Here is a 55787-nt window from a genome sequence, read left to right as displayed (position 1 = left end):
ACCGCCTTCGCCGTGGTCGCCGGTACGCACGTCGCCAAGGAGGTCTACCCGGGCCAGGGCCGGCTCGCCGTCGCCGACCCGGTCACCCGGTCGCAGGCCAAGGAGGCGCTGCGCGGCCTCAGCTCGGGCGGCGGCACCGCCATCGGCACCTGGCTGCGCCTGGCCGACGGACTGCTGCGCCAGTCCTCCGCCACCATCCGGCACGGCATCCTGCTCACCGACGGCCGCAACGAGCACGAGGAGCCGGCCGTGCTGCGCGCCACCCTCGACGCCTGCGCCGGCCGCTTCACCTGCGACGCCCGCGGGGTGGGCACCGACTGGGAGGTCAAGGAGGTCACCGGCATCGCGAGCGCGCTGCTCGGTTCCGCCGACATCGTGGCCGACCCGGCCCACCTCGCCGAGGACTTCACGCGCATGATGGAGAACGTCATGGGCAAGGAGGTCGCGGACGTCGCGCTGCGCCTGTGGACCCCGGTGGGCGTGGAGATCCAGTACGTCAAGCAGGTCGCGCCGGCCGTCCAGGACCTGACCGGGCGCCGCACCGAGGCAGGCCCGCGCGCCGGCGACTATCCGACCGGCTCGTGGGGCGACGAGTCCCGCGAGTACCACGTGTGCGTGCGCGTGCCGAGTGCGGCCCTGGGCCAGGAGATGCTCGCCGCCCGCGCCTCGCTCGTCCTGCCGGGAGCGGCGGGCGAGCCCGCCACCGTGCTCGCCCAGGGGCTGGTGCGCGCCGTGTGGACGGACGACCTCGCCGCCTCCACCGCCATCAACCCGCAGGTCGCCCACTACACGGGGCAGGCGGAGCTCGCGCAGGCTATCCAGCAGGGCCTGGAAGCACGCAAACTGGGCGACGTCGACGGCGCGACGGCCAAACTCGGACGCGCCGTACAGCTGGCGAGTGCCTCCGGGAACGCCGACACTGCCAGACTGCTGGCGAAGGTGGTGGATGTGGTGGACGCGGTGGCGGGTACTGTGCGGCTGAAAGCCAAGGTTGCCGATGCCGACGAGATGACTCTTGAAACGCGTTCGACACAGACCGTCCGAGTGAAGAAGACCTGAGAAGACCTGACGTGATGACGCAGGGAGATGAAGGGGGAAGCGCCGCCATGCCGACCTGCCCGAACGGGCACCAGTCCGCCTCCGACGACTGGTGCGAGGTCTGCGGCCACCGCATGGCCCCGGAAGGCGCCCGCCCGGCGCCCTCCTACGGCTACCCCCCGACCGCCGGTGAGCCGACCGCCCAGGCCGAGCTCTGCCCGCAGTGCCGTACCCCCCGCGAGGCCATGGCGCCGTTCTGCGAGGAGTGCCGGTACAACTTCCTGACGCGCACGCCCACGTCCTACACGCCGCTCAGCCCCGACGGCGGCCCGCACGCGACCGGCGCCACGCCGCCGCCTCCTCCGCCGCCGCCGTTGCAGACGCCTCCGGCGTACTCGCAGGACCACTTCGAGTACCAGGGCTCGCGGCCCTCCCGGGTCAACCGGGCCGCCGAGCCGCTCCAGCGCGAGGACGACTGGCTGCTGCCGCCTCCCGCGCCCGAGCCTCGCCAGGAGTACCAGCAGCCGCCCCAGCAGCCCCGGTACCAGCAGCAGCCCCCGCCGCCGCAGCGCCAGGAGTACCAGCAGGAGTACCAGCAGCCGCAGCAGCACCAGCAGCAGCCGCCCCGGCAGGAGCACCAGTCCTTCGCGCCCCAGAGCGGCACCTGGACCGCGACCATCGGTCCCGACCGCTCCTACTTCATGGCGATGATGCAGCGCAGCGGCCCCGAGGCGGCCGGGCTGAACCTGCCCGCGTACTCCCCGGAGCAGCACCTCCCGCTCTCCGGCGGCCAGATCACCATCGGCCGGCGGCGCGCCTCCACCGGCGAATCCCCCGACATCGACCTGTCGGTGCCCCCGGAGGACCCGGGCGTCTCCCACCAGCACGCGGTCCTCGTCCAGCAGCCCGACCTCAGCTGGGCGGTGGTGGACCAGAACTCCACCAACGGCACCACCATCAACGGCGGCGAGGAGCCGATCCAGCCCTACGTGCCGGTTCCGCTCGGCGACGGCGACCGGGTCCACGTCGGCGCCTGGACCACGATCACCATCCGCCGCGGCTGACCACCCACATCCCTAGCCCCCCAGCGGCCATACGTACGGGCCCTGGGGGTCGTCCAGCCACGACCACTGGCCCTCGTCGGTGACGGTGACCCCGAAGCGCTCCCGCGCCGGCCGGTTCTCGCGGCGCCACAGGTCCAGGGCCTCGCGGGGGTGCAGTGCGCCCTCGGTCAGCACGAGCATGAACTGGAAGCGCTCGTTCTCCACCAGCTCGTACGGGAGCCCGGGCGGCAGTCCGGCCGGCTCCTGCGACGGCGCGGCCGTGGCTCCGCGCAGCGGGACGAAGTAGGCCGGGGTGTGCAGGAAGTGGCCCTCGGCGAAGTCGGGGCCCCGGACCGTGAGCGCGATCAGCCCGGTCGACAGCGGCGCCAGGATCCGCGCCCCCGGCCGGCACTGGCCGAGCCAGGCGTGCGGGATCAGCGGCAGCGTGCACGTCACCATGATCCGGTCGAAGGGGGCGCGCGCGGGGCAGCCGCGCGCCCCGTCGCCGGTGACCACCTCCGGGTGGTAGCCGAGCCGGGCCAGGTGCGTGCGCGCGGACTCGGTGATCTCCTCGTCGAGGTCCACGGTGGTGACGAGGCCGTCGCCGAGGCGGTGGCAGAGCAGAGCGGCGTTGTATCCGGTGCCCGCGCCGATCTCCAGCACGTTGTCGCCGTCGCGCACGTCGAGCGCGGCCAGCATCTTCGCCATGAGGGAGGGCTGGCTGCTGGAGGAGACCAGCCGGCCGTCGCGCAGCCTCGTCGCGAGCGGGGTGTCGGTGTAGACGCCGCGCAGCCAGCGGGCCCGCCGCTCGGGGTCCGGGTCCTCTTCCCAGAGCCGTTCGTGGCCGGCGCCGCGGCCGGTCCAGAAGTAGGGGACGAACAGGTGCCGGGGCACGGCCGCGAAGGCCGCCCGCCAGGCCGGGTCCTCCAGTACCCCGGCCGCCGTCAGCTCCCGCACCTGGGCGGCGTGCGCGGTCTCCCGCAGGTCCCGCACCCGGGGGTGTGCCGTGCGGGACGTGCGCGGCGTGTGTGCGCCCATGCCTCCACTGTGCTGCGGGCCGTCCCCGTGTGCGACCGCGGTCGTTCCCGCGCGGTGGTGGGGGGTCCTAGGACCCGGGTCCTCGGGCCGGGCGTCTGAGACGATGGTCTGGTGAATGAGATTCCGCGGGGCACGCTTCAGGAGCAGACCTTTTATGAGCAGGTGGGCGGCGAGGAGACCTTCCGCCGCCTCGTCCGGCGCTTCTACCAGGGGGTCGCGCAGGACCCGCTGCTGCGCCCGATGTACCCGGAAGAGGACCTCGGCCCGGCGGAAGAGCGGTTCGCCCTCTTCCTGATGCAGTACTGGGGCGGCCCGACCACCTACAGCGAGCACCGCGGCCACCCGCGCCTGCGGATGCGGCACGCACCGTTCCAGGTCGACGCGGCCGCCCACGACGCGTGGCTGAAGCACATGCGGGTCGCCCTTGACGAGCTGGGTCTGGCGCCGGAGCACGAGGCGCAGCTCTGGAAGTACCTGACGTACGCCGCCGCCTCGATGATCAACACCGCGGGCTAGCCACCTCCGGCAGCGGTTCGGGGCTCAGACCGGGCGGACCTGGAGGGCGCCCAGGCCGCCGCCCTGGCCGGGGCGGCGGGTGGCGACGGAGCCGTACGGGGTGCGCAGGCGCAGCCAGCTCCCGGAGGCGAGCAGGGCCACCGGGTCGGGGGCGCCGGGTACGGGGACCGTGGGTGGCACGGTGGACCGTATCGGGCGCAGGAAGCCCAGGGACTGCGCGGCGTGCGCGGCGCGCAGCGGGAGTTCGGTGCCGCCCAGGGTGCGGGACCAGATCTCGCGGCCGATGCGGTCGCGCTCGGAGCGGGTCCGGTGCTGCGGCGGCAGGGCCTCGTCGCGGGCCCGGAACTCGGCGACCGCACCGGACACGGCCTCCCGTATCGCCTCGGGGCCGGGCAGCCCGGGCAGTTGCTGCCAGCCGCCGCGCGGCGGGAGGACCCCGGTCCAGGGCGGTCCGGTGACCGCGCCGGGCACGGTGGCGCGGGCCGCGGCCTCGTCCACCGATTCCAGGAGTTCGCCGGCGGAGACCGTCAGGTCCAGCGGGGCCGTGACGGGCGCGGCGAGCCGCACCGTGCGGATGGCCAGCACCTCGAAGGACGGCGGCCGTCCGAAGACGGCGAGCGCGCCGCCGCCCGCCTGGAGGCGGACTGCGGCGGCGCGGTCGTAGTGCACCAGCCGGCCCAGGAAGGCGGCGAGGTCCGCCGCCTCCCCGGAGTCGCCGAAGTGCAACTGCTCGTTCATGCCGCGAGGCGCCTTTCGGCGGCCACGGGCTCGTCGAGGTACTTCTCGAGGAAGTGCTTCTCCTCGGCCGTGATGCGGCGGGGCCGCCCCTCGGCGAGGTTGTAGGGCACCACCACGGTCGAGGCGCGCACGTAGACCTTCTCGGGCGCGTCCTCGGTCGCCTCGTCCTTGACCTCGTAGCCGATGGTCAGGGACGCGGCGCCTATGCGGGTCACCCAGGACTCGATGAGCACCGGCTCGTGACGGTGCACGAGGGGCAGCTTGTAGTCGATCTCGTGGCGGGCCACGACGGACCCGCCCGTGAAGGACTCGCTGCCCTCCCCCGGCGCCAGCCGGAACATGAAGTCGATCCTCGCCTCCTCCAGGTAGCGGAGGAAGACCACGTTGTTCACGTGGCCGAAGGAGTCCATGTCCGACCAGCGCAGGGGGCACCGGTAGTGGTGTCTGGCCATGACGGCGACCTCAGCCTCGGGTGAGCTTCTTGTAGGTGGCACGGTGCGGACGGGTGGCGTCCGGGCCGAGCCGCTCGACCTTGTTCTTCTCGTAGGACTCGAAGTTGCCCTCGAACCAGAACCACTTGGACTCGCCCTCGTAGGCGAGGATGTGCGTGGCCACCCGGTCCAGGAACCAGCGGTCGTGGGAGACGACCACGGCCGCACCGGGGAACTCGAGCAGCGCGTTCTCCAGGGAGCCCAGGGTCTCGACGTCGAGGTCGTTGGTGGGCTCGTCGAGGAGCAGCAGGTTGCCGCCCTGCTTGAGGGTGAGCGCGAGGTTCAGGCGGTTGCGCTCACCGCCGGACAGGACGCCGGCCGGCTTCTGCTGGTCCGGGCCCTTGAAGCCGAAGGCGCTGACGTAGGCGCGGGACGGCATCTCGACGTTGCCGACGTTGATGTAGTCCAGCTCGTCCGACACGACCGCCCAGAGGGTCTTCTTGGGGTCGATGTTGGCGCGGCCCTGGTCGACGTACGAGATCTTGACGGTCTCGCCGACCTTGATCTCGCCGGAGTCCGGGGTCTCGAGGCCCTGGATCATCTTGAAGAGCGTGGTCTTGCCGGCGCCGTTCGGACCGATGATGCCGACGATGCCGTTGCGCGGCAGCGTGAAGGACAGGTCGTCGATGAGGACCTTGTCGCCGAACGCCTTCGAGAGGTTGTTGACCTCGACCACGATCGAGCCCAGGCGCGGGCCCGGCGGGATCTGGATCTCCTCGAAGTCGAGCTTGCGCATCTTGTCGGCCTCGGCCGCCATCTCCTCGTAGCGGGCGAGGCGGGCCTTGGACTTGGCCTGGCGGCCCTTGGCGTTGGAGCGGACCCACTCCAGCTCTTCCTTGAGGCGCTTGGCGCGCTTCTCGTCCTTCTTGCCCTCGACCTTGAGGCGCTCGGCCTTCTTCTCCAGGTAGGTGGAGTAGTTGCCCTCGTAGGGGTGGGCGCGGCCGCGGTCGAGCTCGAGGATCCACTCGGCGACGTTGTCGAGGAAGTAGCGGTCGTGGGTGACGGCCACGACGGCGCCCTTGTACTGGGCCAGGTGCTGCTCCAGCCAGTTCACCGACTCGGCGTCGAGGTGGTTGGTGGGCTCGTCGAGGAGCAGCAGGTCGGGGGCCTCCAGCAGGAGCTTGCAGAGGGCCACCCGGCGCTTCTCACCACCGGAGAGGTTGGTGACGGGCCAGTCGCCGGGCGGGCAGCCCAGGGCGTCCATGGCCTGCTCCAGCTGGGCGTCGAGGTCCCACGCGTTGGCGTGGTCCAGGTCGTCCTGGAGCTTGCCCATCTCCTCCATCAGCTCGTCGGTGTAGTTCGTCGCCATTTCCTCGGCGATCGCGTTGAACCGGTTGAGCTTGCCCTTGATCTCGCCGACGCCGTCCTCGACGTTCTCCAGGACGGTCTTGGACTCGTCGAGCTTGGGCTCCTGCATGAGGATGCCCACGGAGTAGCCCGGGGAAAGGTAGGCCTCACCGTTGGAGGGCTGCTCCAGGCCCGCCATGATCTTCAGAACGGTGGACTTGCCGGCGCCGTTCGGGCCGACCACACCGATCTTCGCGCCGGGCAGGAAGTTCAAGAAGACGTCATCGAGAATCACCTTGTCGCCGTGCGCCTTGCGCGTCTTGCGCATGGTGTAGATGAACTCAGCCAAGAGAAACCGTCCGGCAGATCGATGGTGGGCAGATACACCCCATCTTGCCAGCCGTCCATACCTGCGGGCGAATGGGTAGGTCAGGGGACGCTGACGCGGGGGCGGTGAGCTCCCTCGGTACGGGGTTCCGCGCAGCCGCCTCACGCGGCACGATGCTCATCGGCATGCGCTCTGCGGAGCGGCGGACGCGGTGGTCGAGGGCCTTCATGGGGAACACGTTGCCGGCGCTGGCGGTGGCACTGGTCGGCGTGACGGGCACCCTGCTCGCGCCGGTCCTGTAGCTGTCACGGCGCAGCGGCGGACGGAGCTGGAGGAGGCGCGGGGCGCCATGCACGTCTCCTTCGCAGAGGCCCAGATGATCGCTTCCGACTCGGTCCTGGAGGAGCTGGACGCCATGGCGCAAACCCTCGCGGGCGCCTACAGCCGGATCTTGCGGCTGGAGGAGGGCAATCCGCATCCGGAGGGGTCCTTCGCCGAGATCCAGGAGGTCCTGCTGGGCCTCGGCGTAGCGCTGGGTACGGATGCGCGCGGCCATGCGGGCCGATCTCGGGGTGGGCGGCACGGCGGGCCCGTCTCTTCCGGATCCTGCCGGTTGAGCCTCTCCGCCGTGCATCACACGGCGGAGAGGCTCCCGATCCCGGCACGGCCTACCGCGGCCGGTAGACCGTGAGGGCGTCCGGGAGCTCGTCGAGGACGAGGGAGGACGGAGCGTCGGCGTACTCGCCGTCGTAGGCGAGCGGGGTGCCCGGCGGGATGTCGCCGACCCGCAGGCTGCGCAGCCGGGTCGCCACGTGGACCGGGGAACGGCTCAGCGGGCCCGCCAAGGCCGCGGCGAGCATGCGGGGGCCGGGGCGGCCGCCGCCGTGCACGAGCCGGACGTCGAGCAGGCCCTCGCCGAGGCTCTCGCGGCGGCGCGGGGCGGGGCCGGTGCCGTGGTAGGTGCCGTTGCCGGCGAAGAGCAGCCACACGCTCCGGGGCCGGCCGGCCAGCCGCAGCCGTACGGGCCGCTGGGCGCGCAGCACCCGCCATGCGGCCAGGAGCGCGGCGGGGCCGGAGCCGATGCGCGGGCTCCAGCGCAGCCGGTGGCGCAGTAGTTCCGGGTAGGCGCCGATGCTGAAGTTGTTCAGGAAGTAGCCCGGCCGGCCCTCGGGACCGGGCGCGAAGCGGCCCACGCCGACGTGGACCGCCTGCCCGGCGGCCACGGCGCGGCAGGTGTCCTCGGCTCCGCCGAGGCCGAGGTCCAGGGCGAAGTGGTTGAGGGTGCCGCCGGGGAACACCGCCAGCGGCAGTCCGGCCGTCAGTGCGGCGGTGGCGGCCGCGTTCACCGTGCCGTCGCCGCCGCAGACCCCGAGCACGGCGGCCCGGGAGGCGGCCTCCTCCAGGGCGGCGGCCAGCCCCGGCCCCGCGCACTCGATCACCTCCGCCCGGGGGAGCCGGCTGCGCAGGACGTCGAGCCCCGCGTTCGCGGCCGTGCCGGACCCGGTGTTGACCACCACGGTGAGGCCGGCACCGTCGGGCAGCGCGGGCGCCCCGGCGGCGGTCCGCTCGTCGCCCGGGGACACCCTGGCCTCCTGCGCGTCCCGTGCCAGCCGGCGTACGACGAATCCCGCGGCCACGCCCAGCGCCGCGCCCGCGGCCACGTCGGAGGGGTAGTGCACCCCGGTGTACACCCGGGAGAACGCGACGGACGCGGCCACCGGGGCGAGCACGGCGCCCCAGCCCGGGGACTCCAGCGCCAGCCCGGCGGTGAAGGCGAAGGCCGACGCCGAGTGCCCGGACGGGAAGGAGGTGGTCTGCGGCTGCGTCGACAGCTGCCGCACCGCGGGCACCCCGTCCAGCAGGGGCCGCGGGCGGCGTACGGACCACTTCCCCACGGTGTTGATGGTCGCGGACGCCAGCGCCAGTGAGGCGATCCCCCGCAGGGCGGCCTTGCGGGCCCGGGCCGACCCGAAGGCGGTGAGCGCCACGGCGGTCCCTCCCCACAGCACTCCGTGGTTCGCGGCCCGCCCGAGCCTGGGCAGCACCCGGTCCGCCCCCGGCCAGTGCCGCCGGGCCACCATGTCGAACAACGCGCGGTCCCACCGTGCCACCGACCCGCGCCAGGTCAGTTGCTGATGTTGCTGATCGGCCATTTCCTGCCTCTACCCGGCAACGGGGGTCCTAGACGGGGGCTTTCAGATCTTGCTCTTCGGTACCGCCGCGCGAGGTGACGGGGGAGCAGGGATCAGAAAGGGACCGTCTAACCGTGGTCCTCCTCGTCCTGTGGGCGCTTGCGCAGGAGCAGGACCACCAGGCCGCCCAGGACCACCAGCCCCACTGCCAGCGAGGCGATGACCGGGGTGGCCGCCGAGCTGCCGCTGGTCGCCAGGCGCTCCTCCTCCGGGGTGTCCTCGGACAGGGAGGCGGCCTGGGCGCCCAGCGCGACGGCGCCGGCGCCGGCAGCGGCTTCCCCGGCCGTGCCCGCGGGGGCCTGCGGGGGCTGCGGCCAGACCGCCGTGGCCGTGGCGGCGGCCGCGGACTCGCTGGAGCCGGCCACGATCTGGGCCTGGGCCGGCACCCCGCTGGTGAAGACCCGCCCGACCGGCACCTTGGTCGCGCCCTGCACGGTGACCGACGCCGTCCCGTCCGGGGTGCCCACGGGCACCTCGAAGTACAGCCGGCTGCCGTTGACGGCGCTCTCCAGCGGCCGCCCCTCGGCGTCCACCACCCGCACCCCCATCGCGACGGCCGCCGCGTCCGGGATGACCGAGACGCTGGGCGCCCCGGTCCGCACGGTCACCGGACCGAGCCGGGTGCCCACGGCCCCCGACACACCGCCCGGGTCCAGCCCCAGCGAAGCCGGCGGCTCCGGCAGTTGCCCGGCCTCCCGCTGGAGGTAGTCGGCCAGCTTCTCCGCGGCCGGGTCCGCGGCCTCCACGCGCACTCCGTCCGCCAGCCGCCAGATCGCCACCTGGGTCCCGGCCGCAGCGCTCTCCGCGGTGAGCGCCCCGGCCCCGGCCACTTTGGCGAGCCCGGCGAGGTCGTTCAGCTGCGGATAGGAGTGCTCAAGGATCCAGCGGATCCGGCCCGCCTGCCCATTGCCGGCCAGCGGGCTGCCGCTCCACCCGCTCTCGGTGTACCGGGCCTGGGGCTGCGCGTTGCCCGCGATGCCGACCCCGTACGTCTGGAGCATCCCCCCGCCGTCGACCCGCATCTCGTAGAGCCCGGCCGGGATCTGCCGGACCGAGCCGTCCCCGGCGTGGAGGACCGCCTGCCCGTACGTCTTGAGCCCGTCCAGGACGGCGCTCGCGCCCTCCGGGGCCCTGTGTCCCGCCGGATCGGAGCCGGTGGCGGCCCGTGCGCCGGGCGCGGCCGCGAGGGCCGCGGCGAGCAGGGCCGCCACCGCCAGCGGGCGGCGCGCGGAGCCCCGTACGGCCCCGGCAGAAGGAACGGCCGAAGGAACGGCAGGAGGAACCGCCCGAGGAACGGAACGAGAGGCGGGACGAGAGTCGGGACGAGGCGCGGGATGAGAAGTGGAGCGCGGAGCGGCAGGAGCGGGATCAGGAGCGGAGGATGCGGGAACGGCAATCGACACAGTCTTCCCCTTCGGGCCAAAGACCCAGGTGCCCGTGAGTACCGGGGAATCCTAACCGCCTCGAACACTCAGACCACCGCCGCCTTCTGAGTGGTCATCAGTGGCGTATCCGTCTTGACGACCCGCCGGAAGGCCGCCGTCCCCCGATTGAGGTCGTGTCCGATGGCGGTCGCCTCGATGTCCGCCGAGAACCACCGGTTGCCCTCTCCGTCGGGCGGGTCCTCCCTGACCCGCAACCGCCCGTGCACCACCAGGGGTTCGCCGACCGATACGGACCCGGCGAGGTTCACGGCGAGGGTGCGCCGCGCCCACACGGTGTAGAAGCTGGTGGACCCGTCGGTCCAGGCCTCCTTGCGCCGGTCGAAGTACCGCGGCGTCACGGCGAACCGGAACCTCGCCGACGGTCCGCTGACCGTCTCCTTGTAGTCGATCTGCGTCGCCACGTACCCCACCAGCGTCACCTGGGTGTCGTTCATCCCGGTCGCCTCCCCCGCATGTCGCGCCCGTACGGACCATCCGCACGAGGTACGCACCATGCTGGGGCCGGCCGCCGGATCCCGCTCCGGCCTGTGGATTACCGGCGGGTTGTGGACAACCGGCTCCCCCCTGCGGCCACCGCCGCGTACTGGTCGCGGACCTCCCGGTAGCGCAGCAGCTCCGCCGCGACCGGCTCCAGCACCCGGGCCCGCCCGCATCCGGCCGCCGCCTGCCGCAGCCTGCGCTCCGCGTCCTGCCCGTACCTGCGCGCCGGTCCCCGGGCGGCGATCGAGCAGGCCCACTCCACCAGCGGCCCGCCGACGATGCCCGCCACCATCAGCAGCACCGGCGGCAGCAGCTTCGGCTCCATGACCCCGACGATCTGCCCGACCAGCCACAGTCCGCCGTAGATCTGGAGCAGCGTCATGGCCGCCTGTCCCAGCACCGCCGCCGGCCACCACGCGGGCCGCGGCGGTTTGACGCCGGGCACCGCGACGGCCGCCCCGATGGTCACCGCCAGCTCGTCCAGCGCCTCCGGGAGGCCTTCGGCGCCGCGCACCGCGGTCTCCCGTACCGCCTGCGCCCACGGCTCGGGCAGGCCGGTGGCCGCCTCCTCGGCGACCGCCCGTACGGCCTGTTCCACCCGCTGACGTGCGGTCACCTCCGCCTCGACGGGCGGTTCGGCGGCCGCAGTGCCCCGCCCGCCGATCACCGCGAGAGCGGCCAGGCCCGCCAGCGTGCGCGGCGCGCGGCGGCTCTCGTACCACCGCCACAGCCGCAGCCAGGGCGTCCCGCACGCCTTTCCGGCATTGCGCCGCCAGGCCCGCTCGGCCGCGAGCCCGGCCGCGTACGCCCCGACCGCCTCGGCGAGCCGGTCCTCGAACTCGGCGCGCGCCGCCTCCCCGATCTCCGGCCCGGCGTGCCCGTCCGCGACGTACAGCGGGCGCAGGCGCAGGGCGGCCCGGTCGACGTCGGCGGAGATCCGCCGGGTCGCGGCGCCCTTCTCCTGGGTGAACTGTGCGAGGAGCTCGCGCAGTTCACCGACGCCCTCGCCGGTGAGCGCGGACAGTCCGAGCACGGTGGCCCCCGGCTCGCCGTGCTCGCTGAGCGCGATGCCGTCTTCGTCCAGCAGCCGCCGCAGGTCGTCCAGCACGAGGTCGGCGGACTCCCCGGGCAGCCGGTCCACCTGGTTCAGGACGACGAAGGTGACCTCCGCGTGCCCGGCCAGCGGCCGCAGGTACCGCTCGTGGAGGACGGCGTCCGCGTACTTCTCCGGGTCCACCACCCACACCACCGCGTCGACCAGGGCCAGTACTCGGTCCACGTGCTCGCGGTGCGCGCCGACCGCCGAGTCCAGGTCGGGCAGGTCGACGAGGACCATGCCGCGCAGCGCCTCCGCCTCCGCGGTCTCGCGGGGCCGGCGCCGCAGCCGGCCCGGGATCTCCAGGCGGTCCAGCAGTCCGGCCGCCCCGTCCGACCAGCTGCACGCGATGGGTGCCGCGGTGGTCGGGCGGCGCAGGCCGGTCTCGGAAATCTGTACTCCGGCGAGTGAATTGAAGAGGGTGGACTTGCCGCTTCCGGTGGCTCCGGCGATCGCGACGACCGTGTGCTGCGGTGACAGCCCGCGCCGCGCGGCCGCCTCGTCCAGGACGCGGCCCGCCTCGGCGAGGGTCTTGCCGTCGAGGCGGGTCCGGGACAGTCCGACCAGCTGGCGCAGCGCGTCGAGGCGTGCGCGCAGGGCCCGGCCCTCGGGGCTGAGCGGGGGCGCGGTCGCCTTGCCGCCGTCGCTGCCGGCGCCGGAGACGGCCCGTACGAGCGCCTCGTCGTTCTCGTCGCCCTCCTCGTCCTCGCCGTTCCCCGGGGGGCGGGGACGGGAGCGCGCGATGAGTCCGTCGTCCCAGCGGTCGTCGGCGCGGTCGGTCAGGGCGGTCACCGCGTCACCTCTCCTTCTGCAGTACGGACAGCGCGGCAATCAGTTCGGCCTGTGGTTCCGGGGTCACTTCGAGTGCTTCCAGCGGGGCGAGCCGGCGGTCGCGTTCGGCGCGCAGCACCTCGTCGAGGTGCTCGCCGACCAGTTCCCCGCCCCGGTCGCGCAGGCGCAGGGCGGCTTGGGCGCCGATCCGTTCGGCAAGTTTCTCGCCGGCGGGCCGGGCCCGCTTGCCGCCGAGGAGGGCGGCGACGAGCAGGGCCGCGATCCCGTCGGGGTCGGGTGGCGGCTGCCGGTCGGAGCGGGCGACCTCCTCCTCGGCGAGTTCCTCCAGCACGCGCCGCCAGCGCCGTACGGCCATGCCGATGCGTTCGCCCGCCTCGCGGTCGGTCACGGGCAGGGGTACGGCTCCGGCGGCCGGCTCGCGGCGCCAGCATTCGGCGATCCGCTCGTCGGCGGCGGCGACAGCGCACTGGAGGAGCGCGGCGAGCGACTCGGCGAGGGAGTCAAGGAGTTCGTCGGCGGTGGTGTCGAGGGGGTAGCCGCGCCACCGGGTCAGCGCGTCGCCGGCCAGTACCGCGCCTTGGTCGAGCCGGTTGCGGACCCGCCTGCCCTCCCGCTTGTACGCGTCTTCGACGGCCGTGGTCAGCCGTACGGCCGCGGCGTGCTGGGCGGCGACGGCGGAGGCGAGTTCGGGCATCCGGCGCCGCAGCGAGTCGAGTGCGCCCAGGGCGGTCCGGCCGACGGCGTACTGGCGGGCGGCGGGGTCCTGCGCGTGGTGGGCGAGCCAGGCGTAGAGCGGCGCGACGGCGCTGGCGGGAAGCAGCCCGCCGCCGCCGGCCGATTCGGGGAGTTCCGGGACGGTGAAGCGGGGTACGTCGCCCAGCCCGGCCCGGGTGAGCAGGGCCCCGTACTGCCGGGAGACCTCGGCGAGCACCTGGTGGGGGACGCGGTCGAGGACGGTGATGAGGGTGGCGTTGTACTGCTTGGCGGTGCGCAGCAGGTGCCAGGGGATGGCGTCGGCGTACCGCGAGGCGGTGGTGACCATGACCCAGACGTCGGCCGCGCAGATGAGCTGGGCGGCCAGTGTCCGGTTCTCGACGACGAGGGAGTCGATGTCGGGGGCGTCGAGGATGGCGAGTCCGCGCGGCAGGGTGGAGACCGTCTCGATCCGCATCTCACGGCTCGCGTGGCCCGATCCGCTCCCCCGGGCTCCGCCGCGGCCGTTTCCGCGGCCGCCGGCGTGGCCCCGGTCGCGGGACCGTGACGGGGCGTCGGACAGCGCGTCCTCCTCTCCGTGCGGCACCCAGACCCGCATGAGGTCGGGCAGCACCCGCATTCCGGCGAACCAGTGGTGATCGTCCGGATGGCAGACGAGCACCGGCGTGCGCGTCGTGGGACGCAGCACTCCGGCCTCGCTGACCTGTCGCCCGACGAGTGAATTCACGAGGGTGGACTTGCCGGCTCCGGTGGACCCGCCGATGACGGCGAGCATCGGCGCCTCGGGCGCCTTCAGCCGGGGTACGAGGTAGTCATCGAGCTGTGCGAGCAGCTCTGCTCTGGTCTGGCGGGCGCGCGGAGCACCGGGCAGGGGCAGCGGCAGACGCACGGACGCGACCCGGTCGCGCAGGGCGGACAGGGCATCGAGCAGCTGAGGCCGAACATCCAAGGTCACCACATGCGAAGAATGCCCAATTTAGGACCATTTTTGAAGCTTATACGTCCTCTGCGCGCCGACCGCGACTCCAGCGGGACATCGTGGACACAGCGGACTAGTGGGGCGCAGGCATAACGAGTGCACAACACCCAGGGCGCCGCGGCGCAAAAGCGATGCGAGAATCGCACCTGCCTGCGATTATCGGGACCGCTTCACCGAACCTCCACATCGTGTCACGCGAGTGAAGCAACCGGGACAAGGCAACCGGAGCCCTATCCTTGACCCGGCACGGATCCACAGTCCCACCCCCACCAAGGGGCTCCAGGCCCACCAGGGCCACCTTCCGGCCCCCGTAGCTCAGTGGATAGAGCAGGTGCCTTCTAAGCACTTGGCCGCAGGTTCGAGTCCTGCCGGGGGCACCACACCTTCACCCTCGAAGCCCTCCCACCGGGAGGGCTTTTGCGCAGGTCCGAAGCACCCTAGCGAGCGCGCTGTAGCACTGCCGTAAGAGCCGCACACCCGTACGGAGCCGGGCGGCGGGCGCTTCGGCTACCTGCGCGCCTGGGTGAAGCGGAGCATGTTCCCCGCCGGGTCGCGGAAGGCGCAGTCGCGGACCCCGTACGGCTGGTCGACCGGCTCCTGGAGCACCTCGCCACCCGCCGCGCGGATGCGCTCGAAGGTGGCGTCGCAGTCCTCGGTACTGAAGATGACGGCGCGCAGGAGGCCCTTCGCCAGGAGTTCCGCCATGGCCTCCTTGTCGGCGGCGGAGGCGTTCGGGTCGGCGAGCGGCGGTTCGAGGACGATGTTCACGTCGGGCTGCGAGGGCGCGCCGACGGTGACCCACCGCATCCCCTCGAATCCGACGTCGTTGCGCACCTCCAGACCGAGTACGTCCCGGTAGAAGGCGAGCGCCTTGTCGTGGTCGTCGACGGCGATGAAGCACTGCGAGAGCTTGATGTCCATGCGCTCCACGCTAGGGGCCGGGTGTGGCCTTCGCTTCTCCGTTCCTGACCGGTCGCGTGTGGATCTTGGCGACGCAGGGCGGGATGGCGGCGCTCTCGTCGTGGCTGCGGGCCCGGTACGCGCTCGGGCTCTCGCCGACCAGTTCCGTGAACCGCGAGCTGAAGGACCCCAGCGAGGTACAGCCGACCTCGAAGCAGACCTCCGTCACGGTCAGGTCGCCCCGCCGCAGCAGGGCCTTGGCCCGCTCGATCCGCCGTGTCATGAGGTAGCTGTACGGCGTCTCGCCGTAGGCGGCTCGGAAGCTGCGGGAGAAGTGCCCCGCCGACATGAGGGCCGTACGCGCCAGCGCCGGCACGTCGAGCGGCAGCGCGTAGTCGCGGTCCATCTGGTCACGGGCCCGGCGCAGCCGGACGAGGTCCTCCAACGTCACCCGACCACCATCCCACAGGGGGCGCGGACCCGGCCCCCGCGCGGGCGCCCGGTCCCGAGTTGCGGGGGGACCGGTGAGGGGGTTGCGTGGAATCAGGTGCGTGCGTGGTCCCCTGTTTCCACCCGTCTGGGGGGTGAACCCCTCGTGCAGTTCACTCATCGCGTCGACGCCGGGCGGCGTCTCGCCGAGGCGGTCCGTCACCTGAAGGGGGAGAGCCCCGTCGTTCTGGGGCTGCCGCGCGGGGGCATTCCGGTGGCCTTCGAGGTGGCCCAGGCCCTCGGGGCGCCGCTCGACGTGATCGTGGTCCGCAAGCTCGGCGTCCCCTACCACCGCGAGCTGGGATTCGGGGCCATCGGCGAGGGTGGCGTACGGGTGATCAGTGAGGACATCGCCCGCCGCAGCGGGGTCCGGGAGGAGGACCTGGCGGCGGTCGAACGCGCCGAGGAGAAGGTGCTCGCCCGGCAGGCCCTGAAGTTCCGCGAGGGCCGTCCGCGGGTCGATCCCGCCGGCCGGACGGTGATCGTGGTCGATGACGGGATCGCGACCGGCGCCACCGCCGCCGCCGCGTGCGAGGTGGTGCGGGCGATGGGCGCCGCCCGCGTGGTGCTGGCCGTACCGGTGGCTCCGCCGGACGCGGTGGCGTGGCTGCGCACGGAGGCGGACGAGGTGATCTGTCTGACCACGCCGCGCGCCTTCTCGGCCGTCGGCGAGTGGTACCAGGACTTCTCCCAGACCCCGGACGAGGAGGTCGTCGACCTGCTGGCGCGGGCCGCGGCGCGGGCCGGTTCCCCCTCGGACACCGGTACCGGGCGGGAGGCCGAGGCCGAGGTGGAGGTGGATGCCGGCGGGGTCGCGCTCGCCGGGGACCTCGCCCTGCCCGCGGGCACCCGCGCGGTGGTCATGTTCGCGCACGGTTCCGGCAGCAGCCGGCGCAGCCCGCGCAACCGCGCGGTGGCGGCCGTACTGAACCGGGCGGGCCTCGGAACCCTGCTCTTCGACCTGCTCACACCGGCCGAGGAGACCGACCGGGCGAACGTGTTCGCCATCGAGGTCCTGGCCGGGCGGCTGGCGGACGCCACGCGCTGGATGCGCGCCCGCGAGTCCCTCCCGATCGGCTACTTCGGGGCCAGCACCGGCGCCGCTGCCGCACTGTGGGCGGCCGCGGAGGAGGACAACCGCATCGGCGCCATCGTCTCCCGCGGCGGCCGGCCCGACCTCGCGGCGCAGCGGCTCGCCGGCGTACGGGCGCCCACCCTGCTCATCGTGGGCGGCCGCGACAGGACGGTGCTCGAACTCAACCGGCAGGCGCAGCAGGAGCTGCGCCGCTGCGAGAACCGGCTGGAGGTCGTCCCGGGCGCCACCCACCTCTTCGAGGAACCGGGAGCCCTGGACGAGGTCGCCGACCTCGCGCGCCACTGGTTCGCCCACCACCTGTGACCCGCAGGGCTCAGGAGATCCCGAGGAGCCTCACGGACTGGTAGTACGTCCACGCCGTGCTGTCGCACGAGGCCTTGCGCGTACCCGAGTACGCCGCGCAGACCCTGCGGAGGTCGGCGTGGAAGGCCTCGTCCAGCCGGGGTTTGGCGGCCGGGAACAGGCCTGCCGCGCGGTGGTTGCGGTATCCGAAGTCATGGCGTGCGCAGGCCAGCCGGAAGGGGAAACCGAAGGGGTTGTCCGGGGAGGTCGTGCAGTAGTCCGTCGACCAGTCGAAGCCGTACGCGGCCCAGCTGTCCCGGTGCTCGCGCGCCTCGGCCCAAGCCCGGTAGCTGGCGGCGCCGGTCTGCGTCCACCGGCTCAGCACCAGCGGCTTGTCGGCGGGCGCCGCGGAGGCGTCGGCGGCCGGAGCCAGGGCGAGCACCACGGCCGCGGCCGCCGAGGCGACGGCGGGGAGGAGACGAGGGGCGGCGGGACGGGCAGCAGGACGAGTGGCACGGCGGACGGCACGGCGGGGCATGGAATTCCTCGGGGCCGGGGACGGGGGCGAGTTGGGGAGGGGGAATCCGCCCGGGCGGATTCCCCCTCCCCAACTCCCCCTGCTGCCGCCGGGTCACTGGGTGACGAGGCGCATCTCCGCTGCGGTGCTCGCCGCGAGGTGACGGCGGCGGCTCGGCAGCATCATGGTCGGGTGGGCGACGCTCCAGACCGTGGCCGCGCAGATCAGCTCCTTGATGCGGGCGCCGGTCCGGCCCGTGATGACGGTGGAGGTGACCTCGTCTTCGTGGGTCACGCGCTGGACGATCGCGTCGCGCCGGCCGAGGCTGATGCACTGGCTGGCATAGCCGATGGTGGTCTGGGGAACCTTGCGGCCGGTCAGGCGCGCGGCGAGGGCGTCGGCGGCCTCCCACGCCATCGGGGTCGCCGTGGCGCAGGACATCCGCAGCGGCTTGCCGCCCGCTCCTTCGGCGATCGCGGCGTCGCCGACGGCGTACACGTCGGGGTGCGAAACCGAGCGCATGGTGCCGTCGACGACGATCCGCCCGGTGTCGGACACCTCCAGGGTGGTGGCGGCCGCGATCGGGTGGACGGTGAAACCGGCGGTCCACACGGTCAGCTGCGCCGGAATCCTCCCGGCCGCACCGGTGACCACGCCGTCCGCTTCGACGCGCGTGATGTCGGCCCGCTCGTGGAGCGTGATGCCGAGCCGGTCGAAGGCGCCGCGCAGGTGGCGCTGGGCCTTTTCGCTGAGCCAGTCCCCGACGCCCCCGCGTGCGGCGATGGCGACCTCGAGGTCCGGCCGGGCCTCGGCGATCTCGGTGGCCGCCTCGATCGCGGTCAGTCCGCCGCCCACGACCAGTACGGTCCCGCCCGGCGCCAGCTCGCCCAGGCGCGCCCGCAGTCGCAGCGCGCCCTGCTTCCCGGCGAGGTCGTGGGCGTACTCGGCGACACCGGGGACGCCGTGGTCGGCGGCGGTGCTGCCGAGGGCGTAGACGAGGGTGTCGTATCCGAGGGTCTCGGCGCCGTGCTCGGTGGTGACGTCGACGGTCTTGCGGTCCGCGTCGACCGCGGTGACCCATGCCTGCCGGAACCGCACGCCACTGCCCGCGTAGACGTCGCGCAGGGGCCGGCGCGGCAGATCCTGGCCGCTCGCGAGCTGGTGCAGGCGTACCCGCTCGACGAACAGCGGGTCGCCGTTGACCAGGGTGATCTCCACGTCGTCGCGGTGCAGGCGCCTGGCGAGGCGACCGGCGGCGATGGCTCCGGCGTACCCGGCTCCCAGGACGACAATGCGGTGCTTCATGGCTCGCTCCTATCCGGTTGGACTCGCCTCCTGAACCGGACAGCCGAACGATCCCTGACATGAAACGAATGTGATGTGGGTCACCACATCTGTGCGAGGGGGTGATGCGGGCCGGTGGCCGCCCACTGGCGCGTCATGCGTTCCAGTTTCTCGGGATTGACCTGGATGCGGACCGCCCCGACGCCGTCGGGCGTCGCCTCGAGGCAGATGACGCCGACCACCTGCCCGCCGGCCTCGACCAGCACGGCCGGGCCGCCGTTGACGACGGCGGCGTGCAGGGCGGCGTTGCCGCCGACCTGCGCCCGCTTGGCGTCGGTCCGGCGGAACAGGCCACGCAGGTACCGGGCGATGCCGAGCGCACCGAGGACCGGCGTCCTGCGGGCCGGCACCCGGTCACCACCGTCGGCCACGGCCACCGCGTCGCCGGTGAGCAGCCGGATCAGCGGCTCGGTGTCGCCGCTGAGCGCCGCGGCGAGGAACTCCTCGACGACCTTCCCCGCGGTGACCGCGTCGACCTCGGTGCGGGCCCGGTCGCCGGCGACGTGCTGCTTGGCACGCCGGTAGATCTGCTGGCAGTTCGACTCGGTGAGGTCGAGGATCTCCGCGATCTCGCGGTGCGCGTACCCGAACGCCTCGCGCAGCACGTACACCACGCGCTCGTTGGGCGACAGCCGCTCCATGACGGTGAGCACCGCGAGGGAGACCGACTCGCGCTGCTCCACGGTGTCGGCCGGCCCGAGCATCCTGTCGCCGGCGAGGACCGGCTCCGGAAGCCACTGCCCCACGTACGTCTCGCGCCGGGCGCGCGCCGAAGTGAGCTGGTTGAGGCAGAGGTTGGTGAGCACCTTAGTCAGCCACGCCTCGGGCGTCTCGATCAGCTCCCGGTCCGCCGCGTGCCACCGCAGGTACGTGTCCTGCACCGCGTCCTCCGCGTCACCGGCCGACCCCAGCAGGCGGTAGGCGATCGCCTCCAGGCGGCCCCTGGAGTTCTCGAACAGATCGGCCTCGTACGTGCGGAGCGACATCCCGTCATGATCGGCCATGTTCGCGGGCCCCGTCCACCCCGGCCCGTGGTGGGCTTGCGGTGCGCGGTGCGGGCCCGGCTGGCTCTCAGGTATGAGGCCGTGTGATACCTGCGGCAGAGTTCCGATTCGTACCGGGGAGGGACGCGCGATGACGGCGCCGCCGCCGAGACTTGGGGCATGAACCGCCGCCGTCCGTTCGTGATCGCCGCAGCCGGTGTGGGCCTCCTCGCCACCGCCGCCTTCGCGCTGCCCAACCTCCCGCCCAACCCGGTCACCGACATGGTCAACGCCCGGGTGTTCAAGGAGAAGGGGCGGCGCTTCGCGACCGCCGCCGACGCCCCCACGCGCGGGGACGTGCCCTTCGTCCTGCCGTCCTGGATACCCAAGGACGCCACCGACGTCCGCATACGGGTGCGCACCACCGGCGAGTCCAAGCTGATCCGGTTCACGCTGGGGGCGACCCCGCTCGACGGCCCGCAGTGCACCGCCGGGCCGCCGAAGCGGGTCGTCGGCCCGGACCTGGGGGCCACGTGGTGGCCGCACGACGGCCTGCGGGCCGAGGAGCGGACCGAGTGCCGGGACGTCCACCAGTACCAGGTCGCGGTGCGCGGAAAGCGGGTCTACGCCTGGACCGACGGCACCCCGTCCCCGGGCGCGGGGAAGCGGGACGGCGTGCCGGTCAGCGCACTGGGGGGTGCCCGGCCCTGATTCGCAAGGGACCCGCTAGCCGCGGGCCAGGGCTGTCGCCGTGGCCCGGGCGAAGCCGTCCGGGTTGTCGAGCATGATGTTGTGGCCGCAGTCGGGGAGGGCCACCACGGTCACGCCCGCCGCCTCCAGGGCGTCGGTTCCCGGGAGCGGGCCGTCGGCCTCGGGGAGCAGGAAGGTGCGCGGAACCTTCAGCTCCAGCAACAGCTCGCGCATGGTGGGCTGCGTACCCGCCGCGAGGTGAACCGCGCTGCGGTACAGGGCCGTCCGGCCCGCCAGCCGCATCGTGGCCCACCAGTGCGCGCCGGCCCGGTCGCGCACCTCCTGCCAGCCGCCGGCGAGGAACTCCTCCTCGCTGTAGGAGGCGATGCCGCTGCTTCCCGCGGTTCCGGGGAGGCAGGGCTGCGGGTCCAGATTGGCGTCGACGAGCACCAGCCGGGAGACCAGGGCGGGGTGCCGGGCGGCGAGCACGATGGCCACGGCGCCGCCCATGCTGTGCCCGATCACCTCGGCGCCTTCCACCTCGGCTTCGGCGAGGGCGGCGGCCAGCGCGTCGGCGTGTTCCTCAAGGGTGTAGCCGAACGCCTCGGGCCGGTCGCTGTGCCCGTGGCCGAGCAGGTCGATCAGCAGCGAGCGCCGTCCCGCCAGCAGCGGATGGACCGCGCTCGCCGCGAAGTAGGCCGGCGCACTGGCCCCGAGGCCGTGCACGTACACGCGGGCCGGTTCCTCCCCCGGCAGCTCGACCCATCGGATCCGGTCACCTTCCGCGGTGACGGCGGCACTTCGCACGTTCGCTCCCCCCTCGTCGTCGTCGAGGGGACGAGGATAGGCAGCACCGCGGGAGATACGCTCGGTCAGGTGATCGAGTACGTGAACCAGCTCGGCGGCGGCGCACCGCGGACCGGAGCGGCCCCCGGGGCCGCCGCCGCGGCGGTGTGGTCCCTGGACACCACCCTGGACGTGGTCGGAGGCCACCCGGTGGGCGCGGCCGCGGCCGTGCTGGACGCGGCCGAACGGCAGCGGGCCGAGGCACTGTTGCGCCCCGCCGACCGGCAGCGCTACCTCGCCTCGCACCTCGGGCTGCGCGTGCTGCTCGGCGGCTACCTGGGGCTGGCTCCGCAGGAGGTCGTCCTGGTCCGGGAGGACTGCCCGGGCTGCGGCGGCCCGCACGGCCGCCCCGCCGTGGCCGGCGGCGGCGTCCACTTCTCCCTCTCGCACAGCGGGAACCTGGCCTACCTGGCCTTCGCCGGGGTGCCGGTGGGCGTCGACGTGGAGGAGGTACCGGGCGCCGAAGCCGTGGCGGACGTACTGCCCCTCCTGCACCCGGCGGAGACCGCCGAACTGGGCGCCCTGCCCGACCCGGACCGCCGGCCGGGCCTCGCCCGCGTCTGGGCCCGCAAGGAGGCCTGCCTGAAGGCCACCGGCGCCGGACTGGCCAACGGTCTGGCCGACCCCTACGTCGGTTCCGCCCCCACCCCGGCCTCCGTCCCCGGCTGGACCCTGACGGACCTTCCGGCCCCCGCCGGCTATGCGGCGGCCCTGGCCGTCGCTACCGGGCGGCCCGGCGCCGGGGTGTCCTAGGGGCGCCCCGAAGGGACGCCGTACCGGCTCGGTCGTCGCCCGCCACGCCGCGCCGGAAATCCACCCCGTCTCCCCGCCCTCCCGGCCTTATCGTGGCCGCCATGGACATCCGCCGGGCCGTCACCCCCGCCGAGATCGCAGCCGCCGAGGGCCTCTTCGACGGGCCCGCCCGCGAGGAGTGGTCCGCCCGCTTCCTCGCTTCGCCGGGGCACGTCATGCTCATCGCCTACGTCGACGGCGTGCCCGCCGGCATGGTCACCGGCGTCGAGATGAGCCACCCCGACAAGGGCACCGAGATGTGCCTGTACGAGCTCTCCGTGGACGAGGGCTACCGCCGCCGCGGGATCGGCCGGGCTCTGGCCCTGGCCCTGGCCTTCGAGGCGGAGTCGCGCGGCTGTTACGGCATGTGGGTGGGGGTCGACACCGACAACGAGGCGGCCCTGGCCACCTACGCCTCCGCGGGCGCCCGCGACGAGGGCCTCTTCGCGATGCGCGGCTGGCCCATCGCCCCGGAAGCCGCAGCTCCCTGACCCTGCGCCCCCGCCCGGCCCTGCCTGCGGCCGCCACCCCGTAGCCCCCGCGGCGGCGTGTCGTGCGCCCACTCGGCGCACCCTCCGCGCGCCCGCGGCGGCGTTCGCCCAGCATCGGCCGCATGACCGCACTGACCGCACTGCTCCCCGCCGCCGCCCTCCTCGCGGCCGCCACCACGGCCGCCGCCCTGCCGCCGCACCCCGACGCCACCGAAGCCGAACACCCCACCGCCCCCTACGTCGTCGTCCTGAAGGACACCACCTCCCGCGCCCCGACCCGCGCCGTGGCCGCCGAGGCCGCGGAGGCCGGCGACGAGGTCCGGGCCGTCTACGACGCCGCCCTGCACGGCTTCGCCGTCCGCACCACCGCCGCCCGCGCCGCCACCCTGGCCGCCGACCCCCGGGTGGCTTCCGTGGAGCCGGACGCGCCGTTCCGCATCGCCGACACGCAGCCCCAGGCGCCCTGGCCGCTGGACCGGATCGACCAGCGCGAGCTGCCGCTCGACGGCTCGTACACGTACGGCGCGAAGGCCGAGGGCGTCACCGTCTACGTCCTGGACACCGGGATCAACGTGCGCCACCGGGAGTTCGGCGGCCGCGCCCGCACCGGCCACAACGCCGTGTGGCCGGGGACCTCCGGCGACTGCAACGGCCACGGCACGCACGTCGCGGCGACCGTGGGCGGGCAGACGTACGGGGTCGCCAAGGGCGTCTCCCTCGTCGCCGTGAAGGTGGCCGACTGCCGCGGCGACGGGACGCTGTCGGACATGGTCGGCGGCCTCGACTGGATGGTGAAGGACGCCGCCAAGGCCCCCGGTACCCCTGCCGTCGCGAACATGAGCATGGGCGGCACCCGCAGCCGCGCCCTCGAAGCGGCGGTGGCCCGGGCGGTCGCCGCCGGGATCACCGTCACCGTCGCCGCCGGCAACGACGGCAAGGACGCCTGCACCGTGTCCCCGGCCGTCGTCCCCGCGGCCATCACGGTCGGCGCCACCGACGCCGAGGACCGCCGGGCACCGTTCTCCAACCACGGCCGCTGCGTGGACCTCTCGGCGCCCGGCGTGGGCGTCGTCTCGGCCTGGAGGGGCTCGCGCACCGCCCTGGCCCGGTCCTCCGGCACCTCCATGGCCTCCCCGCACGTGGCCGGTGTCGCCGCGCTCATCCTGGCGGACGGCACGGCGAAGACCCCCGCCCAGGTGTCCGAGGCGCTGGTACGCAGCTCCGTACGCGGCCGGATCACGGCGCTCCCGGCCGGCACGCCCAACCTCCTGCTGCACCTCCCCACCGACCGCTGAGTCCGGTCACCAACCAGTCGGTATCCGATGGGCCATCAGACTGCCTCTGATGGCCCATCAATTTCTGTGTGCTTCGGGCGAAAACAAGTCATTGACTTCTCATCACGGCGAAGCGTCAATGTCGGCCACCGCACCGGCTCGACCTCCCCCACACAGCGGGTGGGGGGAGGGGTTCGTCATGACGAAGGAGTCGCGACCCAGTGAGTACGAGAACGCTCGGACGAAGAGTGCTGGCCGGGGCGGGCGCGCTGTCCCTGGCCCTGACCGGCGGCGTCATGGGCATGGCGGGGACGGCCCAGGCCGCGACCAAGACCACGCCCGTGTTCGTGAAGTGCGTCGCCCCGGCGCCGCAGCCGGGAGCCAACGGCAACCAGGACTTCACGGTCACCCTCCCCGACGGTGCGAAGGCCGGGGACGTCGTGCCCATCACGATCGATCCGGGCGAGACCCCGGTCGTCCCGATGTTCACGATCGACACCGTGAACACGATCAAGGCCAAGCTGATCGTCGGCGGCGTCGCCCAGACCGTGACCAGCCCCGCCACACCGAGCCACCAAGAGGCGAACAAGAAGGCCGATCCCCCTGCCTTCAGCGGGACCGTCACCATCCCGGACGGCACCGAGGGCACCACCATCCAGGTCACGATCGACCAGATCATCACGGACGCCGACCTGGGCGGCACGGTCTACACGACCACCTGTACGCCCGATCCGCGCCCGAGTGCCTCGGTCGGTTCGGTGGCCGTGGCCGCCGTACCCAAGGTGCCGACGACGACCAAGGTGACGCCCAACAGCGGCAAGGCGGGGACCGCCGTCGTCGTCACCGGCGCCAACTTCCCGGCGGGACCGGTGAGCTGTGGCGCGCTGCTCGCGGGCGCGGCCACCGGTGACACCGGTACGGGCACGGCCGACGCCTCCGGCGTCGCGACCTGCAACCTCACGGTCACCAAGAAGGCCGACGAGATCAAGATCGACGGTTCGACCGGCGGGGGGAAGGCCTTCGTCTACCTCGAGGACCAGCCCGGCGTCCAGAACCCGGTCGACGTCGAGGTGCTGCCGGGTCCGCTGGCCATCGGCCCGCAGGGCGGCAACCCCGCCGTCAGCTTCGGCAAGGTGACCATCAACGGCAAGCCCCAGTCCGTGGTGGGCCAGTTCACCGCGATGTCCGTCCAGGATTTCCGCGGCGGATCGCTCGGCTGGGACGTGACGGCGACCCGTACGCCGTTCCTGAACACGGCCACGGGCCATTCGATGGCGAAGGCGCAGATCGGCATCCAGCCCTCCTGCGCCGTCACCAACGCGGACAGCCCGAGCACCTGCACCGCCGGTACACCGGGCGCCATCTCCGACACCCCGATGAAGATCGCCTCCCAGGCGGCCGGCGGGGAGGAACTGACCGGTGGTGAGTTCGCCGTCGGCGGAGCCGGGATGATCCAGCTCCCGGCGTTCATGTTCGCCGACACCTACCAGACGGTCGTGACCTTCTCGATCGCCTGATCCGTACGGCCCGTGCTCCGGGTGGTGCGGCGCGCCGGCGCCGCACCACCCCTCGCCCCTTTCCGTGCCGACGGGAGAACCCCCATGCGCACCCGCACCTCTCCGTTCTTCGGTCTGCTCACCGGCCTGCTGCTGGGCGCGGGCCTGCTGATCGCCGCCCCCGCGACGGCCGCCGACAACGGCACCTGGGGGGTCTTCCCCACGCCCCCGGCCGGTGCGCCGATGACCGACCGCGGCTACTTCTTCCACCAGGGGGCGGCCGGGACCACCGTCAGCGACAGCGCGACGATCCTGAACTCCTCCGACAAGGACCTCACCTTCCAGGTCTTCGCCACCGACGCCGTGAACACCCCCGCGGGCGGCGCCTTCGCGCTGCTGCCGGTGGAGACGAAACCCAAGGACGTCGGCGCGTGGATCACGCTGCCGCCGGACACCGCGACCACCGTCACCGTCCCGGCCAAGGGCCGCAAGGACGTCCCGTTCACCGTGAAGGTCCCGGCGGACGCGACGCCCGGTGACCACGTCGGCGGGATCGTCGCCCTCAACACCGCCGTGGAGGGCGTGCAGCAGGAGGGCAAGGTCCAGGTCGGGGTGAAGCGCTCGGTGGGCGCCCGCCTCTACTTCCGGGTGCCGGGGCCGCTGACCCCGGGGCTGAGCGTGGAGGACGTACGGGTCAGCCGGTCGGCGCCGCTGCTGCCCTGGGTCGAGGACGCCCGCGCCACGATCTCGTACGCGCTGGTCAACCGGGGCAACGTGGTCATCGAGCCGAAGGTGACGGTTTCTGCCGAGGGCCTGTTCGGGCGCGAGGTGCTGAAGCGGCCCGCCCGCGAACTGAAACTGTCGCTGCTGCCCGGTCAGCGGATCGAGCTGACCGAACCCTGGCCGGACGCCCCCCAGTCGGACTGGGTGACCGTGCGCATCCGGGCGGGAGCCACCGCACACCCCGAGCTGGTCACCGAATCCGCGACGGACTTCGTCGCCGTGCCGTGGCCGGCCGTCGGACTGGTCCTGGTGCTGACCGGTGCGGGCACGGCGCTGCTGGTGCTGCGGCGGCGCCGACGGCAGCCCGCGGCGGACCGGCCCGATGCGGAACGGCACCTGGCCCGGACCCACTGAGCGGCGAAGTCGTCCCGGGTGACGGCACCCGGCCGGACGGCAGGACCGGCAAGCGGGCTCGCCCCCGCGTGAGGGTTGCGGGGGCGAGCGGACCTGCGGGACGACCGGGCGTGCGGCGTACGGGCTTGCGCGCGGTCAGTGGTTGCGGGGGAAGCCCAGGTCCACGCCGGCCGGCGCGTCCGCGGGGTCGGGCCAGCGGGTCGTGACGACCTTGCCCCGGGTGTAGAAGTGGATGCCGTCGTTGCCGTAGATGTGGAGGTCGCCGAAGAGCGAGTCCTTCCAGCCGCCGAAGGAGTGGTAGCCCACCGGCACCGGGATCGGCACGTTGACGCCGACCATGCCCGCCTGGATCTCCAGCTGGAAGCGGCGGGCCGCGCCGCCGTCGCGGGTGAAGATCGCGGTGCCGTTGCCGAACGGCGAGGCGTTGATGAGGTCCACGCCCTCCTCGTAGGTCTCGGTGCGCAGCACGCACAGCACCGGGCCGAAGATCTCGTCGCGGTAGGCGTCGGAGTCGGTCCTGACGTTGTCGAGGAGCGAGAGGCCGATCCAGTGGCCGTTCTCGAAGCCGTCCACCGTGTAGCCGGTGCCGTCCAGGACCACGTCCGCGCCCTGGTCGGCCGCGCCCTTCACGTACGAGGCGACCTTGTCGCGGTGGGCGGCCGTGATCAGCGGGCCCATCTCGGAGGTCGGGTCGTTGCCGGGGCCGATCTTGATCTTCTCGGCGCGCTCGCGGATCTTCTCGACGAGGGTGTCGGCGATCGAGCCGACGGCCACGACGGCGGAGATCGCCATGCAGCGCTCGCCGGCCGAGCCGTAGGCGGCGGAGACCGCCGCGTCGGCGGCCGCGTCCAGGTCGGCGTCCGGGAGGACCAGCATGTGGTTCTTGGCGCCGCCCAGCGCCTGGACGCGCTTGCCGTTGGCGGCGGCCGTGGTGTGGATGTGGCGGGCGATCGGGGTCGAGCCGACGAAGGAGACGGCCGCGATGTCGGGGTGGGCCAGCAGGGCGTCGACGGCGACCTTGTCACCGTGGACCACGTTCAGCACGCCCGCCGGCAGACCGGCCTCGCTCGCCAGCTCGGCCAGCTTGACGGAGGCGGAGGGGTCCTTCTCGCTCGGCTTGAGGATGAAGGTGTTTCCGCAGGCCACGGCCAGCGGGAACATCCACATCGGCACCATCGCCGGGAAGTTGAAGGGGGTGATGCCCGCGACCACGCCCAGCGGCTGGCGGATGGCGGAGACGTCCACGCGGTTGGAGACGGAGGTCGACAGCTCGCCCTTGAGCTGGGTGGTGATCCCACAGGCCAGCTCGACGATCTCCAGCCCGCGGGCGACCTCGCCCAGCGCGTCCGAGTGGACCTTGCCGTGCTCGGCGGTGATCAGCTCGGCGATGGCGTCGCGGTTGGCGTCCAGCAGGGCGCGGTAGGCGAACAGCACCTTGGTGCGGGCGGCCAGCGAGGACTGGCCCCAGGTCTGGAAGGCCTCCTTCGCGACCTGTACCGCCGCGTCGACCTCTTCGGCCGAGGCGAGCGCGACCTGCGTGGTGACCTCGCCGGTGGCCGGGTCGGTGACCGGGCCGTAGTTGCCCGACGCGCCCTCGACGGTCTTGCCACCGATCCAGTGGTTGACGGTCTTCATGTGCCTTGCTCCTTCACAGATGGCGACGTCGCTGCGCGGCTTGCCGGTCGTACTCTTCACGGGCCCGGGCCGCCGCCTTGCGGCTCGCGGTCTCGGCCACAGGAACATCCCACCACGCCTGTGCCGGGGGTGGGCCCGACACAGTGTCGGGCGTTCGGGTCTGTACGTAGACACATGTGGGACGCGTCGCCGAGCGGGCCTCGGCCAGGGCTTCGCGCAGGTCACGTACGGTGCGGGCGCGGATCACGGCCATCCCCAGGGAGGCCGCGTTGGCCGCGAGATCCACCGGAAGGGGGTCGCCGGTGTAGGAGCCGTCGGAGGCCCGGAAGCGGTAGGCGGTGCCGAACCCCTCCGCGCCCACGGCCCCCGAGAGGCCGCCGATGGAGGCGTAGCCGTGGTTGTCCAGGATCACCACCTTGATCGGGACGCCCTCCTGGACGGCGGTGACGATCTCGGTCGGGTTCATCAGGTAGGTGCCGTCGCCGACCAGCGCCCACACCGGGCGGCCGGGGGCGGCGAGGGCGACTCCGATCGCGGCCGGGATCTCGTAGCCCATGCAGGAGTACCCGTACTCCAGGTGGTACTGGTCCGCCGACCGGGCCCGCCACAGCTTGTGCAGATCGCCGGGGAGGGACCCGGCGGCGTTGACCAGGATGTCGTCGGCGCCGACCAGCGCGTCGAGCAGCCCCAGCACCTGGACCTGCGTCGGGCGGGCGTCCTCGTCGGGAGCCGCGTAGGCCCGGCCGACCAGCCGCTCCCAGCGCTCTTTCCTTTCTTTGTACGTCGTCTCGTACGAGGGGTCCACGCGGTACCCGGAAGCCGCGTCCCGGAGGTCTTCCAGGCCCACTCGCGCATCACAGACCAGCGGCCGGGCGGCGAGTTTGTGGGCGTCGTACGGGTCGAGGTTGAGCCCGATGAACCGGACGGCGGGATTCTGGAACAGCGTCGCCGAGGCGGTGGTGAAGTCCGTCAGCCGGGTCCCGGCGGCGATCACCAGGTCGGCGCCGCGGGCCAGCTCGTCGGCGGCGTCCGTACCGGTGTGCCCGATGCCGCCCACATCGGCGGGATGGTCGTGGGGGAGCGACCCCTTGCCCGCCTGCGTGCAAGCCACCGGGATCCCGGTGGCCTCGGCGAACTCCGCCAGGGCGGCCTGGGCCCCGCTGTGCCGAATGCCGCCGCCGGCGACGATCAGGGGGCGCGCGGAGCCCCGCAGAACTTCGGCGGCCCCGGCCAGCTCGGTGCGGTCCGGCCGGGGGCGGCGGACCGCCCACACCCGCTCGGCGAAGAACTCCTCGGGCCAGTCGTGGGCCTCCGCCTGCACGTCCTGCGGCAGCGCGAGGGTGACGGCCCCGGTCTGGACGGGGTCGGTGAGCACCCGCACGGCCTGGAGGGCGGCCGGGATCAGGGCCTCGGGCCGGGTGATCCGGTCGAAGTAGCGGGAGACGGGGCGCAGGGTGTCGTTGACGGAGAGGTCGCCGGCGTGCGGGACCTCCAGCTGCTGGAGCACGGGGTCGGCGGGCCGGGTGGCGAAGGTGTCCCCGGGCAGGAGGAGGACCGGGATCCGGTTGATGGTGGCGAGGGCGGCGCCGGTGACGAGGTTGGTGGCGCCGGGTCCGATGGAGGTGGTGACGGCATGCGCGGAGAGCCGCCCGCACTGCCGGGCGTAGCCGACGGCGGCGTGCACCATGGCCTGCTCGTTGCGCCCCTGGAGGAAGGGCATGGCCTCGGGGCCGGCCTCGAGGAGCGCCTGTCCGATGCCGGCCACGTTCCCGTGCCCGAAGATCCCCCAGGTGGCGGCGATCAGGCGGTGGCGCCGTCCGTCACGCTCGGCGTACTGGCGGGAGAGGAAGCGTACGAGTGCCTGGGCGGTGGTGAGCCTCACCGGTGGTCCTCCGCTCGGTGGAAGGGCAGCCGGGGGTCGATCTCCTGCCCCGGCCAGGTGTCGCGGATCCAGCCGTGGTCGGGGTGGTCGCGGATCAGCCACTCGCGGGTGGCGTCGGGGCCGGCCATCACGTTCAGGTAGTACATGTCGTGCCCGGGGGCGGCCATGGAGGGCCCGTGCCAGCCATCGGGGATGAGCACGGCGTCCCCGGTGCGCACCTCGGTCAGGATGTCGGTCTTCCCGGCCGGCGAGGGGGTGACGCGCTGGTAGCCGAGCCCGGGGGTGCCCCCGTGCGGGGCGATCTCGAAGTAGTAGATCTCCTCCAGGCGGGACTCCTCGCCGGGGTGGTGCTCGTCGTGCTTGTGGGGCGGGTACGAGGACCAGTTCCCGCCGGGGGTGAGCACCTCGACGGCGATGAGCCGGTCGCAGGCGAAGGCCTCGGCGGCGGCGAAGTTGTTCACCTGCCGCGAGCAGGTCCCGGCGCCGCGCAGCTCCACCGGGACCTCCCGGGCGGGCCCGTACCGGGCCGGGAGCCGGCGCTCGCACCGGGCCCCGACGAGCGCGAACCGGCCGCCGCCGTCCGAGGTGACGTCGGCTTCCGCATCGCGGGGCAGGTAGGCGAAGTCGGTGACCCCGTCGAACACCCCGGCCCGCCCGTGCAGTTCGAAGACCACCGGCGGTGTGGTGCCGGGCCCTGCGGGGCTTCCCCCACCCCACCCCTTCCCGAAACCGTGGCCCTGCCCCGGCCCCCGCGCCTCAAACGCCGGCGAGGCTGGATGGGGCCTGCCTCCGCCGACACCCACCTCCGAAGAAGCTGCACCCGAAACTTCAGGGCCGCCAAAAACCAGCCCCGCCGGCGTTTGAGGTGCGGGGTCCGGGGCGGAGCCCCGGCAGCGGACCCGGCAGCCGCCCGACAGCGGCAGTAGGATCCACTCCGCGCTCCCGCACGGGAATCCGTACGTCTCCCCCGGGGCGAGGTCGAGGACCACCAGCCTCGTCCACTCCATCCCCCACTCAGAGACCACCGGCACGGCCCACCACCTCCTCCACCTCGTGGGGGAACGGCATCGCCGCCCCGCACGCCAGCCGCGAAGCCACGATCGCCCCCGCCGCGTTCGCGTAGCGCACCACCCGCTCCAGCTCCCATCCCGCCAGCAGCCCGTGGCACAGGGCCCCGCCGAACGCGTCCCCGGCCCCCAGCCCGTTCACCACTTCCACCGGCACCGGCGGCACCTGTGCCACCGTCCCGTCGCGGTGCACCGCCAGCACGCCCTCGGGGCCCCGCTTGACCACCGCCAGTTCGACGCCGGCGGCGAGCAGTGCCCGCGCCGCCGCATACGGCTCGGCCGCCCCGGTGGCGATCTCGCACTCCTCCTCGTTGCCGACGGCGACCGTCGCCCCGGCCAGCGCCCGCTCGTAGTACGGCCCGGGTTTCTCCCGCCACAGCATCGGCCGCCAGTCCAGGTCGAACACCGTGATCCCGGACTTCGCCCGCGCTTCCAGCGCCGTCAGCGTCGCGGCCCGCGAGGGCTCCTCGCTCAGGCCCGTCCCGGTCATCCAGAACACCCGCGCGGCCCGTACCGCCTCCAGGTCCAGCTCCTCCGCCGCGATCTCCAGGTCGGGGGCCTTCGGCAGCCGGTAGAAGTACAGCGGGAAGCGGTCGGGCGGGAAGATCTCGCAGAAGGTGATCGGCGTGGGGAAGTCCGCGACCTCGGCCACCCACCGGTCGTCCACCCCGAACTCCCGCAGTTCGTCCCGCAGATACCTCCCGAAGGGATCCGCCCCGGTGCGGGTGATCATCGCCACGCGCCGTCCCAGCCGGGCCGCCGCGACGGCCACGTTGGCCGGGGAGCCGCCCAGGAACTTGCCGAAGGTCTCCGCGTCCGCCAGTGCTACGCCGGTCGTCAGCGGGTAGAGATCCACCCCGATCCGGCCCATCGTGATCAGGTCGAACGCGAACGGATCGCCGGTGCCTGTGCCGGTCACGGTCAGTCCTCCCAATTCGTCTTGCACCCCTAAGGTGGCCGCTATGACGTCCTCCCCGCCCGCGTTGACCCGTATCCGCGTCGGTTCGGCTCCGGACTCCTGGGGTGTCTGGTTTCCCGACGACCCCCGGCAGACCCCCTGGGAGCGGTTCCTCGACGAGGTCGCCGACGCGGGGTACGAGTGGATCGAGCTCGGCCCCTACGGCTATCTGCCCACCGATCCCGCCCGACTCGCCGAGGAAACCGCCAAACGCGGGCTGCGCGTCTCGGCCGGAACCGTCTTCACCGGACTCCATCACGGGCCCGCCGTATGGGAGGACACCTGGGAGCACGTGTCGCGGATCGCTGCGCTCACCCGGGCCATGGGCGCCGCGCACCTCGTCGTGATCCCCTCCTTCTGGCGGGACGACAAGACCGGTGAGGTGCTGGAGGACCGCACCCTCACCCCCGCCCAGTGGCGTCAACTGGCCGCCCAGACCGAGCGGCTGGGCCGGGAGGTGCTGGACCGTCACGGGCTGCGGATCGTGGTCCACCCGCATGCCGACACGCACATCGACACCCCGGAGAACGTGGCGCGCTTCCTGGACGCCACCGACCCGGCCCTCGTGTCGCTGTGTCTGGACACCGGGCACTACGCCTACTGCGGCGGCGACAGCGTCCAGGCCGTCGAGACCTTCGGCGAGCGCATCGGCTACCTCCACCTCAAGCAGGTGGACCCGCGCGTCCTCGCCGAAGTCGTCGCGGACCAGGTGCCCTTCGGCCCGGCCGTGGCCCGCGGGGTGATGTGCGAACCGCCGTCCGGGGTGCCCGCGCTGGAACCGGTACTGGCGGCGGCCGAGCGGCTCGGAGTGGACCTGTTCGCCATCGTGGAGCAGGACATGTACCCCTGCGAGCCGGACCGGCCGCTGCCGATCGCCCGCCGCACCCGCGCCTACCTGCGCTCCTGCGGCGCCCGCTGACCCCCGGGAGGGAACGACATGAGCACGCTCGCAATCGCCGTGATCGGCACCGGGAAGATGGGAACCGACCACGTCCGCCGGATCGGCCGGACCGTCGGCGGGGCCCGGGTGGTGGCCGTGGCCGACCCGGACGGGGACCGGGTCAAGGAGGTCGCGGCCGCCCTGGACGGGGCCGGCGCGTACACCGACCCGGCGGCCGCGATAGCCGCGCCCGGGGTGCAGGCCGTCCTCATCGCCTCCCCCGGGCCCGCCCACGAGGAGGCGATCGGGCAGGCGCTGGCACGGGAACTGCCGGTGCTGTGCGAGAAGCCGCTCTCCCCGGACCCGGCGGGTGCCCTGCGCATCCTGGAGGCCGAACAGCGGTTGGGGCGCCGACTGGTCCAGGTGGGGTTCATGCGCCGCTACGACGCCGAGTACGAGCGGCTCAAGGAGCTGCTGGACGCGGGCGGGATCGGACGTCCGCTGTTCCTGCACTGCCGGCACCGCAACGCCTCCTCGCCGTCCTTCTTCACCAGCGACATGCTGATCAGCGACTCGGTGGTGCACGAAGTGGACGCGGCCCGCTGGCTGCTGGGGCAGGAGATCACCGCCGTCACCGTGCTCTCCCCCACGCCCACCGCAGCCGCCCCGGAGGGGCTGCGCGATCCCCGGCTGGTGCTGCTGGAGACCTCCGGCGGGGCCGTCGTCGATGTGGAGATCTTCGTCAACTGCGGTTTCGGCTACCAGGTGCAGTGCGAGGCGGTCGGCGAGGCGGGCAGTGCCCGGATCGGCGACGGCCACGCGATGGTGGTGCAGGCGGCCGGCCGGTGGGGAGGCGCGATCGACCAGGACTTCACGGTGCGCTTCGCCGACGCCTACGACCGGCAGCTGCGCGGCTGGGTGGCCGCGGCGGCGCGGGGCCGGGTGGCGGGCCCGGACGCGTGGGACGGTTACGCGGCCGCCGCCGTGTCGGAGGCGGGCCTGACCGCCGCGCGCAGCGGCGCACGGACCCTCGTGGAACTGGCGGAACGGCCCGCTCTGTACACACGCTGAGCCCTTTTCGCTCGGCCCCTCCAACAGCCGGACTCTTCCTGCAGGCCTTCTCCCGCCGGGCGACCCTTGTGCCTCGTCTGTCACAGGGGTCGCCTTTGTGTCACGTATGTCCGCATCACGCGGGTCTTCCGTCACAGCCGTTCGACAGCCCCTCCCCTGACTTCGCCCCGCATCGTTCCCCGGGCAGAACCCCGAGTGATCGTCAGGGTCCACGCGCCGGCTCCCCCGACGGCCTCCCGGCCGGCCCCGCGGCGTGGACAAGGAGGTGTCGTCATGAGCGACCGACAGCTGTGGTCGTACAAGGAGATCGCTGCCCACATCCGGGTCCAGCCGGACACGGTCCGCTCCTACCGGAAGCACGGACTGCTCCCGCCGCCGGACCATGTGGAGGGCGGCAAGCCCTATTGGTACGCCGACACCGTCCGTGCCTGGGTGGCCCGACGCCCCGGCAACCGGGGCCGTCGCGAGGAGTGACCCGGGCTCCGGCCACCCCCGCGACGCGGCCCGCCCGGGCCCCCTCCCCTGTCCGTTGGCTACCGGGTCCCGGCCGGGACCCGCTCCGGCTGCTCCACCACCGGCGTCGGCGACTCCCCCTCGCTGAGCCCGATCCGCTCGTGCAGGCGGCGCAGCGGGCCCGGCGCCCACCAGGTGGCGTTCCCGGTCAGCTTCATGACCGCCGGGACCAGGAGGCTGCGGACGACCATCGCGTCCATCAGCACCGCCAGCGCGATCCCCAGGCCCAGCATCTTGGTGTTGGTCACCCGCGAGGTGCCGATCGCCACCATCACCACCGCCAGGATCAGGGCCGCGGCGGTGATCAGCCCGCCGGTGCGGGCCAGTCCGGCGCGCACGGCCCCCTCGTGGTCCCCGGTCCGGTCGTACTCCTCCTTGATCCGGGATATGAGGAACACCCCGTAATCCATGGACAGTCCGAAGGCGATGCAGAACATCAGCACGGGCAGTGTGGTCTCGATGTCCCCGGTGGAGGTGAAGGAGAGCAGTCCGGAGAGGTTGCCCTCCTGGAAGACCCACACCACCGCCCCGAACATCGCGGTCAGGCTCAGTGCGTTGAGCAGCACCGCCTGGAGCGGTATGAGCAGACTCCCGGTGAGCAGGAAGACCAGCAGCAACGTGGCGAGCACCACCAGGGCCAGCGCGGCGGGCAGAGCGGATGCGATGGCCTTCTGGGTGTCGACGAGCCTCGCCGCCTGTCCTGCCACGGAGATCCGGAAGTCGGCATCGACCTTCCGCACCTCGCCGACCAGGTCCTGGGCCTGCGGCCCCACCGCCTCGCCCTCCGAGGTGACCGAGAAGTACGCGTACCGCGCGCCGGCGTCGGTGCTCACCGGGCCGTCGATGCGGACCACCCCGGGCAGTGCGGCCACCCGGTCCCGGTAGGCGGCGAGTTCGGCGGGGCCGGACGCCCCCTCGGCGAGCACGGTGAGCCCCCCGCCGGGGCTGCCCGGGAAGGCGTCCCGGATCTGCTGCTGGACCACATGCGACTCCGCGGTCCGGGGCAGCTGCCGGTCGTCCACGGTGCCGAACTTCACGCCGAGGAAGGGCAGTCCGAGGAGCAGCAGTCCCGCTGTGGTGGCCATCGCGAACAGCGGGGCCCGGCGCATCACCAGCGCGGCCGCCCGCCCCCAGCCCCGCCCCGGTTCGGTGGTGGCACCAGGCACGCCCCCGGGCGCGGCCCCCCGCCGCCACAGCCGACGCAGGTCGAGGGAGTTGACCCGCTCGCCGAGCAGCACCAGGGCCGCCGGCAGCAGGATGAGCGCGGCCGCTGCCGCCAGCAGGACCACCGCGACCCCGGCGTAGGCGAAGGAGCGCAGGAAGGACATCGGGAAGAAGGCCATCGCCGAGAGGGCGACCGCGACGGTCAGCGCCGAGAACAACACGGTGCGCCCGGCGGTGCGCAGGGTGGCCCCGACGGCGCCCACCGGGTCCCGTCCGGCGGCGAGCTCCTCGCGGAACCTGCGGACGATGAACAGGGCGTAGTCGATGGCGAGTCCGAGACCGAGCGCGGTGGTCAGGTTCTGCGCGAAGACGGAGACCTCGGTGAACTCGGTCAGGCCGCGCAGCACCGCGTTGGTGCCGAGGATGGCCACGATGCCGACGCCGAGCGGCAGCAGGGCCGCGACGGCGCTGCCGAAGACGAGGACCAGCAGGACGAGGGTGATCGGCAGGGCGATCAGCTCGGCGCGCAGGAGATCCTCCTGGATGGTCGTGGTCACCTCGCGCTGGACCGCCACCGGCCCGCCGAGGGAGACCCGCACCGGCCCGTGTTCGCCCCGGTAGCGGGGGGCGATCCGCTCCAGCACCGCGGTGGCGGCCTTCTGGTCACCCAGCACCCTGGCCGCGATCAGGGCCTGCCGGCCGTCCTCCGAGCGCAGCGCGGGAAGCCGCGTGCGCCAGTACGAGCCGACTCCCACGACCCCCTGCTCGGCGGCGAGCTGCTCCGTCAGCCGCTCGGCCTCGGCGGCGACGGCGGGGTCGTCCACCCCTGCCGCCCCCGCGCCCGCCGCGGCGTCCACGAGGAGCAGCAGATTGGGCTGGGAGGCCGGGAACTCGCGTTCCAGGGCCGCGGCGGCGTAGGTGGACTGGGCGTCCGGGTCCTCCCAGCCGCCACTGCTCATCCGCTCGGCGACGCCACCGCCCGCGAACACGGCGAGCGCCGTGACCACGAGGGCGAGCAGCAGCGAGAGCCGCGGCTTGGCCGTGACGAACCGGGTCCACCTGCCGCTCTCCCCGGACGACGGCGGTTTTTTGACTTCGGACATGACTCGGTGTCCCCTTCACCGTGATTGCCAGGCCGAATAGACTGGCAAACACGAGCAGTCGCTCGCGTTTCTCCAGAATGCGAGCGACCTCTCGCGTTTGTCAATCACCCACGGGAAGCAAGGGGTTGGACATGCCGGGGACCGCCAAGGACAAATCCGCCCCGACCGCCGCAAAGAGCGACACCGAGGCAGCCGCCCCGCGCCGCCGCCAGGCGCGCGGCGAGCGCCGGATCAGCCAGCTCCTGGCCGCCGCCGCCGGGGTGTTCTGCCGTACCGGCTACGCGGCCGCCAGCACCAACGCCATCGCGCGCGAGGCCGGCGTGTCACCGGGCACGCTCTACCAGTTCTTCCCGAACAAGGAGGCCATCGCGATCGAGCTCGGCGGCCAGCTGCTCCACCGCGCGCAGGAGACGCACGGACAGGCCTTCCTGCCCGAGAACCTGCGCCGCCCGCTGCCCGAGCTGCTGGACGCCGTCCTGGACCCGCTCATCGCCTTCAACTGCGAGAACCCGGCCTTCTGGGCACTCATGCACGGCTCCGGCGTGCCCGGCATGACCCAGGAGCACGAGGAGCTGCACTCCGCCATGCGCGCGCGGGTCCGGCACGCCCTGAGCACCCTCAGCCCCGAGGCCGCGCCCGCCGACCTCACCCGCGTCTCGAACATGATCCTGGGCATCTTCAAGGCGTCCCTCGACCTGATCCTGGCCACCCCGGAGGGAGCCGAACGCGATGCGTACGTCGCGGAGCTGAAGACCGTCCTCCTGCGCTACCTGGAGCCGATGGTCACCACGACTCACTCGCCCTGACCCGCCGGGGCCGCCGCCCCCGCTCCCTCAGCCGCTGCCCCACCAGCGGGAACACCAGCACGGACAGCATCCCGGCGCCCACCAGCGCCGCCGCCTCCCCCGGCTCCACCTTCCCGTCCTCCACCCCGAGCGTGGTGATCGCCACCACCAGCGGCAGCGCGGTCGACCCGAAGAGCACCAGCGCCGAGCGCTCCCGCCGCGTCAGGTCGCGCGGCGCGAGCAGCCACATCGGCAGCCCCCGCACGACGAGGAAGAGCAGCAGGAACACCGGCAGCAGAAGGAGCTCCCACCCGCCCCCCAACAGCGCCTTCAGGTCGAACTCGATCCCGGTGACCACGTAGAACAGCGGCACCAGGAAGCCGAAACCCATGACCTCCACCTTCGACAGCACCGTCCCGCTGCTCTCCGGCGCGGCCCCCTGGAGCACCAGCCGGGTGATCAGCCCGGCCGCGAACGCACCCAGCAGGATGTCGAGCCCGAGCACCTGGGCCAGGGCCAGCATCGACACCAGCACCAGGACCACCAGCCGGACCGCGAACTGCGCGCTGCTGTGCAGGGTCTTGGCGATGACCGTCGAGAACCAGGGCGGCTTGGGGCGCAGCGCCCAGAACACCGCCGCCGCCGTGAGCACCGCGAATGCGGCCAGCAGCGCCGCCGACCGCCCCGGCGCCCGTCCGCTGAGCAACAGGGCCATGGCGATGACCGGGCCGAACTCACCGATCGCCCCCATCGCCATCATCACCGAGCCGAACCGGCTCTCCAGGTCCCCGGCGTCCCTCAGCACGGGCAGGATCGTGCCCAGCGCGGTACTGGTGAGCGCCGTGCCGACGTAGACGCCCTTGTCGAATGCGCCGCCGTGGGCGAGCAGGACCCCGGCCCCGAGGCCCAGCGCCAGCGCGGCCAGCCAGGCCCACAGCGACCGCTTGAGGGTGTCACCCTTGACCTGGTCGAACTGGATCTCGTAGCCGGCCAGGAAGATCAGCATGGCGAGGCCGAGCTTGCTCAGTACGTCGATCACCTGGCCGGTGTGGGCCCACCCGAGCACATCGGGGCCCACCAGGATGCCCAGCAGGATCTCGAAGACCACCAGGGGCACGGAGAGCCGGCGCGAGACCACGAAGGCGATCAGGGGTGCGACGACGGCGACGACCATGATCAGGACGAAGGTCCCCGGATGATCCATAAAGGCCATTTACGTACAGTTCGGCCAGAGCGGCCACTTCTGGGGGCGCCACCGGAAGAGAGGCCGCAGACACTCGCATTGATACCCCCTAGGGGTATAGTCTGGGAAGGGTCGGGAGGACGGTGGAGGAATCCACCGCTGCCGGCGACCGGACACGCACGCCTGAAGAGGAGAACGACATGACCGCCGAGACGGACACCCAGACCACCACCGTCTACCGGGTGACCGGCATGACCTGCGGGCACTGCGAGGGCGCGGTGACCAAGGAACTCACCGCCCTGCCGGGCGTCCGCTCGGTCAAGGCCGTCGCCGCGACCGGCGAGGTCACCGTGGTCTCCGCCGCCCCGCTCGCCGACGAGGACGTCCGCGCCGCGGTGGACGAGGCCGGCTACGAGCTCGCCGACGCCTGATCACCGGCGGCTCCGGCCGCACCCGCACGATTCGCACCACCCGCACCACCCGCAGTACCGCACCACCGCAGGACCCCGCCGGGCCGTTCCGGCCAGCTCATACTGGTTCCGTACGGCCCGGCCCGCCCCTCCCCCTGGAGCCGGAATGACCAGCACACTGCACGACGGGCCCATAGCGGCGGTCGAGCTCACGATCGGCGGGATGACCTGCGCCTCCTGCGCGGCCCGCATCGAGAAGAAGCTCAACCGGATGGACGGCGTCCAGGCCACCGTGAACTACGCCACCGAGAAGGCCAAGATCTCCTACAGCGGCGGCGTCCAGGTCGCCGACCTCATCGAGACCGTCGTGAAGACCGGCTACACCGCCGAGGAGCCCCCGCCGCCCGCCCCGGCCCTCGCGGCCGCCCCGGAAGGCGCCGGAGAGAGGGGGGAAGCCGACGCCCCCGACCGGGTGCTCGCCGCCCTGCACCGGCGGCTGCTCGTCTCCGCCGCCCTCGCCCTGCCCGTCGTGCTGCTCGCCATGGTCCCGGCCCTCCAGTTCGACAACTGGCAGTGGCTCTCGCTGACCCTCGCCGCCCCCGTGGTGGTCTGGGGCGGGCACTCCTTCCACCAGGCCGCCTGGACCAATGCCCGGCACGGCGCCGCCACCATGGACACCCTCGTCTCGGTCGGCACGCTCGCCGCCTTCGCCTGGTCGCTGTGGGCCCTGTTCTTCGGCCACGCCGGCATGCCCGGCATGCGGCACGGCTTCACCTTCTTCACGCTCCAGGGAGGCTCCCTCTCCCGCACCGACGGCTCCTCCACGATCTATCTCGAGGTCGCGGCGGGCGTCATCTGCTTCATCCTCCTCGGCCGCTACCTGGAGGCCCGCTCCAAGCGGAAGGCCGGGGCGGCCCTGCGGGCCCTGATGGAACTGGGCGCCAAGGACGTCGCCGTCCTGCGTGCGGGCCGCGAGGTCCGCATCCCGGTGAGCGCGCTCGCGGTCGGCGACCGGTTCGTCGTCCGCCCGGGCGAGAAGATCGCCACCGACGGCACGGTCGTGGAGGGCAGCTCCGCCGTGGACGCCTCCATGCTGACCGGAGAGTCCGTCCCCGTGGAGGTCGCGGTGGGCGACTCGGTCACCGGCGCCACCGTCAACGCCTCCGGCCGGCTGGTCGTCGAGGCCACCCGGATCGGCGCCGACACCCAGCTCGCCCGGATGGCCCGGATGGTCGAGGAGGCCCAGAACGGCAAGGCCGAGGTCCAGCGCCTCGCCGACCGGATCTCCGGCATCTTCGTACCCGTCGTCCTCGTCCTCGCGCTCGGCACCTGGATCACCTGGCTGCTGATCACCGGCAACCCCACCGCCGCCTTCACCGCCGCGGTGGCCGTCCTGATCATCGCCTGCCCGTGCGCCCTGGGCCTGGCCACGCCGACCGCGCTGATGGTCGGCACCGGCCGGGGCGCGCAGCTCGGCATCCTGATCAAGGGACCCGAGGTCCTGGAGTCCACCCGCCGCGTGGACACCGTCGTCCTGGACAAGACCGGGACCGTCACCACCGGCCGGATGACCCTGACCGGCGTGCACGCACGCCAGGGCGTCGAGGAAGCGGAACTCCTGCGCCTGGCCGGGGCCCTCGAGCACGCCTCCGAGCACCCGATCGCGCGCGCCGTCGCCACCGCCGCGGCCGCCGGGGCCGGCGCCCTGCCCGTCCCGGAGAACTTCGAGAACCGCGGCGGCCTCGGCGTTCAGGGGGTCGTCGACGGGCACGCCGTCCTGGTGGGCCGCGAGCAGCTGCTGTCCGACTGGTCGATCGATCTGCCGGCCGACCTGAAGGAGGCCAAGGCGGCCGCCGAGGCAGAGGGCGGCACCGCCGTCCTGGTGGCCTGGGACGGCGAGGCGCGCGGGGTGCTGACCGTGGCCGACGCGGTCAAGGAGACGAGCGCCGAGGCGGTCGCCCGGCTGCGGGCGCTGGGCCTGACCCCCGTCCTGCTGACCGGCGACCACCAGGCCGTCGCCGAGACGGTGGCCCGCGCCGTGGGCATCGACGAGGTGATCGCCGAGGTGCTTCCCCAGGACAAGGTCGACGTCGTGCGCCGCCTCCAGGCCCAGGGCCGTACGGTCGCCATGGTCGGCGACGGGGTCAACGACGCGGCCGCCCTGGCCCAGGCCGACCTGGGCCTGGCCATGGGCACCGGCACGGACGCGGCCATCGAGGCGGGCGACCTGACCCTCGTACGGGGGGACCTGCGGGTCGCGGCGGACGCGATCCGGCTGTCCCGCCGGACCCTGGCCACGATCAAGGGGAACCTGTTCTGGGCCTTCGGCTACAACGTGGCGGCCCTGCCGCTGGCGGCCGCCGGGCTGCTCAACCCGATGATCGCGGGGGCGGCCATGGCCTTCTCCTCGGTCTTCGTGGTGAGCAACAGCCTGCGGTTGCGCTCCTTCCGCTAGTGGGCTTCCTCCTCACCCTGCACACGTTTCCTTCACGGGAGACGCAGATCACAGTGATCGCAACGTAACCATTCGGGGTCGTCACGGGTCTAATGGGGCGATGCCAGGAACGTCTTGGGGGACGTTCCACGGAGGTCTTGGGGGACGTCCGGGGGCATCAGCCGGCCGGGACACGGGCCCGCGGGAAGCTTTGAGCGGCCTTCCCGACCCGAACGGGTCCCGGCAGACACCGACGCCCCGGCGCGGGTCCCGTGGGGGGAATCCGTTCCGGGGAAAGGAAAGCGCCCCGCCCGTCGACCCGTGGGGGGATCGACGGCGGGGCGCTTTTCGTACGCGCGGAGAGAGCCTCGGGTCAGCGGGCCTCGACCGGAACGAAGTCGCGCAGGACCTCGCCGGTGTAGATCTGGCGCGGACGGCCGATGCGGGAACCCGGCTCCTTGATCATCTCGTGCCACTGGGCGATCCAGCCGGGGAGGCGGCCGAGCGCGAAGAGCACGGTGAACATCTCGGTCGGGAAACCCATGGCCCGGTAGATCAGACCGGTGTAGAAGTCCACGTTCGGGTAGAGGTTGCGCTCGACGAAGTACTCGTCGGCCAGCGCGTGCTCTTCCAGCTTCAGCGCGATGTCGAGCAGCTCGTCGCTCTTGCCGAGCGCCGACAGGACATCGTGCGCCGCCGCCTTGATGATCTTCGCCCGGGGGTCGAAGCTCTTGTAGACGCGGTGCCCGAAGCCCATCAGGCGGACGCCGTCTTCCTTGTTCTTCACCTTGCGGATGAAGGCGTCGACGTCGCCGCCGTCGTTCTTGATGCCTTCGAGCATCTCCAGGACGGACTGGTTGGCGCCGCCGTGCAGCGGGCCCCACAGCGCGGAGATGCCGGCCGAGATCGAGGCGAACATGTTCGCCTGCGAGGAGCCGACCAGACGCACGGTGGAGGTCGAGCAGTTCTGCTCGTGGTCCGCGTGCAGGATCAGCAGCTTGTCGAGCGCGGAGACCACGACCGGGTCCAGGTCGTACTCCTGGGCCGGCACGGAGAAGGTCATGCGCAGGAAGTTCTCGACGTAGCCGAGGTCGTTGCGCGGGTAGACCACCGGGTGGCCGACCGACTTCTTGTACGCGTAGGCCGCGATCGTCGGGAGCTTGGCCAGCAGCCGGATCGTCGAGAGGTGGCGCTGCTTCTCGTCGAACGGGTTGTGGCTGTCCTGGTAGAACGTCGACAGCGCGCTGACCACGGAGGACAGCATCGCCATCGGGTGCGCGTCGCGCGGGAAGCCGTCGTAGAAGCGCTTGACGTCCTCGTGCAGCAGCGTGTGCTGGGTGATTTCGTTGCGGAACGACGCGAGCTGGTCGACGGTCGGCAGCTCACCGTTGATCAGCAGGTACGCGACCTCGATGAAGGTCGAACGCTCGGCCAGCTGCTCGATGGGGTAACCGCGGTAGCGCAGGATGCCCTGCTCACCGTCGAGGTAGGTAATCGCGGACTTGTAGGCCGCGGTGTTTCCGTAGCCGCTGTCCAGTGTGACGAGCCCGGTCTGGGCCCTCAGCTTCGAGATGTCGAAGCCCTGGTCACCGACGGTGCTCTCGACCACCGGGTAGGTGTATTCACCGTCCGCGTACCGGAGTACTACAGAGTTGTCGCTCACGTCATCCCTCACCGACGTAGTGCCTCTTCTTCGAGGTGCCCTGACTGCCTCTACCTTCCCCCATTTGGCGCAGGAGAGTGCACTCGGGGTCGGCCTTTGGTGCTTTTGACGGCACTCAGTGCCGTCAAGCTGCTCATCCTGCCCCCTCCACGCCGGTGGTGGAACCCCGAATGATCGATCATTTAGGTGATGTTTCCCACCGGCGTCCGGCCGGACAACCTGGCTGCCACCGCCGTGTACCTCCTGCCTGCGGAAACGGTACGCACCGCCTGGCCCAGGGCCTTGCGGGACCCGACCAGCACGACCAGTTTCTTCGCCCTGGTCACCGCCGTGTAGAGCAGATTTCGCTGGAGCATCATCCAGGCGCCGGTGGTGACCGGGATCACGACGGCCGGATATTCACTCCCCTGGGAGCGGTGGATGGTGACGGCGTACGCATGGGCCAGCTCGTCGAGCTCGGAGAACTCGTAGCCGATCTCCTCGTCCTCCTCGGTCCGGACCGTCAGGCGTTGTTCGTCGAGGTCGAGCCCGGTGACCACGCCGACCGTGCCGTTGAAGACACCGTTGGCCCCCTTCTCGTAGTTGTTCCGGATCTGCGTGACCTTGTCGCCGACCCGGAAGACCCGGCCGCCGAACCGCTTCTCCGGCAGGTCCGGCCGGGCGGGCGTCATGGCCTGCTGGAGCAGGCCGTTGAGGTTCCCGGCGCCCGCCGGGCCGCGGTGCATGGGGGCGAGCACCTGGACGTCCCGGCGCGGGTCGAGTCCGAACCTGGCCGGAATCCTCCGGGCCGCCACGTCCACGGCGAGCACTCCGGCCGCCTCGGTGTCCTCCTCCGGGAAGAGGAAGAAGTCCGGCAGCCCGTCGGTGATCGGCGGCACCCCGGTGTTGATCCGGTGGGCGTTGGTGACCACACCCGACTGCTGGGCCTGCCGGAAGATCCGGGTCAGCCGGACGGCGGGCACCGGGCCGCCCTCGGCCAGCAGGTCCCTCAGCACCTCCCCGGCGCCGACCGAGGGCAGCTGGTCCACGTCCCCCACCAACAGCAGGTGGGCCCCCGGCGCCACGGCCTTGACCAGCTTGTTCGCCAGCAGCAGGTCCAGCATCGAGGCCTCGTCCACCACGACCAGGTCGGCGTCCAGCGGTCTGTCCCGGTCGTACGCCGCGTCCCCGCCCGGTTTGAGCTCCAGCAGCCGGTGCACCGTGGAGGCCTCGGCGCCGGTCAGCTCGGCCAGCCGCTTCGCCGCCCGGCCGGTGGGCGCGGCCAGCACCACCTTGGCCTTCTTGGCCCGGGCCAGCTCGACGATCGAGCGCACCGTGAAGGACTTCCCGCAGCCGGGACCGCCGGTGAGGACGGCGACCCGGCGGGTCAGCGCCAGCTTGACCGCGTCCCGTTGCTCGGGGGCGAGCGTGGCCCCGGTCCGCCCGGCGAGCCAGCCCAGGGCCTTGTCCCAGTCCACGTCCTGGAAGCCCGGCATCCGGTCGTCCTCGGCACCGAGCAGCCGCCGCACCTGCCCCACCAGCGACAGCTCGGCCCGGTGGAAGGGCACCAGGTACACGGCGGTCAGCGGATCCGGACCGCCCTGCGGGTCCGGCACGGACTCCCGTACGACCCCCTCCGGGTCGGCGGCGAGCTCGGCCAGGCACTCGATGACCAGCCCGGTGTCCACCTGGAGCAGCTTGACCCCGTCGGCGATGAGCTTCTCCTCGGGGAGGAAGCAGTGCCCCTGGTCGGTGGACTGGGACAGGGCGTACTGGAGGCCGGCCTTGACCCGCTCCGGGCTGTCGTGCGGGATGCCGACGGCCTGGGCGATGCGGTCGGCGGTGAGGAAGCCGATGCCCCAGACGTCGGCCGCGAGCCGGTAGGGCTGGTTCTTCACCACCGAGATGGAGGCGTCGCCGTACTTCTTGTAGATGCGCACCGCGATGGAGGTGGAGACGCCGACCCCCTGGAGGAAGACCATGACCTCCTTGATCGCCTTCTGCTCCTCCCAGGCGGCGCCGATGAGTTTCGTGCGCTTGGGGCCGAGTCCGGGCACCTCGATCAGCCGCTTCGGCTCGCCCTCGATCACGTCGAGGGTGTCGGTGCCGAAGTGGTCCACGATCCGCTCGGCGATCCTCGGGCCGATGCCCTTGATCAGGCCGGACCCGAGGTAGCGGCGTATGCCCTGGATGGTCGCGGGCAGGACCGTGCGGTAGTTCTCCACGGTGAACTGCCTGCCGTACTGCGGGTGGGAGCCCCAGCGGCCCTCCATGCGCAGCGATTCGCCGGGCTGGGCGCCGAGCAGGGCGCCGACGACCGTCAGCAGGTCTCCCGCGCCGCGGCCGGTGTCGACGCGGGCGACGGTGTACCCGCTGTCCTCGTTGGCGTAGGTGATGCGTTCGAGCACCCCTTCGACCACCGCGAGTTGCACAGCCCCGTTCGTTGCCATGCCCCGAAGCTACCGCCTGGCTCCGACAGCTCGTCGGCCCTGTGGACAACCGGGGTGGCCAAGCGGCGTGGAGGCCGGGACGGAGAACGAGAAAGGGGTCCGGCCTCGCGGCCGGACCCCCTCACGGTTACCCCTCCCGTGTCGGACTTCCCGATCCCCCCAGATCCCCTCCCGGAAGTGCCGACGCACCATACGACCCGCAATCACCGTGGAGGGTTGCACCCGGATCCACAGCTTTGCCTTTCCATTACCCAACAGCCGTCCGAGGTGCCGCCAAATCAGTGCAGAAGTAGCGTTTCAGGCATGAGCGAATCTTCATTCCAGGACGACGTGCTGGGCGAACTCGGCGACGACAGGCTGTCCGAGATCGCGGGACTGCTCGGCACCGACACCGACGGCGCGCGCGCGACCGTCGCGCAGACGGTCGGCGCCATGACCGGCGACCTCCAGCAGAAGGCCGGCGCGGATGACGACGACGGAGTGGAGGTCCGCCAGGCCTTCGCCGAGGTGGCGGAGCCGCCGCTGCAGGGCGTGGCGACGTTCGGCGGCCTGGGCGGACTGCTCGGCGGCGGGATGATGGCCGGGGTGCTCGCCAAGGTGAGCAAGCCCGTGGCCAACGCCGTCTCGAAGAAGACCGGCATCCCCGCCCCCACCATCGCCCGGGTCATCGAGATGCTGATCCCGGTCCTGCTGGCGGTCTTCGCGAAGCGCGCGGCCGCCGGAAAGGGCACGGGCGCCGGCGCCCCGACACCCGGAGCGGCCCCGGGCGCCGACGGCGGCGGCCTCGGCGACCTGCTGGGCCAGATCCTCGGCGGCGGCAAGAAGTAACGCGGAGCAACCCGTACGGGCGAAGGGCGGCCCGGGTGGACGAACCGTCCCCCGGCGCCGCCCCCGCGCTATCCTCGGGGGCCATGGACATGCCCGAGGACTCCCCCGCCTGCCCGGTGATCCTGCGGGATCCGCAGCCCGGCGAGCTGGGCTGGATCGTGCAGCGGCACGGCGCGCTCTACGCCGCCGAATACGGCTGGAACGCGGAGTTCGAGGGCCTGGTGGCCCGGATCGTCGCGGACTTCGCCGAGGACCACGACCCGTATCTGGAGCGGGTCTGGATCGCCGAGCTGGACGGCCGCCCGGTGGGCTCGGTGATGTGCGTACGGGAGGACGGCTCGCCCGGCACCGCGCGGCTGCGCCTGCTCCTGGTGGACCCGGAGGGCCGCGGCCACGGCATCGGCACCCTGCTCGTGGACACCGTCGTCGCCTTCGCCCGCTCGGTGGGCTACCGCGAACTGGTGCTGTGGACCAACGACGTGCTGACCTCGGCCCGTTCGCTCTACCTGCACGCCGGATTCACCCTGGTCGCCGAGCGCCCGCACCGCTCGTACGGGGTCGACCTCATCGGGCAGGACTGGCGGCTGCCGCTGCAGGAGGACTCCCCGCGCTGACGCCCGAAGCGGCCCCCGTACGGTTCCCGGTGCGCGCGGGGGCCAGCGAGGTGAGCGCGACCCCGCCGACCAGGAGCACGGCGGCAAGCCAGCGCGGTCCAGAGACGGACTCCCCCAGGACCAGGGCGGCCGAGGACATCCCGAAGACCGGGACCAGCAGCGAGAACGGCGCCACCGCGGAGGCCGGGTAGCGGCGCAGCAGGTAGCCCCAGGCGCCGAAGCCGAAGACGGTGGAGATCCAGGCGACGTAACCGATGACGGCCGCCCCGGACCAGTCCAGGGACCGGAGCGCGGCCAGGTCCCGCTCGGGCCCCTCCAGCAGCAGCGAGAGCGCGAACAGCGGCAGCACCGGCACCGTGCACACCCACACCATGAAGTTCAGCGCGTCGGGCGGGGAGGCCCTGCGGGTCAGGACGTTGGAGATGCCCCAGCAGGCGGCGGCCGCGACGACCAGGACGAATCCGGTCACGGGCCCGGCGATACCGCGGTCCACGGCGGCGACACCGATGCCGGCCAGCGCCACGCCCATGCCCAGCATCCGCACCCGGCCGGGGCGTTCGCGCAGCACGAGGGCGGCGAGGACGGCGGTGAAGACGGCCTGGATCTGGAGCACCAGCGAGGACAGCCCGGCCGGCATGCCGGCGGCCATGCCCGTGAAGAGCAGGCCGAACTTGGCGATGCCGAGGGCCGCCCCGACCCCGAGGATCCACTTCCAGGCGACCTTGGGGCGCCCGACGAAGAACACGGCCGGCAGGGCGGCGACGAGGAAGCGCAGGGCGGACAGGAGCAGCGGCGGGAAGTGGCCGAGGCCGATTTCGATGACGACGAAGTTGAAGCCCCAGACGGCTGCGACGAGCACGGCGAGAGCGGTGTGTACGGGACGCATGATCCGAGCATCGGCGGCCCGACCGTGTAGCACCAGCGCGAATCCCTTCCGTGATGGATGAAGCGTTGCTTACGGATGAACGCGGGTGCCAGGATGGGCGCATGCTCGATCTCGCCCGGCTGCGCGCGCTGCACGCCGTCTCCGTCCACGGCTCGGTCGCGGGCGCCGCGGCCGCCCTCGGCTACACGCCCTCCGCGGTCTCGCAGCAGATCTCCAAGCTGGAGCGGGAGACCCGCACCACCCTCCTGGAGCGGCGCGGACGCGGGGTCGCCCTGACCGAGGAGGCCCGGCACCTGGCCGAAACGGCCCGGGAGTTGCTGGCCATCGTGGAGCGTGCCGAGACCACCCTGGAGGAGCGCCGCGGGCAGCCGAGCGGCCTGCTGACGGTGGCCGCCTTCGCCTCGGCGGCGCGCGGGCTGCTGCCGGGGGTGCTGGCCGATCTGGGCCGGCGGCATCCGGCACTCGACGTACGCCTGACCGAGGTGGATCCGCACCTGTCGGTGGACCTGGTGGCCCGGGGCGTCAGCGATCTGGCGGTGGCCCACGACTGGGACATCGCGCCGCTGCCCGCCCCCGAAGGCATCGAGCAGGCGGTGATCGGCGACGACCTCTGCGACCTGGTCGTGCCCGAGGGGCACCCGTTCACCGGGCGGCAGGTCATCCGCCGCGCCGATCTCGGCGGTGAGCGGTGGGTGTGCCAGCCGCCCGGCCGGGTCTGCCACGACTGGCTGGTCCGCACCCTGCGCACGGCCGGCTTCGAGCCCGACATCGCGCACGTGGCGGAGGAGAACCACACCATCGTCGCCCTGGTCGCGGCCGGGCTCGGGGTGGCGGTCGTCCCCCGGCTGGGGACGGGCGGGCTGCCGCCCGGCGCGGTGGCCGTACCCCTGGAGCCCGGGCCCGTACGCCGGCTGTACGCCCTGTGGCGGACCGGGGCCGCCCGCCGGCCGGCGATCACCGAGGCCGTCCGGGCCCTTCAGGAGCACTGGACCCGCCGGCAGCACTGACGGCGGGCGCCTGGGTGAAGGAACGGCGGTAGGCGCGGGGAGGCACCCCCCGGCGGCGTACGAACTGCTCGCGCAGGACGGCCGCGCTCCCGTAACCGACCCGCCGGGCGACCTCCTCCACCGGCAGGTCCGTGGTCTCCAGGAGCTCCTCGGCGCGGCTGAGGCGCAGGTTGAGGAGCCAGCTGTGGGGCGTGGTGCCGGTCGCGGCGGAGAAGCGGCGGGCGAAGGAGCGCCTGCTCATCAGGGCGCGCCGGGCCAGTTCCGCGACGGGGAGCGGTTCGTGGAGGTGCTCGCGGGCCCAGGCGAGGACCTCGGCCAGCCGCTCGTCGCGGCAGTCCTCGGGGACGGGGGCCGCGAGGTACTGGGCCTGCCCGCCGTCCCGGTGCGAGGGCAGCACCAGGTCGCGGGCGATGGCGTTCGCCGTGGCGGCGCCGTACTCCCGGCGCAGCAGGTGCAGGCAGAGGTCGAAGCCGGCGGCGGCCCCGGCCCCCGTGATGATCCGCCCCTCGTCGACGTACAGGGCGTCGGGGTCGACGCTGACGGCCGGGTGGCGGCCGGCCAGCAGGCCGGCGAACCGCCAGTGCGTGGTGGCCCGCCGGCCGTCGAGGAGCCCGGCGGCGGCGAGCGTGAACGCGCCGACGCAGTGCGCCGCCACCATGGCGCCCCGCTCGTGGGCGGCGCGCAGGGCGTCGAGGACGGCGGGCGGCGGGGGCGTGCGGAACTCCGCCCCGGGCAGGGCCAGTACGAGGTCGGCGGTGGCCAGGCGCTCCAGCCCGTGCGCGACGGCGAGCGGCACGCCGAGGTCGGTGTCGACCTGCCCGGGCCGGTCGGCGCACAGGGCGAAGTCGAAGCGGGGCAGCCCCTCGGGGCGGGGGCCGAACACCTCGGCGACGACACCCACCGCCAGCATCCCGACGGCGGAAGGCGCGTAGGCGGCCACACTCACGAAGGGAGGCATGCGGGCAGTGTGTCACGTGTGGCACGTTTCCTGCGATCGGTGGCAGTGCGGCCACTCGTGGCCGCCCGGTCCCGCCGGAAGGATGGGGGCATGACAGAGAGCCCGCTCGGCCGCAGCGCCGTGTACACCGTCCTGACCGCCGGCTACGTCGGCTCCACCGGCCCCGGGGTCGCCGCCACCGTCAGCTACGTCTCCGATGCCGGCCGGCACGTGATCTTCGACCCGGGGATGGTGGCCGACCGCGACCACATCCTCGGCCCGCTCGCCGCACTGGGCCTCGGCCCCGAGGACATCACCGACGTGGTGCTCAGCCACCACCACCCCGACAACACCGTCAACGCGGGCCTGTTCACCCGTGCCCGCGTCCACGACCACAAGGTGGAGTACCGGGGCGACCAGTGGACGAACCGGGACGCGGAGGGCTACGAGCTCACCCCTTCGCTGCGGCTGATCCGCACTCCGGGACACAGCACCGAGGACATCACCCTGCTCGCCGGCACGGACGCGGGTGTCGTGGCCTTCGCCGGCGACCTGTGGTGGCACGCGGACGGACCGGCGGACGATCCCGTGGCCCCGGACCGCGAACTGCTGCGCGCCTCGCGGCGGCGGGTACTGGCCGCAGCGGACGTGATCGTGCCGGGGCACGGCGCCCCGTTCGCGGCGGACGACGGCAACGTGCCGCTCTGAAGGAAACCGCTCTGAAGGAAGTCATCCGGGGGACCTCCCGAGTGTCCCGCCCACCCCGCCCCCGGCCCGGCAGTAGGGTCCGGCGCGTGCCGAACCACGCCTCCCGCCGGACCCTGCTCGCCGCGGCCGCCCTGGCCGCCGTCACGGCCACCGGGGCGTCCGGTGCCGCCGTGGGGCTGCGCCGCGCGCCCGACGACCGGCGCCCCGGCGACCTCGCGCCCGGCGGCCCTTCCACCCGGGCGCGGCTGCGCCGCCTGGTGGAGGGGATGAGCCTCGCCGAGAAGGTCGGGCAGCTCTTCGTGTCGCGGGCGTACGGGCATTCGGCGACCGACCCCGACCCGGCCGACGCCGAGCGCAACCAGTCGCTGTTCGGGGTGCGCACCGCCGCCGAGCTGGTCTCCCGCTACCACCTCGGCGGGGTCATCTACTTCGCCTGGGCCCACAACACCCGTACCCCGCACCAGATCGCCGAGCTGTCGGCCGGCCTCCAGCGGGCCGCCCTGGAAACCGGCGGCGGGATCCCGCTGCTGCTGTCCACCGACCAGGAGCACGGCATCATCGCCCGGATCGGCAAGCCGGCGACCCTGTTCCCGGGGGCGATGGCCCTCGGGGCCCTCGGCTCGACCGCCGACGCCCGCCGGGCCGCCCGGATCGCCGGGGCGGAGCTCGCGGCCATGGGCATCCGGCAGGACTACGCGCCGGTGGCCGACGTCAACGTGAACCCGGCCAATCCGGTCATCGGCGTACGGTCCTTCGGTGCCGACCCGGACGCGGTGGCGGCCCTGGTCGCGGCCCAGGTCCGCGGTTACCAGGGCGCCGGGGTGGCCGCGACCGCCAAGCACTTCCCGGGCCACGGGGACACCGAGACCGACAGCCATGTCGGGCTGCCGGTGATGCGGCACACCCGGGCCGTCTGGGAGGAGCTGGACGAGCCGCCGTTCCGGGCCGCGGTGGAGGCGGGGGTTGACGCCGTCATGACGGCGCACATCGTCTTCCCGGCGCTCGACCCCTCGGGGGATCCGGCGACCCTTTCGCGGCCCATCGTCACCGGGATCCTGCGCGAACGCCTGGGCTTCCGGGGGGTGGTGGTGACCGACGCCCTCGACATGGCCGGGGTCCGGCAGAAGTACGGTGACGACCGGGTGCCGGTACTGGCCCTGCTGGCGGGCTGCGACCAGCTGCTGAACCCGCCGGACCTGGGGCTCGCGCACCGCAGCGTGCTGGCGGCCGTCGAGGCGGGCGAACTGACGCAGGAGCGGATCGAGGAGTCGGTGCTGCGGATCCTGGAGCTGAAGGCGCGCCGGGGCCTGTTCGGCGGGGCCCCTCCCACGGCCGCGGAGGTGGACGCCACCGTCGGCATCCCGGAGCACCTGGAGGCCGCCGACGCGATCGCGGCCGGCACGACGACGGTGCTGGCCAATCCCGCCGGGCTGCTGCCGCTGGACGCCTCGGCGGGGCCCCGGCTGCTGGTCACGGGCACGGACCCGGTCTCCCCCAGCGGCACCACGGGACCTCCCACGACCGTGCTGGCCCGGGAGCTGACCGCGCTGGGCTGCAAGGCCGCGGTGGCGACGCCCGACCGGGCGGTGGCGGCCGCGGCCGGTCACGCGGCGGTGCTGGTGTGCACGTACAACGTCCCGGAGGGGGAGAGTCCGCAGCGCACCCTGGTGGCGGAGCTCGTCGCGACCGGTGTCCCGGTGATCGCGGTGGCCGTCCGCAACCCCTACGACGCGGCCCGTCTGCCGGCCTGCGCGGCGGAGGTGGCGACGTACTCCTGGACGGATGTGGAGATGCGGGCGGCGGCCCGGGTGCTCACCGGTGCGGTGCGCCCGTCCGGCCGCCTCCCGGTCCCGGTGCCGGGCCGCTACCCGCTGGGCCACGGGCTGACGTATTAGGGCGTCGGCCCGTGGCCCGGCTGGGCATTACGGCCGCAGCTGGGGCTCGCGCTCCAGGTCGACCTGGTCGAGCTGCGCGTCCGGCGCCGCCAGCGGCGCCGCCCGGCCCGCGTCGGCGAGCGCGGCGGCCGGGGCCACCCCGGCCCACTGGAGGATCTTCGCGGTCGCGAGGGCCTTCTCGCCGTCCAGGAGCTTGGCGACGTTGGCTCCGTGGTTGGCGCCCGGGGCGACCATCACGTAGCTGTCGCGCGTCCCGTAGCCGAGGTGGAACGGTTCGGCGCCCCACGGGTCGTTCTGGCCGTACACGAAGAGCATCTGGTGGGCGTTCTTGCGCACCCAGTTGTCCACGTCCCGCATGGCCGCCGGCTGGAAGGTCATGGGGATGTCGCGGGGCACGAAGTTGCGCGGCGGCTGGTAGCCGTAGCGGCTCAGGCCGTCCAGGTGCGGCTGCTTGATGTCCGGGGAGCCGAGCTGCGTACCCGCCTGGTAGTAGTACGGCGTGTACGTCTCCAGGCCCTGGTCGGCGTAGGCGGAGAAGCCGGAGATCGCGTCGACCGTGTCCCAGATCTCCTGGTCGGAGGCGGTGGCGGCGGTCGGGATGGCGGCGCAGTCCGCGAGCAGGCTGTACTGCCAGAAGGCCCACACGTAGTCGAGCACGACGGCCTCGTAGGCCTTGTCGAGGCTTCCGACGGTGGTGAAGGTCCAGCCGTTCTCGGCGGCGGCGGCCGCGTACTTGGCCTCGAGCGGCTCGCGGCGCACGAGGGCCTCGCGCTGCACCGCGTTCAGCTTGTCGCGGCACTCCTTGGTGCCGACCTTGGCGAAGAACCGGTCGTAGGCCGAGTCCTCGTTGTTGACGACGTCGTTGGGCGCGACGTAGGCGACGACGCCGTCCATGTCCTTCGGGTAGAAGCGCTCGAAGTACGTCGCCGTCATGCCGCCCTTGCTGCCGCCGGTGGCCAGCCAGTTCTTGGTGTAGATCTTCTTCAGGGCGGTGAAGATGCGGTGCTGGTCGCTGGCGGCCTGCCAGATGTCGAGGTTCGCCCAGTTGGCCGGGTCAGGGCGGGAGGGCGTGAAGAATCGATACTCCAGCGACACCTGGTTGCCGTCGACGATGGTCGTCGGCTCACTGCGGCGCGGGTTGGTGTTGACGTTGTAGCCGGAGGTGAAGAACACCGTCGGCCGCGAGACGTCCTTGTGCAGAAGGGTCAGGCGCTGCTTGAACGTGCCCTTCGACGGCTGCCGGTGGTCGACCGGCTGCTCGTAGTTCAATACGAAGAAGCGGTAGCCGGGGTACGGCTTCTCCTCTATCAGGCTCATGCCGGGAATGCCGAGGATCTGGTCCTTGATGTCCGCGGCGGCAGCCGGCTGAGCGGCGGTAGCCGCTTGCGCCGTGAAGCCGGCCGCGCCCATGGTGCCGATCAGCACCACGAGCGACAGCAGCCATCCGAGCGTCTTGCGCATTCACCCTCCCCTTGAGTTCACTTCGGTCGCCGTGAACCTAGCGGGGTCAACGCACTGCTGAACAGACCCAGTTGGGCCGTAGCCTCAGCAAAGGATCCAGCCGGACTCGGCAGATCCGGTTCCCACGCTCCCCTTTACATACACGCAGCGGTTGATCGCCCCCACGGTGACAGGACCGGCATACCGGGTGAATCGTCCGATATCGCTGATAGGAGCCCCGCCGCGCGGCTGGATGCTCACCGCCATCGGGCGCCGCTCCCCGGGCACGCGGGCCACGGCCATCGCGCAGGCCCGGGTGCGGCTCTTGTAGACGCGCACCTCGCCCGTGTCGAACGGCAGCGTCCGGGCCAGCCGGCCTCCGCAGCCGGCGCCCGCCGGCTGGGCCCCCGACGTGGTCCGTGCGGGCTGCGCCGCCTGCACCGCCTGGGCCGCGTGCGCGGACGGGGCCGCGAACAGCCCGCCGACACAGAGCCACAGCGCCGCCGCGAACACCCCCAGGGGTGCGGCCCACCGGCCGCACCTCCTCCACCCCTCCGCCATCCTGTCCCCCGATCCGTCGTACGTACAACGCGCCCCCGCACGTACGACTCCCGGGCCCGCCGGATGGTTGTGGCGGACGAGCCGCCGGCCCGCCGTCCCCCGTACGAGTGCATCCACAACCTCCCAGCGCGAGAGCGGGAGTTCGGGATCGACCGGACACTACGCTGGGTGATCACCGACCGCTCGCCGTAGCCGTGAAAGGCGCCCGCACATGATGAACGACCTGCTCGACCGCAAGCTGGAGCGCGCCTTCACGCACCTCGACGCCGACGGGAGCGGCGTGGTCGACGCCGACGACATCATCGCGCTGGGCTCGCGGCTGCTGTCGGCCCTCGCGGAGCCGGCCACCTCGCCGAAGGCGACGCTGGTGATGAGCGGGCTGGCCGACTTCTGGCAGGACCTCTTCACCGAGCTGGACATCGACCGGGACGGCAAGGTCACGCCCGAGGAGTACAAGCTGGGCATGACGCGGCTGTACGCGCAGGGCGGGCCCGCCTACGACCGCTCGTTCCGGCCGATGATCAAGGCGATCCTGACGGTCGTCGACACCGACGGGGACGAGCGCATCAGCCCCGAGGAGTTCCACAGGGCGCAGGAGGTCTTCAACCCGGAGCTGCGGCCCTCGGACGCCGAGGCGCTCTTCCGGCGGATCGACAAGGACGGGGACGGCACGCTGACCGTGGACGAACTCCTCGTCGCCGTCCGCGAGTACTACACGGGCACCGACGAGGACGCACCGGGCAACCTGCTCTTCGGCGAGCTCTGAGCGGCTGGAGCGAAGCGGGGGGCCGGGGTGCGGATCCCCCGGCTCCCCGGCCCCCCGTCGCGCTTCACGCGGCCGCGGCGGGCTCGTCCTCCCCGACGAAGGTGCGCCACAGCTCGGCATACCGGCCGCCATGCGCCAGGAGTTCGGCGTGCGTGCCGTCCTCCACGACCCGGCCGCGGTCCATGACCACGACCCGGTCGGCGCGGGCCGCGGTGGTGAGCCGGTGCGCGACCACGAGGGTGGTGCGCTTGCCCGCGAGCCGTTCGGTGGCCTGGTTGACCTGGGCCTCGGTGGCCAGGTCGAGCGCGGCGGTGGCCTCGTCGAGCAGCAGCACGTCCGGGTCGACGAGCTCGGCGCGGGCCAGCGCGATCAGCTGGCGCTGCCCGGCGGAGAGGTTGCGGCCGCGCTCGGCGACGGTGTGCAGGTAGCCGCCGTCGAGGGTGGCGACCATGTC

49 protein-coding genes, 1 tRNA gene and 2 pseudogenes (2 of these 52 running past the window's edge) are annotated in these 55787 nt (G+C 72.9%); 24 read left to right on the top strand and 28 right to left on the bottom strand.

What is annotated here, in order from left to right:
- Positions 1 to 1059, top strand: partial view of a VWA domain-containing protein gene (locus tag ACIP5M_RS01305; protein WP_401190633.1) — the 3' portion only. 267 nt of this gene lie to the left of the window's left edge; 1059 of the gene's 1326 nt are visible here — the last part of the coding sequence; its start codon lies off the left edge, out of view; it ends in the stop codon at positions 1057 to 1059.
- A 47-nt stretch (positions 1060 to 1106) separates the two neighbouring features.
- Positions 1107 to 2102 carry an FHA domain-containing protein gene (locus ACIP5M_RS01300; RefSeq protein WP_401190631.1) on the top strand — a complete coding sequence of 332 codons (996 nt, stop codon included), beginning with the start codon at positions 1107 to 1109 and terminating at the stop codon, positions 2100 to 2102.
- A gap of 12 nt (positions 2103 to 2114) precedes the next feature.
- Here the strand turns inward: ACIP5M_RS01300 and ACIP5M_RS01295 are convergent, their stop codons facing one another.
- A complete protein-coding gene (locus ACIP5M_RS01295; protein ID WP_401190629.1) occupies positions 2115 to 3119 on the bottom strand; it encodes a methyltransferase domain-containing protein in 1005 nt (334 codons plus the stop codon).
- Between the two features lie 111 nt (positions 3120 to 3230).
- Here ACIP5M_RS01295 and ACIP5M_RS01290 point away from each other — a divergent pair, with 111 nt between their 5' ends.
- Complete coding sequence (locus tag ACIP5M_RS01290; protein ID WP_401190627.1) at positions 3231 to 3635, top strand: globin; 405 nt, start codon at positions 3231 to 3233, stop codon at positions 3633 to 3635.
- 24 nt (positions 3636 to 3659) lie between these two features.
- Here ACIP5M_RS01290 and ACIP5M_RS01285 read toward each other — a convergent pair whose 3' ends face one another.
- From ACIP5M_RS01285 to ettA, 3 genes are read right to left on the bottom strand one after another with little or no spacing between them, the layout of a single operon-like run.
- Positions 3660 to 4373, bottom strand: coding sequence for a hypothetical protein (locus tag ACIP5M_RS01285; protein WP_401190625.1), 714 nt, complete (start codon positions 4371 to 4373; stop codon positions 3660 to 3662).
- Positions 4370 to 4825, bottom strand: a complete 456-nt coding sequence (locus tag ACIP5M_RS01280) for an acyl-CoA thioesterase (RefSeq protein ID WP_401190624.1) — start codon at positions 4823 to 4825, stop codon at positions 4370 to 4372. The genes ACIP5M_RS01285 and ACIP5M_RS01280 overlap by 4 nt, the downstream gene beginning before the upstream one ends.
- Positions 4826 to 4835: 10 nt before the next feature.
- Positions 4836 to 6500 (bottom strand): energy-dependent translational throttle protein EttA, encoded by a 1665-nt coding sequence (gene ettA / locus ACIP5M_RS01275; protein ID WP_401190622.1) that lies wholly within the window; start codon positions 6498 to 6500, stop codon positions 4836 to 4838.
- A gap of 328 nt (positions 6501 to 6828) precedes the next feature.
- Between ettA and ACIP5M_RS01270 the strand changes: the two genes are divergently transcribed.
- The gene (locus ACIP5M_RS01270) at positions 6829 to 7170 is read left to right on the top strand and encodes a hypothetical protein (RefSeq protein WP_401190620.1); all 342 of its coding nucleotides are present in this window, start codon (positions 6829 to 6831) and stop codon (positions 7168 to 7170) included.
- On the opposite strand, the gene ACIP5M_RS01265 is transcribed toward ACIP5M_RS01270, so the two are convergent.
- The 5 genes from ACIP5M_RS01265 to ACIP5M_RS01245 all read right to left on the bottom strand — a co-directional run bounded on the left by ACIP5M_RS01265 (position 7148) and on the right by ACIP5M_RS01245 (position 14147).
- Positions 7148 to 8632, bottom strand: a complete 1485-nt coding sequence (locus ACIP5M_RS01265) for a bifunctional phosphatase PAP2/diacylglycerol kinase family protein (protein WP_401190618.1) — start codon at positions 8630 to 8632, stop codon at positions 7148 to 7150. The two genes, ACIP5M_RS01270 and ACIP5M_RS01265, sit on opposite strands and share 23 nt — an antisense overlap.
- A gap of 107 nt (positions 8633 to 8739) precedes the next feature.
- Positions 8740 to 9888: a thioester domain-containing protein gene (locus ACIP5M_RS01260; RefSeq protein ID WP_401191819.1), complete on the bottom strand. Its 1149-nt coding sequence runs from the start codon at positions 9886 to 9888 to the stop codon at positions 8740 to 8742.
- Positions 9889 to 10142: 254 nt separating this feature from the next.
- Positions 10143 to 10550, bottom strand: coding sequence for a single-stranded DNA-binding protein (locus ACIP5M_RS01255; RefSeq protein ID WP_401190616.1), 408 nt, complete (start codon positions 10548 to 10550; stop codon positions 10143 to 10145).
- Between the two features lie 98 nt (positions 10551 to 10648).
- Positions 10649 to 12484, bottom strand: a complete 1836-nt coding sequence (locus ACIP5M_RS01250) for a GTPase (protein ID WP_401190614.1) — start codon at positions 12482 to 12484, stop codon at positions 10649 to 10651.
- A 4-nt stretch (positions 12485 to 12488) separates the two neighbouring features.
- Positions 12489 to 14147, bottom strand: a complete 1659-nt coding sequence (locus ACIP5M_RS01245) for a dynamin family protein (protein WP_401190612.1) — start codon at positions 14145 to 14147, stop codon at positions 12489 to 12491.
- Between the two features lie 334 nt (positions 14148 to 14481).
- On the opposite strand from ACIP5M_RS01245, the gene ACIP5M_RS01240 reads away from it, so the two are divergent.
- Positions 14482 to 14557: transfer RNA gene (locus ACIP5M_RS01240), tRNA-Arg, on the top strand.
- A 127-nt stretch (positions 14558 to 14684) separates the two neighbouring features.
- Here the strand turns inward: ACIP5M_RS01240 and ACIP5M_RS01235 are convergent.
- Both ACIP5M_RS01235 and ACIP5M_RS01230 read right to left on the bottom strand, forming a co-directional pair.
- The gene (locus ACIP5M_RS01235) at positions 14685 to 15098 is read right to left on the bottom strand and encodes a VOC family protein (protein ID WP_401190610.1); all 414 of its coding nucleotides are present in this window, start codon (positions 15096 to 15098) and stop codon (positions 14685 to 14687) included.
- A 10-nt stretch (positions 15099 to 15108) separates the two neighbouring features.
- A complete protein-coding gene (locus tag ACIP5M_RS01230) occupies positions 15109 to 15528 on the bottom strand; it encodes a helix-turn-helix transcriptional regulator (protein ID WP_401190608.1) in 420 nt (139 codons plus the stop codon).
- Between the two features lie 144 nt (positions 15529 to 15672).
- On the opposite strand from ACIP5M_RS01230, the gene ACIP5M_RS01225 reads away from it, so the two are divergent.
- A complete protein-coding gene (locus ACIP5M_RS01225; protein WP_401190606.1) occupies positions 15673 to 16965 on the top strand; it encodes a phosphoribosyltransferase family protein in 1293 nt (430 codons plus the stop codon).
- A 10-nt stretch (positions 16966 to 16975) separates the two neighbouring features.
- Here ACIP5M_RS01225 and ACIP5M_RS01220 read toward each other — a convergent pair whose 3' ends face one another.
- From ACIP5M_RS01220 to sigJ, 3 genes are all read right to left on the bottom strand, one after another.
- Positions 16976 to 17482 (bottom strand): phospholipase, encoded by a 507-nt coding sequence (locus ACIP5M_RS01220; protein ID WP_401190604.1) that lies wholly within the window; start codon positions 17480 to 17482, stop codon positions 16976 to 16978.
- Between the two features lie 93 nt (positions 17483 to 17575).
- Positions 17576 to 18766, bottom strand: a complete 1191-nt coding sequence (locus tag ACIP5M_RS01215; RefSeq protein ID WP_401190602.1) for an NAD(P)/FAD-dependent oxidoreductase — start codon at positions 18764 to 18766, stop codon at positions 17576 to 17578.
- Positions 18767 to 18846: 80 nt separating this feature from the next.
- Complete coding sequence (gene sigJ / locus ACIP5M_RS01210) at positions 18847 to 19791, bottom strand: RNA polymerase sigma factor SigJ (protein WP_401190600.1); 945 nt, start codon at positions 19789 to 19791, stop codon at positions 18847 to 18849.
- Positions 19792 to 19968: 177 nt separating this feature from the next.
- Here sigJ and ACIP5M_RS01205 point away from each other — a divergent pair, with 177 nt between their 5' ends.
- Complete coding sequence (locus ACIP5M_RS01205; protein WP_401190598.1) at positions 19969 to 20499, top strand: hypothetical protein; 531 nt, start codon at positions 19969 to 19971, stop codon at positions 20497 to 20499.
- A 15-nt stretch (positions 20500 to 20514) separates the two neighbouring features.
- On the opposite strand, the gene ACIP5M_RS01200 is transcribed toward ACIP5M_RS01205, so the two are convergent.
- The gene (locus ACIP5M_RS01200) at positions 20515 to 21285 is read right to left on the bottom strand and encodes an alpha/beta fold hydrolase (protein ID WP_401190596.1); all 771 of its coding nucleotides are present in this window, start codon (positions 21283 to 21285) and stop codon (positions 20515 to 20517) included.
- Positions 21286 to 21354: 69 nt separating this feature from the next.
- On the opposite strand from ACIP5M_RS01200, the gene ACIP5M_RS01195 reads away from it, so the two are divergent.
- The 5 genes from ACIP5M_RS01195 (at position 21355) to ACIP5M_RS01175 (ending at position 26514) form a co-directional block, all read left to right on the top strand.
- Positions 21355 to 22077: a 4'-phosphopantetheinyl transferase family protein gene (locus tag ACIP5M_RS01195; protein WP_401190594.1), complete on the top strand. Its 723-nt coding sequence runs from the start codon at positions 21355 to 21357 to the stop codon at positions 22075 to 22077.
- 101 nt (positions 22078 to 22178) lie between these two features.
- Positions 22179 to 22607, top strand: coding sequence for a GNAT family N-acetyltransferase (locus tag ACIP5M_RS01190; RefSeq protein WP_401190592.1), 429 nt, complete (start codon positions 22179 to 22181; stop codon positions 22605 to 22607).
- A gap of 122 nt (positions 22608 to 22729) precedes the next feature.
- Positions 22730 to 23902: a S8 family peptidase gene (locus ACIP5M_RS01185; protein WP_401190590.1), complete on the top strand. Its 1173-nt coding sequence runs from the start codon at positions 22730 to 22732 to the stop codon at positions 23900 to 23902.
- Positions 23903 to 24102: 200 nt separating this feature from the next.
- Complete coding sequence (locus ACIP5M_RS01180; protein ID WP_401190588.1) at positions 24103 to 25398, top strand: hypothetical protein; 1296 nt, start codon at positions 24103 to 24105, stop codon at positions 25396 to 25398.
- Between the two features lie 84 nt (positions 25399 to 25482).
- Positions 25483 to 26514 carry a WxL protein peptidoglycan domain-containing protein gene (locus ACIP5M_RS01175; RefSeq protein ID WP_401190586.1) on the top strand — a complete coding sequence of 344 codons (1032 nt, stop codon included), beginning with the start codon at positions 25483 to 25485 and terminating at the stop codon, positions 26512 to 26514.
- 135 nt (positions 26515 to 26649) lie between these two features.
- Here ACIP5M_RS01175 and ACIP5M_RS01170 read toward each other — a convergent pair whose 3' ends face one another.
- From ACIP5M_RS01170 to iolC, 4 genes and pseudogenes are all read right to left on the bottom strand, one after another.
- The gene (locus ACIP5M_RS01170) at positions 26650 to 28149 is read right to left on the bottom strand and encodes a CoA-acylating methylmalonate-semialdehyde dehydrogenase (RefSeq protein WP_401190584.1); all 1500 of its coding nucleotides are present in this window, start codon (positions 28147 to 28149) and stop codon (positions 26650 to 26652) included.
- Positions 28150 to 28162: 13 nt separating this feature from the next.
- Positions 28163 to 30031 (bottom strand): 3D-(3,5/4)-trihydroxycyclohexane-1,2-dione acylhydrolase (decyclizing), encoded by a 1869-nt coding sequence (iolD, locus tag ACIP5M_RS01165; protein ID WP_401190582.1) that lies wholly within the window; start codon positions 30029 to 30031, stop codon positions 28163 to 28165.
- Positions 30028 to 30702: pseudogene (gene iolB / locus ACIP5M_RS01160) on the bottom strand (5-deoxy-glucuronate isomerase); the annotation flags it as partial. The gene iolD and the pseudogene iolB, both read right to left, overlap by 4 nt.
- Before the next feature lie 343 nt (positions 30703 to 31045).
- Positions 31046 to 32017 (bottom strand): 5-dehydro-2-deoxygluconokinase, encoded by a 972-nt coding sequence (gene iolC, locus ACIP5M_RS01155; protein ID WP_401190581.1) that lies wholly within the window; start codon positions 32015 to 32017, stop codon positions 31046 to 31048.
- Positions 32018 to 32060: 43 nt separating this feature from the next.
- Between iolC and ACIP5M_RS01150 the strand changes: the two genes are divergently transcribed.
- From ACIP5M_RS01150 to ACIP5M_RS01140, 3 genes are all read left to right on the top strand, one after another.
- On the top strand, positions 32061 to 32975 hold the full coding sequence (locus tag ACIP5M_RS01150) for a sugar phosphate isomerase/epimerase family protein (RefSeq protein WP_401190579.1): 915 nt from the start codon (positions 32061 to 32063) through the stop codon (positions 32973 to 32975).
- An 18-nt stretch (positions 32976 to 32993) separates the two neighbouring features.
- Positions 32994 to 34007: a Gfo/Idh/MocA family protein gene (locus ACIP5M_RS01145; RefSeq protein ID WP_401190577.1), complete on the top strand. Its 1014-nt coding sequence runs from the start codon at positions 32994 to 32996 to the stop codon at positions 34005 to 34007.
- A 273-nt stretch (positions 34008 to 34280) separates the two neighbouring features.
- Positions 34281 to 34481, top strand: coding sequence for a helix-turn-helix transcriptional regulator (locus ACIP5M_RS01140; RefSeq protein ID WP_401190575.1), 201 nt, complete (start codon positions 34281 to 34283; stop codon positions 34479 to 34481).
- A 59-nt stretch (positions 34482 to 34540) separates the two neighbouring features.
- On the opposite strand, the gene ACIP5M_RS01135 is transcribed toward ACIP5M_RS01140, so the two are convergent.
- Positions 34541 to 36787, bottom strand: a complete 2247-nt coding sequence (locus tag ACIP5M_RS01135) for an MMPL family transporter (RefSeq protein WP_401190573.1) — start codon at positions 36785 to 36787, stop codon at positions 34541 to 34543.
- A 131-nt stretch (positions 36788 to 36918) separates the two neighbouring features.
- Between ACIP5M_RS01135 and ACIP5M_RS01130 the strand changes: the two genes are divergently transcribed.
- Entirely contained in the window at positions 36919 to 37593 is a 675-nt protein-coding gene (locus ACIP5M_RS01130) for a TetR/AcrR family transcriptional regulator (protein ID WP_401190571.1), read from the top strand.
- Here ACIP5M_RS01130 and ACIP5M_RS01125 read toward each other — a convergent pair.
- The gene (locus tag ACIP5M_RS01125; protein ID WP_401191816.1) at positions 37571 to 38776 is read right to left on the bottom strand and encodes a cation:proton antiporter; all 1206 of its coding nucleotides are present in this window, start codon (positions 38774 to 38776) and stop codon (positions 37571 to 37573) included. The two genes, ACIP5M_RS01130 and ACIP5M_RS01125, sit on opposite strands and share 23 nt — an antisense overlap.
- A 179-nt stretch (positions 38777 to 38955) precedes the next feature.
- On the opposite strand from ACIP5M_RS01125, the gene ACIP5M_RS01120 reads away from it, so the two are divergent.
- A complete protein-coding gene (locus tag ACIP5M_RS01120) occupies positions 38956 to 39186 on the top strand; it encodes a heavy-metal-associated domain-containing protein (protein WP_401190570.1) in 231 nt (76 codons plus the stop codon).
- A 145-nt stretch (positions 39187 to 39331) separates the two neighbouring features.
- Entirely contained in the window at positions 39332 to 41620 is a 2289-nt protein-coding gene (locus ACIP5M_RS01115; protein ID WP_401190568.1) for a heavy metal translocating P-type ATPase, read from the top strand.
- A 352-nt stretch (positions 41621 to 41972) separates the two neighbouring features.
- Here the strand turns inward: ACIP5M_RS01115 and ACIP5M_RS01110 are convergent, their stop codons facing one another.
- Positions 41973 to 43262: a citrate synthase gene (locus tag ACIP5M_RS01110; protein WP_048479416.1), complete on the bottom strand. Its 1290-nt coding sequence runs from the start codon at positions 43260 to 43262 to the stop codon at positions 41973 to 41975.
- A 182-nt stretch (positions 43263 to 43444) separates the two neighbouring features.
- Complete coding sequence (locus ACIP5M_RS01105; RefSeq protein WP_401190566.1) at positions 43445 to 45691, bottom strand: ATP-dependent RecD-like DNA helicase; 2247 nt, start codon at positions 45689 to 45691, stop codon at positions 43445 to 43447.
- A gap of 303 nt (positions 45692 to 45994) precedes the next feature.
- Here ACIP5M_RS01105 and ACIP5M_RS01100 point away from each other — a divergent pair, with 303 nt between their 5' ends.
- Positions 45995 to 46519 (top strand): DUF937 domain-containing protein, encoded by a 525-nt coding sequence (locus tag ACIP5M_RS01100; RefSeq protein ID WP_401190565.1) that lies wholly within the window; start codon positions 45995 to 45997, stop codon positions 46517 to 46519.
- Between the two features lie 116 nt (positions 46520 to 46635).
- Positions 46636 to 47133, top strand: a pseudogene (locus ACIP5M_RS01095) (GNAT family N-acetyltransferase); the annotation flags it as partial.
- Here ACIP5M_RS01095 and ACIP5M_RS01090 read toward each other — a convergent pair.
- Complete coding sequence (locus tag ACIP5M_RS01090) at positions 47084 to 48019, bottom strand: EamA family transporter (RefSeq protein WP_401190563.1); 936 nt, start codon at positions 48017 to 48019, stop codon at positions 47084 to 47086. The pseudogene ACIP5M_RS01095 and the gene ACIP5M_RS01090 overlap by 50 nt on opposite strands.
- Positions 48020 to 48120: 101 nt before the next feature.
- Between ACIP5M_RS01090 and ACIP5M_RS01085 the strand changes: the two genes are divergently transcribed.
- The gene (locus tag ACIP5M_RS01085; protein ID WP_401190562.1) at positions 48121 to 49026 is read left to right on the top strand and encodes a LysR substrate-binding domain-containing protein; all 906 of its coding nucleotides are present in this window, start codon (positions 48121 to 48123) and stop codon (positions 49024 to 49026) included.
- Here the strand turns inward: ACIP5M_RS01085 and ACIP5M_RS01080 are convergent.
- Positions 48974 to 49984, bottom strand: a complete 1011-nt coding sequence (locus ACIP5M_RS01080) for a GlxA family transcriptional regulator (RefSeq protein ID WP_401190560.1) — start codon at positions 49982 to 49984, stop codon at positions 48974 to 48976. The two genes, ACIP5M_RS01085 and ACIP5M_RS01080, sit on opposite strands and share 53 nt — an antisense overlap.
- Before the next feature lie 90 nt (positions 49985 to 50074).
- Here ACIP5M_RS01080 and ACIP5M_RS01075 point away from each other — a divergent pair, with 90 nt between their 5' ends.
- Together ACIP5M_RS01075 and ACIP5M_RS01070 are read left to right on the top strand one after the other, a co-directional pair.
- Entirely contained in the window at positions 50075 to 50671 is a 597-nt protein-coding gene (locus tag ACIP5M_RS01075) for an MBL fold metallo-hydrolase (RefSeq protein ID WP_401190558.1), read from the top strand.
- A gap of 86 nt (positions 50672 to 50757) precedes the next feature.
- On the top strand, positions 50758 to 52566 hold the full coding sequence (locus tag ACIP5M_RS01070; RefSeq protein WP_401190556.1) for a glycoside hydrolase family 3 protein: 1809 nt from the start codon (positions 50758 to 50760) through the stop codon (positions 52564 to 52566).
- A 27-nt stretch (positions 52567 to 52593) separates the two neighbouring features.
- Here the strand turns inward: ACIP5M_RS01070 and ACIP5M_RS01065 are convergent, their stop codons facing one another.
- Together ACIP5M_RS01065 and ACIP5M_RS01060 are read right to left on the bottom strand one after the other, a co-directional pair.
- Positions 52594 to 54027, bottom strand: coding sequence for a S28 family serine protease (locus ACIP5M_RS01065; RefSeq protein ID WP_401190554.1), 1434 nt, complete (start codon positions 54025 to 54027; stop codon positions 52594 to 52596).
- Between the two features lie 84 nt (positions 54028 to 54111).
- The gene (locus ACIP5M_RS01060; RefSeq protein WP_401190553.1) at positions 54112 to 54567 is read right to left on the bottom strand and encodes a hypothetical protein; all 456 of its coding nucleotides are present in this window, start codon (positions 54565 to 54567) and stop codon (positions 54112 to 54114) included.
- A gap of 211 nt (positions 54568 to 54778) precedes the next feature.
- Between ACIP5M_RS01060 and ACIP5M_RS01055 the strand changes: the two genes are divergently transcribed.
- Positions 54779 to 55333 (top strand): EF-hand domain-containing protein, encoded by a 555-nt coding sequence (locus ACIP5M_RS01055; RefSeq protein ID WP_401190551.1) that lies wholly within the window; start codon positions 54779 to 54781, stop codon positions 55331 to 55333.
- A 64-nt stretch (positions 55334 to 55397) separates the two neighbouring features.
- Here the strand turns inward: ACIP5M_RS01055 and ACIP5M_RS01050 are convergent, their stop codons facing one another.
- Positions 55398 to 55787, bottom strand: the end of a protein-coding gene (locus ACIP5M_RS01050) for an ABC transporter ATP-binding protein (RefSeq protein ID WP_401190550.1). 3399 nt of this gene lie beyond the right edge of the window; 390 of the gene's 3789 nt are visible here — the last part of the coding sequence; its start codon lies beyond the right edge, outside the window; its stop codon occupies positions 55398 to 55400.

Origin of the sequence: Streptomyces sp. NPDC088762, assembly GCF_044750905.1 — a bacterium.
Taxonomy (GTDB): Bacteria; Actinomycetota; Actinomycetes; order Streptomycetales; family Streptomycetaceae; genus Streptomyces.
The sequence above is the reverse complement of the archived record's forward strand: the minus strand, read 5'-3'. Positions and strand labels throughout refer to the sequence as shown.

Bases quoted from the DNA above. Each gene is read 5' to 3' on its own strand.
- ACIP5M_RS01135 (WP_401190573.1), bottom strand. From the start codon at position 36,787: ATGTCCGAAGTCAAAAAACCGCCGTCGTCCGGGGAGAGCGGCAGGTGG.
- ACIP5M_RS01100 (WP_401190565.1), top strand. From the start codon at position 45,995: ATGAGCGAATCTTCATTCCAGGACGACGTGCTGGGCGAACTCGGCGAC.
- ACIP5M_RS01185 (WP_401190590.1), top strand. From the start codon at position 22,730: ATGACCGCACTGACCGCACTGCTCCCCGCCGCCGCCCTCCTCGCGGCC.
- ACIP5M_RS01130 (WP_401190571.1), top strand. From the start codon at position 36,919: ATGCCGGGGACCGCCAAGGACAAATCCGCCCCGACCGCCGCAAAGAGC.
- ACIP5M_RS01270 (WP_401190620.1), top strand. From the start codon at position 6,829: ATGCACGTCTCCTTCGCAGAGGCCCAGATGATCGCTTCCGACTCGGTC.
- ACIP5M_RS01055 (WP_401190551.1), top strand. From the start codon at position 54,779: ATGATGAACGACCTGCTCGACCGCAAGCTGGAGCGCGCCTTCACGCAC.
- ACIP5M_RS01255 (WP_401190616.1), bottom strand. From the start codon at position 10,550: ATGAACGACACCCAGGTGACGCTGGTGGGGTACGTGGCGACGCAGATC.
- ACIP5M_RS01175 (WP_401190586.1), top strand. From the start codon at position 25,483: ATGCGCACCCGCACCTCTCCGTTCTTCGGTCTGCTCACCGGCCTGCTG.
- ACIP5M_RS01140 (WP_401190575.1), top strand. From the start codon at position 34,281: ATGAGCGACCGACAGCTGTGGTCGTACAAGGAGATCGCTGCCCACATC.
- ACIP5M_RS01120 (WP_401190570.1), top strand. From the start codon at position 38,956: ATGACCGCCGAGACGGACACCCAGACCACCACCGTCTACCGGGTGACC.
- ACIP5M_RS01085 (WP_401190562.1), top strand. From the start codon at position 48,121: ATGCTCGATCTCGCCCGGCTGCGCGCGCTGCACGCCGTCTCCGTCCAC.
- ACIP5M_RS01205 (WP_401190598.1), top strand. From the start codon at position 19,969: ATGAACCGCCGCCGTCCGTTCGTGATCGCCGCAGCCGGTGTGGGCCTC.
- ACIP5M_RS01220 (WP_401190604.1), bottom strand. From the start codon at position 17,482: ATGCCCCGCCGTGCCGTCCGCCGTGCCACTCGTCCTGCTGCCCGTCCC.
- ACIP5M_RS01235 (WP_401190610.1), bottom strand. From the start codon at position 15,098: ATGGACATCAAGCTCTCGCAGTGCTTCATCGCCGTCGACGACCACGAC.
- ACIP5M_RS01150 (WP_401190579.1), top strand. From the start codon at position 32,061: ATGACGTCCTCCCCGCCCGCGTTGACCCGTATCCGCGTCGGTTCGGCT.
- ACIP5M_RS01190 (WP_401190592.1), top strand. From the start codon at position 22,179: ATGGACATCCGCCGGGCCGTCACCCCCGCCGAGATCGCAGCCGCCGAG.
- ACIP5M_RS01265 (WP_401190618.1), bottom strand. From the start codon at position 8,632: ATGGCCGATCAGCAACATCAGCAACTGACCTGGCGCGGGTCGGTGGCA.
- ACIP5M_RS01125 (WP_401191816.1), bottom strand. From the start codon at position 38,776: ATGGATCATCCGGGGACCTTCGTCCTGATCATGGTCGTCGCCGTCGTC.
- ACIP5M_RS01060 (WP_401190553.1), bottom strand. From the start codon at position 54,567: ATGGCGGAGGGGTGGAGGAGGTGCGGCCGGTGGGCCGCACCCCTGGGG.
- ACIP5M_RS01215 (WP_401190602.1), bottom strand. From the start codon at position 18,766: ATGAAGCACCGCATTGTCGTCCTGGGAGCCGGGTACGCCGGAGCCATC.
- ACIP5M_RS01075 (WP_401190558.1), top strand. From the start codon at position 50,075: ATGACAGAGAGCCCGCTCGGCCGCAGCGCCGTGTACACCGTCCTGACC.
- ACIP5M_RS01295 (WP_401190629.1), bottom strand. From the start codon at position 3,119: ATGGGCGCACACACGCCGCGCACGTCCCGCACGGCACACCCCCGGGTG.
- ACIP5M_RS01280 (WP_401190624.1), bottom strand. From the start codon at position 4,825: ATGGCCAGACACCACTACCGGTGCCCCCTGCGCTGGTCGGACATGGAC.
- ACIP5M_RS01300 (WP_401190631.1), top strand. From the start codon at position 1,107: ATGCCGACCTGCCCGAACGGGCACCAGTCCGCCTCCGACGACTGGTGC.
- ACIP5M_RS01115 (WP_401190568.1), top strand. From the start codon at position 39,332: ATGACCAGCACACTGCACGACGGGCCCATAGCGGCGGTCGAGCTCACG.
- ACIP5M_RS01145 (WP_401190577.1), top strand. From the start codon at position 32,994: ATGAGCACGCTCGCAATCGCCGTGATCGGCACCGGGAAGATGGGAACC.
- ACIP5M_RS01170 (WP_401190584.1), bottom strand. From the start codon at position 28,149: ATGAAGACCGTCAACCACTGGATCGGTGGCAAGACCGTCGAGGGCGCG.
- ACIP5M_RS01285 (WP_401190625.1), bottom strand. From the start codon at position 4,373: ATGAACGAGCAGTTGCACTTCGGCGACTCCGGGGAGGCGGCGGACCTC.
- ACIP5M_RS01065 (WP_401190554.1), bottom strand. From the start codon at position 54,027: ATGCGCAAGACGCTCGGATGGCTGCTGTCGCTCGTGGTGCTGATCGGC.
- ACIP5M_RS01080 (WP_401190560.1), bottom strand. From the start codon at position 49,984: ATGCCTCCCTTCGTGAGTGTGGCCGCCTACGCGCCTTCCGCCGTCGGG.
- ACIP5M_RS01105 (WP_401190566.1), bottom strand. From the start codon at position 45,691: ATGGCAACGAACGGGGCTGTGCAACTCGCGGTGGTCGAAGGGGTGCTC.
- sigJ (WP_401190600.1), bottom strand. From the start codon at position 19,791: ATGTCGCTCCGCACGTACGAGGCCGATCTGTTCGAGAACTCCAGGGGC.
- ACIP5M_RS01090 (WP_401190563.1), bottom strand. From the start codon at position 48,019: ATGCGTCCCGTACACACCGCTCTCGCCGTGCTCGTCGCAGCCGTCTGG.